This window comes from Variovorax sp. LjRoot290 (assembly GCF_964253985.1).
Classification (GTDB): domain Bacteria; phylum Pseudomonadota; class Gammaproteobacteria; order Burkholderiales; family Burkholderiaceae_C; genus Variovorax.
Genome location: NZ_CAXURW020000001.1, coordinates 2,516,540 through 2,570,705, shown reverse-complemented (window position 1 = coordinate 2,570,705; position 54,166 = coordinate 2,516,540). Strand labels below are relative to the sequence as shown.

Genomic DNA, 54,166 nt, shown 5'->3' with positions numbered 1-54,166 from the left:
AAGATTCGAACTTGTGACCAACGGATTAAAAGTCCGCTGCTCTACCAACTGAGCTAACGTCCCACTCTTTGTTTTTCTTGGTGCCGGCGTCGAGGCCGGCAAAGCCCACAATTATAGCGTGGCGTTGCGCGAGATCCGGTCCAGAACCCAGCCCGCTGCACATTGCCCGAAAGTGGCCGTCACGCTCACCACCGAACCGTAGCCGTGGCAGTTGAGGGAGCCATCTCCCTCCTCGATCGCACAGGAAGCGTCGGGCGGCGCCACGCTTTCGCGGCTGAAGACGCAACTCACACCGATCTTGTGGCCCTCGCGCGGCGCGCCGTGCTCCTTGCGCAGGCGCTGGCGCAGTTGCGCAAGCAGCGGATCGTGGGTGACCAGCGCGAGGTCGTCGATGTCGACCTTGTGGGCCAGGCGCTTGCCGCCGGCCGCACCCACGGTGATGAAGCCGGTGCCGGTCTCGCGGGCCCAGGCCGCCATGGCCAGCTTGGCACGCACCTGGTCGCAGGCATCGACGACGGCGGCCACGGGTCCGTTCGCCGCCTGCGCGCTCGCCAGCAGCTCCTGCCAGTTGCCGGGTTCGACGAACTCGTCGATCGCCAGCACCTCGCAGGCGGGATGAATGTGCGCGATGCGCTCGCGCATGGCTTCGACCTTGGCCTGGCCCACGGTGGTGTCGAGCGCATGGATCTGCCGGTTGATGTTCGATTCGGCGATGTGGTCGAGGTCGATCAGCGTGAGCCGTCCGACGCCGCTGCGCGCCAGTGCCTCGACCGCCCAGGAGCCGACGCCGCCGATGCCGGCGACCAGCACATGGGCATCGCGGATGCGGCCCGCACCCGGCACGCCATAGAGCCGCTCGAGCCCGCCGAAGCGGCGGGCCAGATCGGCGTCGTCCAGGGTGACGACGGGAGACATTGCGTTCAAGCCGCTACCCCGGTTTACCGGAGCCGCGAGAGGCGCTCACGCCCGGCCTGCGCGGCTTCGGACTGCGGATAGGCCTTGGTCAGGTCTTCGAGCGTACGGCGTGCCGCGCGCGTGTCCTTCAGCTCGATCTGGCAGTTCGCGATCGACAGCACCGCCTCGGGCGCCTTCGCGTGATCGGGCGCCAGCGAGAGCATCGACCTGAAATTGGCGATGGCCTCGTTGTAGTTGCGCGTGGCGTACTGCGCGTTGCCGAGCCAGAACAGCGCCGAGGCGTTGTAGCCGCTCTGCGGATAGCGCTTCACGAACTCGGCAAAGGCCGTCTGCGCTTGCGCGAACTGGCCGCCGCGGAAGATGCCCAGCGCCGCATCGAAGTCGGCCTTCTCTTTCGGGTCGGCCGTGAACTCGCGGCCGTCGACCGCGACCTTCGACGGCTCGTTCTTCTTGAGCCGGTCGTCGATCTCGGCCTGGCGCTGCTGCAGCTCCGTGATCGTGCGCGTGAGCTGCTCGTTCTGGCCCGTCATGCGCTGGAGATCGCCGCGCATCTGCTCGATCTGCGTCTGCAGGTCGAGCAGGCTGCGCCGCAGCTGCGCGTTCTCGTCGTTCTGGCGCTGCTCGGCCTGCTGGCGCATGGCCTCGACACGCTGGCGCAAGTCGAGGATCGCGCGGCGCGCCTCGTCGTCCTCGAACAGCGCGGCCTGTGCGCCCAGCGAGGCACACAACAAGGCGGCAACGAGTGCCGCGCTACGCAAGGAAACTCGTCGCATCATCAACGGTAGGTGATCTCGGCGCGGCGGTTCTGCGCCCAGGCGTCTTCAGTGCTGCCCGGCGCCGCCGGCTTTTCCTTGCCGAAGCTCACGGCCTCGATCTGGCTGTCCGGCACGCCCAGGAGGCCGAGCGAACGGCGCACGGCTTCGGAGCGCTTCTGGCCCAGCGCCAGGTTGTATTCGCGGCCGCCGCGCTCGTCGGTGTGGCCTTCGATCGAGATGCGACGCTGCGGGTTGGCCTTCAGGAAGCGGGCATGGCCATCGATCAGCGACTGGAACTCGGGCTTGATCGTGTAGCTGTCGAAGTCGAAATAAACGATCCGTGCCACGCCGACCGGGCCCTGTGCGGTCTGCGCGCGCGGGTCGATGCTGACCGGCGCGACGCCGCTGGCCGTTCCGCCGGCCCCCCCGGCGGTGCCTGAGCGGTCCACCACCGGCGTGTCGCTCACCTTGGTCCCGGACGAGCAACCGGCGATCAGCGCCACGATGGCCAGCGAATAAATCGTACGTTTCAACATTTCGAACTCCTCAAGTTAATCATTGCTTTTGAAACGGACCCCAGTCCGGTTCCCGGATGTCTCCCGCCTGTCCTGCCAGTCGAGCTTTTATTTTTCCGTCGAGTGTTGTTGTCATCAGCGCTTCGCGGCCTTGCAGCCGGGTGGCATAGACGATCAGCTTGCTGTTCGGGGCGAAACTGGGATTCTCGTCGGCCGTGGTGTCGGTGAGCGCCGTCACGTTGCCCGTCGCCAGTTCCATCACATGGAGTTTGAAGGCACCGCCCACCCGCGAGATGTAGGCCAACCACCGGCCATCGCCGCTGACCGACGGAGAAATGTTGTAGGTGCCGCTGAAGGTCACGCGTGTCGGGTTGCCGCCGTTGGCGCCCATCTTGTAGATCTGGGGTGCGCCGCCGCGATCGCTCACGAAGTAGATGGTGCCGCCGTCGGCGGAGTACACCGGCTCGGTGTCGATGCTGTTGCTCTGCGTGAGCCGGCGCGGTTCGCCGCCGTTCGACGAGATGGTGTAGAGCTGCGAACCGCCGTCGCGGCTCAGCGTGACGGCCAGCGTGCTGCCGTCGGGCGACCAGGCCGGCGCACTGTTGGAGCCCTTGAAGTTGGCCACCAGCCGCCGCTGGCCGTTGGCGACGCTGTGCACGTACACCACCGGCTTGCGCGATTCGAAGGACACGTAGGCGAGCTGCGCGCCGTTGGACGACCAGACCGGCGAGATGATCGGCTCGGGGCTGGCGAGCGCGGCCTGCGCGTTCTCGCCGTCGGCATCGGCGACCCACAGGTTGTAGCGGGTGCCGCCCTTGGTCACGTAGGCGATGCGGGTCGAGAAGATGCCTTTCTCGCCTGTAAGCTTTTCGTAGACATAGTCCGCGATGCGGTGCGAGGCCAGGCGCAGATCGCCTTGCGGCACGGTGTAGCTCTGGCCGCCGAGGTCTTGTCCGCGCACCACGTCCCAGAGGCGGAAGCGCACGTCGTAACGGCCGTCTGCGAGCCGCGTCACGCTGCCCACGACCAGCGAATCGGCCGTGCGTTGCCGCCACAGGCTCAGGTCGGGACGCGAGGTCTCGTCGAGCGACTGGCCCGAGGCGTCGACGCCGCGGAACTGGCCGCTGCGTTCGAGGTCGGCCTGGACGATGGCCGCGGGCTTCTGCGGCGATGCGTCTTCGCCCTTGAAAGGCGCAAGCGCGATCGGCAGCTGCGTCAATCCGACGCCCGACACCTCGACCCTGAACTGGGCGAGCACGGGAAGTACGGGGGAGGCAGCCAATGCCGCGATCAGTGTGCGGCGGACGGAGAACGATGAAGAAGGGGTTGGGGAGAATTCTTGCAACGGCTTTTTCATGCAGTTCGGAGAGGTTTCCGGGATTTAAGTTTCATGCCCGGACGAAACGAGGCCACATGGTACACAAGGCGATGCACGCAAGGTCACAAAACGTGTATGTGCAGGCGTGGTCCTACAGCGGGGGCCGATCGTACGCAACCGTAGAATGCGCCGCCATGCAGCCTTCCCCCGACGCCGAGTCCGCGCGCCCTCCTCTCACGCGCCGGCTTGCGCGACTCATGACCTGGTTCGGAGGCTCGCGCCGGTGGTGGGCGCTCGGGCTCGCCACGGCCCTCGTCGCCGCCTTGACCGAGCCCCTGATGCCCGCGCTGCTCAAGCCGCTGCTCGACCGCGGCTTCACGCGCGGACAACTTGCGCTCTGGATGGTACCGGCGGCCATCATCCTGCTCTTCGCGGTGCGCGGCCTCGCGCAGTTCGTCTCGCAGTACGCGCTGGCACGCATCGCCAACGAAGGCATGCAGCGGCTGCGACGCGTGATGTTCGAAAGGTTGCTTGCGGCCGAGCTCGCCCTCTTCTCGCGCCAGTCGGCGAGCGCGCTGTCGAACACCGTGGTCTACGAGGTCCAGACCGGCGCCATGCTGCTGGTGCAGGCGCTCCTGGGCCTGTCGCGCGACGGCTTCACGCTCATTGCGCTCCTGGCCTACCTGATCTACCTGAACTGGAAGCTGACCTTGATCGTCGGCGTGCTGGCGCCCGGCGTGGCCTGGATCATGAAGGTGTTCTCGAAGCGCCTCTATCGCCTCACGCAACTCGGCCAGCAGGCCACCGACGAGCTGGCCTACGTGGTGGAGGAGAACGTGCTCGCGCACCGCATGGTGCGCTTGCACAACGCGGAGGCCAGCCAGACCGAGCGCTTCGACCGCCTCAGCCACAGCCTGAATCGCCTGGCCGTGAAGTCCACCATCGCCTCGGCCGCAATGACGCCGCTGACCCAGATCGTGGCTGCCGTCGCGCTGTCGGTGGTCGTGATGATCGCCCTCTGGCAAAGCGGCGAGCAGGGCCTGACGGTGGGCGGCTTCGTTGCCTACATCACGGCGATGCTGATGTTGATCGCGCCGATCCGCCGCCTCGCCGACATCGCCGGCCCGATCACGCGCGGGCTCGCGGCGCTCGAGCGCGGCCTGGCCTTGATCGACAGCGTCGCATCCGAATCACAGGGCCGCTTCGAGACGCCGCGGGCCGAAGGCCGCATCGAGCTGCGCGCGGTGCGGGTCAACTACCGCGGAGAGGACGAGGCCCGGGCGCTCGACGGCGTGAGCCTTTCGATCGCGCCCGGCGAGGTGGTGGCCTTTGTCGGCCCCTCGGGATCGGGCAAGACCACGCTGGTCAACCTGCTGCCGCGCTTCGTGCTGCCGAGTGCCGGCCAGGTGCTGCTGGACGGCCACGACGTTGCCGAGTGGAAGCTGAAAAGCCTGCGCGCGCAGTTCGCGATGGTCAGCCAGGACGTGATCATGCTCAACGACACGCTGGCGGCCAACGTGGCGCTCGGCGCCGCGGTCGACCGCGAACGCGTGCTCGCCTGCGTGGCGGCCGCGAACCTGGCCGTGCACGTCCAGAGCCTGCCGCAGGGCATCGACACCGTGCTCGGCCACAACGCGACGCAGCTCTCGGGCGGACAGCGGCAGCGGCTCGCGATCGCACGCGCACTCTACAAGGACGCACCGGTGCTGCTGCTCGACGAGGCCACCTCGGCCCTCGACACCGAATCCGAGCGGCTGGTGCAGGAAGCGCTGCAGCGGCTGATGCAGAACCGCACCACCCTGATCGTCGCGCACCGGCTCTCGACCATCCAGCATGCCGACCGCATCATCGTGATGGAGCATGGCCGCATCGCCGAGCAAGGCAGCCATGCGCAGCTGATGGCGCTGGAAGGACTCTATGCGCGGCTGCAGACGCATGCAGTACGCAGCGCAACTGCCGGCCAAGACCCGACGCTCTAGCGCGGCCGGCTAGAGCAGCACGATGTCGTACTGCCCCTGCCCCATCGCCGGCTCCGCCTGCAGCGAGATCGGCTTGCCGATGAAATCGCTGAGGCCCGCCAGGTGCTGGCTCTCCTCATCGAGAAAAAGCTCGATCACCTGCGGCGACGACACGATGCGGAACTCGCGCGGCGTGAACTGGCGCGCTTCGCGCAGGATCTCGCGCAGCACGTCGTAGGCCACGCTGCGCGCGGTCTTCACGATGCCCTGCCCGTTGCAGGCCAGGCAGGGTTCGCAGAGCATGTGGGCCAACGATTCGCGCGTGCGCTTGCGCGTCATCTCGACCAGGCCCAACTGCGAGAAGCCGCCGGCCGTGGTCTTGACGCGGTCGCGCGCGAGTTGCTTGCGAAACTCGGCCAGCACCTGCTCACGATGGTCGTCGCGCGCCATGTCGATGAAGTCGACGATGATGATCCCGCCCAGGTTGCGCAGCCGCAGCTGCCGCGCGATGGCCTGCGCGGCCTCGAGGTTGGTCTTGAAGATGGTGTCGTCGAAGTTGCGCGCGCCGACGAAGCCGCCGGTGTTCACGTCGACGGTGGTGAGCGCCTCGGTCTGGTCCACCACGAGGTAGCCGCCGGACTTCAGGTCGACGCGGCGGCCCAATGCCTTGGCAATTTCCTCGTCGATCGAATAGAGGTCGAAGATCGGCCGCTCGCCCTTGTAGAGCTGCAGCTTGCCGGCCGCCTGCGGCATGAATTCGAGCCCGAACTTGAGGAGTAGGTCGAACTGCTCGCGCGAGTCGATGCGAATAGTCTGCGTGTCCTCGCTGGTCATGTCGCGCAGCACGCGCTGCAGCAGGCTCAGGTCCTGGTGCAGCAGCGACATGGGCGGCATGCGCGACGAGAGCTCGCGGATGCGCGACCAGGTCTTGCGCAGGTAGGCGATGTCTTCGGCCAGCTCGGCATCGCTCGAATCCTCGCCGTTGGTGCGCAGGATGAAGCCGCCGGTGTTCGCGGGCACCACGCCGCCGCTGTCGGCCGCAGCGGCGGCCTCGATCAGCACCTGCATGCGCGTGCGCAAGGCATCGCGCAGGTCCGGCGGAATCTTCTGCGAGACGCCGACATGGTTGTCCTGCGGCAGGAAGACGAGCAGCCGGCCGGCGATGCTGATCTGGGTCGACAGCCGCGCGCCCTTGGTGCCGATCGGGTCCTTGATCACCTGCACCAGCAGCGACTGCCCTTCGAACACCTGCCTCTCGATCGGCACCACGGCGCCGCCGTTGCGGCCGTCGCGCTCTGGCTGCGGCGCGCTCGGCCGCGAACCGGGCGTGAAAGGCGCCACGATGTCGGCCACATGCAGGAAGGCCGTGCGGTCGAGCCCGATGTCGATGAAGGCCGACTGCATGCCCGGCAGCACGCGCGAGACCTTGCCGAGGTAGATGTTGCCGACCAGCCCGCGTTCGAGCGTGCGCTCCACGTGCAGCTCCTGGACGGCGCCATGTTCGACCAGGGCGACACGGGTCTCCTGAGGGGACCAGTTGATCAGGATGTCTTGCATGTTTTTAGAGCCTAAAGCCGGCCCGGCGCAGCAGCTGTGCCGTCTCGAACATCGGGAGGCCCATGATGCCCGAATGCGAGCCGCTGATGTGTTCGACGAAAGCCGCGGCCCGCCCCTGGATCGCATAGGCGCCGGCCTTGCCCATCGGTTCGCCGGTGGCGACGTAGTCGGCGATCCGCGACTTGGCGACGGCGGCAAAGCGCACGCGCGACACGCTGAGCGCCGCATGCCGGCGCCTGCCGTGCTGCAGCGCGATCGCCGTCAGCACGCGGTGGGTGCGCCCGGACAGCAGCGCGAGCATGCGCTCGGCATCCCGCGCGCCCTCCGGCTTGGCCAGGATGGCGCGGCCCAGGGCCACGGTGGTGTCGGCGCAAAGCACGGGCGCCGGCGGCAGGTCCAGCCGCTTGTGCCGCGCCACGGCCGCATCGAGCTTGAGCGCGGTGACCCGCTGCACATAGGCCGTCGGCGATTCGCCCGGCAGCTCGTGCTCCAGCGCCTCGGTGTCTTCATCCGGCCCGGCCAGCAGCAGTTCGTGGTGTACGCCGAGCAGTCCCAGCAGTTGCGCGCGCCGCGGACTTTGCGACGCAAGATAGATGAAAGACGGGTTCATTCGCGGTGATAAGGATGTCCTGCATTGACCGACCAGGCACGGTAGAGCTGCTCGACCAGCAGCACGCGCGCCATCGCATGCGGCAAGGTCAGGTCCGACAGGCGGATGCGTTCGTGCGCGGCGGCCTTGAAGGCGGGATCCAGCCCGTCGGGGCCGCCGATCACCAGCGCGACGTCGTCACCCTCGCCTTGCCAGGCCTGCAACCGGGCAGCGAGCGCCTTGGTGGTGAGCGCGGTGCCGCGCTCGTCCAGCACCACGATGCGCATGCCCTTGGCGATCGCGGCCTCGATGCGCTCGCGCTCGGCCGCATAGAGCGTTTCGAGCGTCTTGGAGCCGCGCGGCTCGGTCTTGACCGCACGCAGTTCGAGCTTGAGTTCGGGCGGAAAACGCTTGGCGTAGTCGTCCCAGGCGGTCTGTGCCCAGTCGGGCATGCGCTGCCCGACTGCGACCACCAGCAGCTTCATGACCGGGACGAAGCGGTCTTGCGCGGCGCCTTCTTCGCCACCGGTGCGGCCTTCTTCGAGGCTGCGGCCTTTTTCGCGGGCGCCTTGTTCACAACCATGGTCTTGACCGGCGCCTTCCGGGCGGCCGTCTTCTTGGCCGCGGGCTTCTTCGGCTTGGCGGCCTGTTCGGCCGCGCGGATCGCGGTCTTGGCTGCGCTGGAACGGCGCAGCGAGGTGCTGTTCTTGGCCGCGGGCGCCTTTTCCTCGCTCGCCCTGGCGGGGGCTGCGGGCTTCGAAGCGCCCAGCTTGGTGCGCACCGGCTTGTCGCCCCAGATCTCTTCGAGGTGGTAGTACTGCCGGATCGCCGGCTGCATGATGTGCGCGACCGCGGCGCCGCAATCCACGATGATCCATTCGCCGTTGTCCTCGCCCTCCACGCGCGGCTTGCCGAAGCCGGCGTCCTTCACCGCATCGCGCACGCTGGCGGCGAGCGCCTTGGTCTGGCGGTTGGAGGTGCCCGAGGCGACGATCACGCGCTCGAAAAGCGGAGAGAGATGCTCGGTGTCGAATACCTGGATGTCCTGCGCCTTGACGTCCTCGAGGCCGTCGATGATGGCTCTCTGGAGTTTTTGGGTGTCTTTCTTGGCGGCGGCTTCAGTGTTCATCAGGCGGATCGATAGAGATGGTGTTGGTCAATATAGCGTGCAACCGCCGGCGGAACCAGACGAGAAAAGTCGACGCGCGTCGCAGCGCGGGTCCGGATGTCGGTCGCGCTGATGTCCATCGGCGCGAGTTCGAGGGTTTCGACGCGCGCACCGGACGGGAGGGGAGGCAGGATTCTAGGGCCAACAGGATCGGCAGAGCCCGTGGCGCCTGCGCGATACGCTACGGAAACGATAGCAATAGCCAGAATCTCCTGCCAACCGTGCCATCGCGGCAACGAAGCGGCCTGGTCGGCACCCATGATCAGCACCAGCTGGGCGGCGGGCTGCTCCTGCTGCAGTTCGCGCAGGGTGTCGAGGGTGTAGGTGGGCCCCGCGCGCAGCGTTTCGCGCGCATCGACCACCGTGCGCTCGAATCCGCCAAAGGCCAGCCGCGCCATCGCGAGCCGATGCTCGGCCGCACTCAGCGCCCGCTGCTTGTGCCAGGCGTCGCCGGTCGGGAAGATGCGCAGTTCGGCCAGGTTCAGCTGCGCCAGCGCGGCCTCGACCAATGCGACATGCGCGTTGTGCGGCGGATCGAAGGCGCCGCCGAAGACACCGACGCGGGGCGCGGTCAGAGCCATTCGCGTCGCACGATGAAGTCGCTGTAGAGCGCGGCCTCGGGCGTGCCGGGCTCCGGCTGCCGGCGATAGGCCCAGCTCGCCAGCGGCGGCATCGACAGCAGGATCGACTCGGTGCGGCCACCCGACTGCAGGCCGAAGTGCGTGCCCCGGTCCCAGACCAGGTTGAACTCGACGTAGCGGCCGCGGCGATAGAGCTGGAACGCGCGTTCGCGCTCGCCGTGAGCCATGTCGCGGCGCCGCTCGACGATCGGCAGGTAGGCCGGAAGAAAGGCATCGCCGACCGCGCGCAGCATCGCAAAACTCTGCTCGAAACCGAGCTCGGCGAAATCGTCGAAGAAGATGCCGCCGATGCCGCGCTGCTCGTTGCGGTGCTTCAAGAAGAAATACTCGTCGCACCAGGTCTTGAAGCGCGGGTACTTGTCCTCGCCGAAGGGCGCCAGCGCGTCGCGGCAAGTGCGGTGGAAATGCACCGCATCGTCTTCGAAACCGTAGTACGGCGTGAGGTCCATGCCGCCGCCGAACCAGCACACCGGCTCGCCGTCTGCCGGCAGCGCGGCCAGCATGCGCACGTTCATGTGCACGGTCGGCACATAGGGGTTGCGCGGATGGAACACCAGCGACACGCCCATCGCCTCGAAAGGCGCGCCGGCGAGCTCCGGCCGGTGCTGCGTAGCCGAGGGCGGCAGCTTGGGGCCGCGTACCTGCGAGAAGCCGCAGCCGGCGCGCTCGAACAGCAGGCCGTCTTCGAGGATGCAGGTCAGGCCGCTGCCCTGCAGCGGCTCGCCCGGTTCCTTCTTCCACTCGTCGCGAACGCAGGTACCGCCATCGGCCGCTTCGAGCGCGGCCACGATGCGTTGCTGCAGACCCAGCAGGTAGTCGCCGACCGCTTGTGGATCCTCGCGCATCAGCCTTGCGAACCGCGCGCGTGGACGGCGCGGTGCCCGATGTCCTTGCGGTATTGCGCGCCGTCGAAATGGATGCGCGCCGCGACCGCATAGGCGCGTTGCTGCGCCTGCTTGACGCTGTCGGCCAGCACGGTCACACAGAGCACGCGCCCGCCGCTGGACTTGAGTTCGCCGTTCTCGAGCGTGGTGCCGGCATGGAACACCACTGCATCGGGCGCTTCGGGCGGAATGCCCGTGATGCGGTCGCCCTTGCGCGGCGAAAGCGGATAGCCGTGGGCCGCCATCACCACGCCGAGCGCGACGCGGCGGTCCCAGTCGAGCTCGATCTGGTCAAGCGTGCCGTCGGTGGCGTGCCAGAACACCTCGAACAGGTCGGACTTGAGCCGCATCATGATCGGCTGGGTCTCGGGGTCGCCCATGCGGCAGTTGAATTCGAGCGTCTTCGGATGGCCCGCGGCATCGATCATGAGACCCGCGTAGAGGAAACCGGTGAAGGGGATGCCGTCTTTTTCCATGCCGCGGATGGTCGGCAGGATGATCTCGCGCATGGCGCGCGCATGCACCTCGGCCGTGACCACCGGCGCCGGCGAATAGGCGCCCATGCCGCCGGTGTTGGGGCCCTGGTCGTCGTCCTGCAGGCGCTTGTGGTCCTGGCTTGTGGCCAGCGCGGTCACGTTGCGGCCGTCGCACAGCACGATGAAGCTGGCCTCCTCGCCTTGCAGGAACTCCTCGATGACGACGCGCGCACCACCCTCGTTGTGCGAAATGCCGAGCTTGTTGTCGACCAGCATGAAGTCGATGGCCTCGTGCGCTTCCTCGAGCGTCATCGCCACCACCACGCCCTTGCCGGCGGCCAGGCCGTCGGCCTTGACCACGATCGGCGCGCCCTTGGCATCCACGTAGGCGTGGGCCTCAGCGGCATCGGTGAAGGCCTCGTACTCGGCCGTCGGGATCTTGTGGCGCTTCATGAAGGCCTTGGAAAAAGCCTTGGAGCTCTCCAGCTGCGCCGCCGCCTTGGTGGGCCCGAAGATGCGCAGGCCGTGCGCGCGGAATTCGTCGACCACGCCGGCCGCCAGCGGCGCTTCGGGGCCGACCACGGTCAATGCGATTTTTTTCTTCAGCGCCCAGGCCCGCAATGCGGCGGGCTCGGAAATATCGATGCACTCGTAGCGCGAATCCGCGCGCGTACCGCCGTTGCCCGGCGCCACATAGACCCGGCTGACCCGAGCGGCCTGCGCCAGCCGCCACGCCAGCGCGTGCTCGCGGCCCCCTCCCCCAATCACCAGTACCTTCATTCGCAGGCTTTCATTGGCGCTTTCCTCATTCGGAGAGCGCTGCGTTGTGGTAGACATCCTGCACGTCGTCCAGGTCCTCGAGCACGTCGAGCAGCTTCTGCATCTTCGCGGCGTCCTCGCCCGTGAGCTCGATGGTGTTCTCGGCCCGCATCGTGACTTCGGCCACCTCCGGCTTGAGGCCTGCCGTCTCGAGCGCGTTCTTGACCGTCTCGAAGTCGCCGACTGCGGTCAGCACCTCGATGGCGCCGTCGTCGTCGGTCACCACGTCCTCCGCGCCCGCTTCGAGCGCCACTTCCATCACCTTGTCCTCGCTGGTGCCGGGCGCAAAGACGAACTGGCCGCAGTGCTTGAACTGGAAGGCGACCGAGCCTTCGGTGCCCATGTTGCCGCCGTGCTTGGAGAAGGCATGGCGCACCTCGGCGACGGTGCGCACGCGGTTGTCGGTCATGGTGTCGACGATGATCGCGGCGCCGCCGATGCCGTAGCCCTCGTAGCGGATTTCCTCGTAGTTGACGCCTTCGAGGTTGCCGGTGGCCTTGTCGATGTTGCGCTTGACGGTGTCGGCCGGCAGGTTGACCGCCTTGGCCTTCTCGACCGCCAGCCTGAGCCGCGGATTGCCGCTCAGATCGCCGCCGCCGGCGCGTGCCGCGACCATGATTTCACGGATCGCACGGGTCCAGAGCTTGCCGCGCTTCTCGTCCTGCCGGCCCTTCCTGTGCTGAATGTTCGCCCATTTGCTGTGTCCGGCCATGGCTTTCTATCTCGCTATCTCGTGTTTTCAAAGCAGGTAGCGAGTTTACTGTCCGGCGCGCGCAACGCCCCGTGTCCTACAGCGAGACCATAGATGCTTTTTGGGATAATCCGCCGCTGATGCGCCACGTCCGATCGGGCATCTTCTTGGAATCCATCCCAGTCAAAGCGCATGAACATCCCTACAACAACAGCCGAACCCGCCGCGCTTTCGCCGCAGACTTGCGACGTGCTCGTGATCGGCGGCGGCCCGGCCGGCTCCACGGCCGCCGCCCTGCTGGCGCGGCAGGGCCGCAAGGTCGTGCTGCTCGAGAAGGCGCGCCATCCGCGCTTCCACATCGGCGAATCGCTCCTGCCGGCCAACGTGGCACTGTTCGACAAGCTGGGCCTGCGCGACGAGCTCGAGCGCATCGGCATGCCCAAGTGGGGCGTCGAATTCGTTTCGCCCGATCACGATCACGCGCAAATGGTCGAATTCGCCGAGGCCTGGGACAAGTCGATGCCCTATGCCTGGCAGGTGCGGCGCTCCGAGATGGACGAGATCCTGTTCCGCAACGCCACCACCCAGGGCGCGCAGGCCATCGAAGGCTGCCGGGTGCGCGACGTACGCTTCGACGACGACGGCGCCACCGTCCAGGCCACGCTGGACGACGGCGCCTCCTGCAACTGGCGCGCACGCTTCGTCATCGACGCCTCCGGCCGCGACACCTTCCTGTCGAACAAGTTCAAGGCCAAGCAGAAGAACCCAAAGCACAACAGCTCGGCCCTCTTCGGCCACTTCACGAATGCCGAGCGCCTGCCGGGCAAGCTCGAGGGCAACATCACGATCTTCTGGTTTGCGCACGGCTGGTTCTGGTACATCCCGCTGGCCGACGGCACGACCAGCGTCGGCGCCGTGTGCTGGCCGCACTACCTGAAGTCGCGCAGCAAGCCGCTCAAGGATTTCTTCGCCGACACCATTGCGAGCTGCCCGCAGCTGGCCGCGCGCCTCAAGAACGCCACGCTGGTCGGCGACGCGGTCTACGCCACCGGTAACTATTCGTACACCAGCACCCATTGCAGCGGCGAGCGCTACCTGATGCTGGGCGATGCCTTCACCTTCGTCGACCCGGTGTTCTCCTCGGGCGTCTACCTCGCGATGCACAGCGCCTTCGAAGGCGCGGAGGTGGTGGCCACCGCACTCGACCGACCCGCGCAGGCCGCCCCGGCGCGGCAGCGCTTCGAGCGCTACATGCGCAAGGGTCCGCGCGAGTTCTCGTGGTTCATCTTCCGCGTCACGAACCCGACCATTCGCGAGTTCTTCATGTACCCGCAAAACCCGTTCCGCGTAAAGGAAGCACTCATGTCGCTGCTGGCCGGCGACATCTACGGCAAGACGCCGATCTGGCGCTCGCTGCGAGTGCTCAAGGCAATCTACTACCTGGTGTCGGCCGGGCATCCGCGCCGCACCTGGGAAGCCTGGCGCAGGCGACGCAGCAACATCCGCGACCTCGGGCCGCTTGCCGGCGAAAACATCGTCGAGGCCCAGTGAGCGCGCGCGATTTCAACGGGGTGCCGCCCCTGCGCGTCCAGCGCTTGTCCTTGTCGCAAAGCCTGGCCCTGCTGTCTGCCGGCAACCCGCCCTTCGGCGCGCTGGGCTACGGCACACCGGACGACCTAGCCTGGATGCCCACGGTCAATGCGCGCGTTCTTTCGGGAGCGGGCGCCATGGCCGACGTGTGGCATGCCAGCGAACGCATCGAATCCGGCACCACCGGCGTGGTGCGCTGGCGCTGCGACGGCCACTGGATGCTGGGCGCCATCGATCTCGACGAGGCCACTGAAAAGGTGGGCCTGGCCGCCCTCGCCCAACGGGCCTATCGCGACCTGTTCGAGTCGCTCGAGCAGACGGGCTGCGCCCACCTGCTGCGCGTGTGGAACTACCTGCCGCAGATCAATGGCGACGGCGGCGGCCTCGAGCGCTACCGGCAGTTCAACCTGGGCCGCCAGCAGGCCTTCTTCGACGCCGGCCAAGCCGCTTTCGAAGGAGCGCCGGCTGCCTGCGCGCTCGGCATCCACCAGGGCGCGCTGTGCATCCGCTTCCTGGCGGGACGCATCGCGCCGCTGCCGGTCGAGAACCCGCGGCAGGTCTCGGCCTACCGCTATCCGCCGACCTACGGCCCGCGCTCGCCGACCTTCTCGCGCGCGGCGCTGGCCGAGATCGGTGGCGGCGACGTGGCGCTCTTCATCTCGGGCACGGCGAGCATCGTCGGCCATGAAACCGTGCACCTGGGCGACGTGGTGGCGCAGACCCAGGAAACGCTGCGCAATCTCGGCGCGGTGATCGCGGCGGCCAACGAGCGCGCGACCACGCGCTTCGATCTCGCGGCCCTCGATTGCGTGGTGTACGTGCGCCATGTCGCCGATGCGCCGATCGTGCGCCGGGTGCTCGAAGAAACGCTGGGCGCAGAGGCTCACACCGTGAGCCATGCGGTCTACCTGGAGGCGGACATCTGCCGCCAGGACTTGCTGGTGGAGATCGAGGCCCATGCGGTTGCCAACGGCTCATTGCGCGCCTGAAAGCGCGAGCACGCCATGATGAACCGGCTGCTGCGCTGGATCCTCTTCATTCCGCTCGCCTTGCTACTCTACGCCCTGCTCCTGCTGCTGGGCGGCATCTCGCTGGCCTGGAACCTGGTCGCGATGCTGCTCTACCCGGTGCTGCCGGCGCGCGTGGGCCGCTCGCTCGGCCGCAGCGTCATCGCCTTCGCCTACCGCTCGTTCTGGGCCACGGCCTCGGCCATCGGCATGATGCGCATCGACGCGAGCTGCCTCGACGCCTTGCGCGACGAGCGCGGCGTGATCTTCGTCGCCAACCATCCGACCATGCTCGACGCCCTGCTGCTGGTGGCGCGCCTGCCGCGCAGCGCCTGCATCATGAAGGCCGACCTGATGCGCAACATCTTCCTCGGGGCCGGCGCGCGGCTGGCGCGCTACATCCGCAACGACTCGGCGCGCACCATGGTGCGGCTCGCGGTCGAAGATCTCAAGAACGGCGGCCAGCTGGTGATCTTCCCCGAGGGCACGCGCACCGTGATACCGCCGCTCAATGCCTTTCGCCCCGGCGTCACGCTGATCGCCAAGCTCGCACAGGCGCCGATCCAAACCGTCTTCATCGACACCGATTCGCCCTACCTCGGCAAAGGCTGGCCGCTGTGGCGCGTGCCGCCGCTGCCGATCGTCTTCAGGCTCCGGCTCGGGCAACGCTTTGCGCCGCAGCAGGACAGTGACGCGCTGCTGCACGAGATCGAACAATACTTTCGCCACCCCATGGAACAGCGCGCCTCCGACGCGCAGCCCGCATGCCAGACGTCTCGCGCACCCACCTTGTCCTGATTCCCAGCTACAACACGGGCGAGCGCCTGTTCTCGACGGTCAGCGCGGCCCGCGCGCAATGGAGCCCGGTCTGGGTGGTGGTCGACGGCAGCACCGACGGTACCGGCGAACGCCTGCAGCGGATGGCCGCCTCCGACCCCGGCTTGCGCGTGTGGGTGCTGCCGCAGAACCAGGGCAAGGGCGCGGCCGTGCTGCATGGCTTGCGCGCGGCCCAGGAGGCCGGCTACACGCATGCGCTCACCATGGACTCCGACGGGCAGCACCCGGCCGACCTGATCCCGGCCTTCATGCAAGCCTCACAGGCCCGGCCCGAAACCATGGTGCTGGGCCGCCCGGTCTTCGATGCCTCGGCGCCGCTGCTGCGCGTGCGCGGCCGGCGCGTCTCGAACGGCTGGACCCAGCTCGAAACCCTGTTCGCCGGCATCGGCGATTCGCTCTACGGCTTTCGCGTCTATCCGGTGCCGGAGCTGATCGCAGTGATGGCGCGCCAGCCCTGGATGCGCCGCTTCGACTTCGACACCGAGGCCGTGGTGCGCCTCGCGTGGCGCGGCGTCAAGCCGGTCAACATCGATGCGCCGGTCAAGTACCTCACGGCCGAGGAAGGCGGCGTCTCGCACTTCAACTACGTGCGAGACAACCTGCTGCTGAGCTGGATGCACACGCGGCTGATGCTGGAGTTCGTGCTGCGCTTGCCCGTTCTCCTGCTGCGCCGGCTGCGGCGAGCGCCGCCGTTTCAGCGTTGATCAGATCATCCCGCCATTGATCGAGATGATCTGCCCCGTGATGTAGGCCGCCTCATCGCTGGCCAGAAACCCCGCCAGCGCAGCCACCTCTTCCGGCCTGCCCGCCCGCTTCACCGGCACCAGCTGATCGATCATCGCCTTGTCGAACACGCCGTCGGCCATCGGCGAAGCGATGATGCCGGGCGCGATGGCGTTGACGGTCACGCCGCGCGCTGCCACTTCGAGCGACAGCGCCTTGGTCGCGCTGTTGAGCGCGCCCTTGGCGGCCGCGTAGTTGACCTGGCCGCGGTTGCCCGTCAGCGAGGCCACCGACGAGATGTTGAGGATGCGGCCCCAGCGCGTGCGCAGCATCGGCAGCAGCAAGGGCTGCGTGACGCGGAAGAAGCCGTTGAGCGAGACGTCGATCACCTTGTGCCACTGCGCGGCGCTCATGCCCGGCAGCACCGCATCGTCGTGCACGCCGGCGTTGTTGACGATCACCTGCACCGGCCCGCCGGCCAGCATGCGTTCGCACGCGGCGCGCGAGGCCCCGTCGCTCTGCAGGTCGAACACATGGCATTCGGCCTGGCCGCCCGCGGCGATGATAGTGGCCGCGAGCTGCTCGACCGCCTCGGGCCGCGAGTTGGCATGCAGCAGCACGGTGGCGCCGTCGCGCGCCAAGCGCTCGGCGATGGCCGCACCGAGAGCGCCGCTGGCGCCGGTGATCAGTGCGCGTTTACCGGTAAGGCTCATGAGGATGCTCCCGTTGCAAGCGGCGTATTGAGCACAACCACCGCGCGGCCTTCTGCCAGCGGCCTGCCCTGCGCGTCCCTCACCGCGAATTCGTAGAGGATCTGGCTGGCGTCGCCCGAGGCGCGCTGCGCATGCACGTGCAGTTCGCCTTCGACCTCGTCGAGGCGCTGCGCGGCAAAGCGCACATTGCGCGCGCTGGCCAAAAAGCCGGCCGAGGGCTCGCTGCCCTCCTCCGCGATCAGGCCGCCGTGCAAGGCCATGGCCTGCGCCGCATATTCGATCGCATTCGGCGACAACAGCCCGCTGGCCGTGCGCAAGGGGTTGTCCTCGCGCCGATGCGTCGTGGTGGTGCAGTGGATGGCCTGCGCATCCCACGACACCAGGCGCTCCAGCAGGCACATGCTGCCGCTGTGCGGAATGCGCCTCGCGATGCCGGCCTGGTCGAGCTGCTGCGGTGCGGTGGTCACGCAGCCTCCCTGCGGTCGGCCACCAGCAGCACGTTGGCGAAGGGCGTGCCTTCGCTCATCGGCATGCTCTGCACCGAGAAGCCCAGGCGCTGCAGCAGCGCCGTCCAGTCCGCCAGCGGCCGGCCCCAGGTCGGCGAGACGCGATGGCCGCGGATGCGCGTGACGGTGCGGTCCACCCATTGGCTGATGGCGAAACCGCGCCGGCTGGCCATGTCGCCGACGCGCAGCAGCAATCGCCCGCCCGGCTGCAGCGCGGCATGCACGCGCCGCAGCACGCCCTCCTGCGCGGCGTGGTCGACGTAGTGCAGCACGTCGAGGATCACGACCAGGTCGCAGGCCGGCATGGCGGCCGTGCACATGTCGGCGCAGACGAAGCGCGGCGCCGGCTGCAGATGGCCGATGGAGTTTTCGGCGCGAGCCACGTCCTTGGGCATCAGCTCGATGCCGGTGTACTCCGCGGCGGCCGGTGTCGTAGGCCATGCAGGCGGCCAATGGCCCGCTCGCGACTGCATCGCGGCCATCGCCGACAGCAGGCTCGCGAACAGTCCCTGGCCGCAGCCGATGTCGACCACGCGCTGGTGGCTCTCGCCGATCAGGCCGCGTTCGACGAGGCCGCGGAACACCGGATCGCGCCCCAGCTTGCCGCGCGCGAAATGCCAGGCGAAGTTGCCGGCCTTCCTGTACGGCGCAGTGGCCGCTTCATGCAATCGGCGCCATGCGGCGTCGGTGGTGGTCGATACCTGTGAACTCATGCGGCCAATGCTTCCGGCAAGGTGACTGCGCGCAAGCCGTTCGCATGAATGCGCGCCAACAGGGGGGGCAATACCTCGAGCACGATAGGCCGTCCGGCCGCCGTGCGCGCCGCATGGCCGTCGTGGAGCAGCAGGATGTCGCCTGCCTGCAGATCGCGCGTGAGCCGCGCCAGCACGGTGGCCGCGTTGCGCTCGCGCGTGTCGAATCCGCGGCGCGTCCAGCTCACGAGCGAAAGGCCCATGCGATGCAGCACCGGCGCAAGAAAAGGATTGCGAAGGCCCGCGGGCGCGCGAAAGCAGGTCGGCCGCTCGCCGGTCACTTCCTGCAGCACCTGTTGCGCGCGCGAGATCTCGGCCGCGAAACCGCGCGGCCCGAGAAAGGAGAAGTTGTGCCGATGCCGCGCCGTGTGGTTCTGAATGCTGTGGCCGCGCGCCACGATCTCGCGCGCCAGCGCCGGGTGTTCGAGCACGCGCTCGGCGATGCAGAAGAAAGTGGCGCGCTGGCCATGAGCGTCGAGCTGGTCCAGCACCTGCGGCGTGACCTCCGGGTCAGGCCCGTCGTCGATGGTGATCGCGACTTCGCGGCGCGCGACGGCCGGCTGCGGCAGCCGCGTCACGTTCGGGCCCAGCAGGCTGCTGCGAGGCGTGAGCCCTGCGGCGGTGATCAGCACATGGTTGAGCACGATCGCGCCGATGGCCCACGGCGCCGCCCCCGGCACCAGCACACCGGCCGCGATGGCGAGCAGATGCAAGCCGACGCTGGCGCGAATGATCGGCGGCCAGGGCCAGGACTCGGGAGCAGAAAGAGTTTGGGGCATCGGGAAGGATTTTCCCATCACTGACGGGCCGCCGAAGCCCCGGCAGGCCCGCGCGCAAACGCGGCCGACAGCAGCAGCGCGAGCAGCGCGCCAGGCGCTACCACGCGGCCGATCGCCGACAGCGCGGGAATGTCCGAGATCGCGATCAGCGTGAAGGAAACCACGGTCGTGAGGTTGGCCAGCATCAGCGAAGCCAGCGTGTCTTCGTCGGCGCGGCCGGTCTCGCGCAGCTGGTCGAAGAAGAGCGCGTAGTTCGAGCCCACGGCCACCACCAGCAGCAGGCCCACGAGATGCAGGATGCCCAGCGGCACCTGCAGCACCGCCAGGCCGCCGAGCGTGAGCAGCACCGCGACCAGCAGCGGCTCGCACACGGCCAGCAGCCGGCGCCCGGAGCGCAGGTAGACGCCCAGCAGCACCACCACCGCCAGCGCACCGAGCATCACCTGCACGAAGGCCTCGTGCAGGTAGCGCCGATAGAGACCGCGCAGCTCGTCGCCGACGTTGACCACCTGCACCTCGGGCACATCCGCCAGCGCCGCCGCGAGGCGCCCTGCATCGAAGCGCTCGCCGGGGTGCAGCGAGATCAGCGCCGACCAGCCGCCGCCCGGCCGCTCGAACATCAGTGCATTGACCACGGCGCCCAGCGGCCCGTTCTCGAGATCGGCACGCCGGATCATGGGTTGCGAGCGCGCCTTCTCGACATCGGCGAGGAAAGGCGTGAGCCGGCTCGCCGGCAGCGGCAGGCCCTGGGTCGCTTCGGCCAGCCGCGTCTTCAGCGTCGCGGCATCGGGCAGGCTGGCGATGCGCGCGGCCTGCGCGGCCTCGCTGGGCAGCAGGCGCGTGACGCTCTCGAAGCCAGCCAGTTCGCCCTGGTCCACCAGCGCTTCGAGCTTCGCGGCTGCGGCCTCGGCGTTGCGCAAGGTGGCCTGCTCGTCGGCGCCGCGGACCACGACCAGCGTGCCGCCGTCGCTGGCGCCGATGTCGGCACGCAGTTCCTCGTCGAGCTGCTGCGCCGCCTTGGGCACCGGGCTCATGGCGCTGAGTTCAGCCCGCCACAGATGGCCGCCCTGCCACAGCACCAGCGCCAGTGCGGCCGCGCCCAGGCCCGCGAACAGGTAGCGCAGGCGCGGCAACGCACGGACGATGACGCCTGCGACCTGGGCCATCTGGCGCCGCATGCCCATGCCGGTCGCACCGTCGGGCGCCAGCACCGGCAGCACGTGGCGCGCGACGAGCGCTGCGGCGATCAGGCCGGCCAGCGAGAACACGCCGAGCTGTGCGAGCCCGGGGAAGCCCGAGAACACCAGCGCCGCGAAGCCGCAGACCGAGGTCAGCAGGCCCAGCCGCACGGTGGGCCAATGGATGTCGCGCCAGCGTTGCCAGCCGGTGCCCGGCACTGCCGCGCCGCGCGCCTGGATCAGGTAGTAGATCGCGTAGTCGACGGTCTCGCCGATCAGCGTGCTGCCGAAGCCCATCGTGAGCCCGTGCACTTCGCCGAACCACAGGCTGACCGCCGCCGTGCCGCCCACCACGCCGGTCGCGACCGGCAGTACCGCGATCACCAGCGCGCGCGGCGAGGCAAAGGCCAGCAACAGCAACACGCCCATGACGATGCCGCCGACGGTGGCGAGCTTGATCGCCTCGCCCTTGATCTGGTCGCGGCTCTGCACCGAGAACACCGGCGCGCCGCTCATCTGCAGCCGCGGGCCGGCGCTGCCCATTTCGCGCGTGGCGGCCTCGAAGGCGCTGCGCACGCGCTCGACCGCGAGCGCCTGCGCGTCCAGGTCGCTGCCGGCCGCATGCGTGGTCGCCAGGATCAGTGCGCGCGGCGCGCGGCGCGAGGCCCAGACGCCGTGTTCGCTGCGCGGCGAGCTCGCGGGGATCAGGCCTTCGGCGATGCGCTGCGTCTCGCCCGTGGGGTCGCGCTCCAGCAACGGCTTGGTGATGTTGCCGGCCGGCGTGCCGAGCAGCGACAAGGTGTCGACGATCGCATCTCGCAAGCCGGCGGCGGTGAAGCGCTCGGGCCTCACGTCGGGCGCCAGCCGGTAGCGGTTGTCGAAGAGCCAGGTGCCGGACTCCTTCCAGTCGCTGGTGTCGCCGTTCTGCACCTGGTCGAAGAGCTCGCTCTCGCGCATCGCCGCGGCCACGGCGCGCGACACCTCGGCGCGTTGCGCGGCATCCTTGCCGCCCTCGATGCCGATGAAGAGCGTGCGCGATGCGATCCCGCTTTGCACCTGCTCGATCAAGACGCGCTGCCGCTCGTCGGGGCTTTCGGGCAGGAAGGCCGAGAGGTCGGCGCTGAAATGCGTGCGCGCGATCAGCGCGACGCCCGCCGCGAGCGCCAGCAGCCAGATGCCGAGCACCAGCGCGATGCGCCGCCGGCCGGGTGCGGCAGCGTGGCGCGTCACGGCGCGGTGCGCGTGGGTGTGATGCTCATCACCGAGCGGTCGCCGCCGATGAACTCCATCTCGATGCCGAGCACTTCGCCCGCGCGCCCGCTCAGGCGCAGCGTGCGCACCTGGGCCGCGAGCTTCTCATCGATGGGCACGAGGTCCAGCGTCCACTTGTCGGGGGTGCCGGAGACCGAGGTGCGGAAGTAGCGCGCGAGGCTTTGGGTATTGCCGTTCAAGGTGCCGCGCATGGCTTCGACCATGCCGAGCAGCTCGGGCATGCTGTCGAGCGTCATGGTGCGCGTGCGTCCGCCGCGCGACAAGGTCAGCGTGTTGCCGTCGACCGCCATGGTCTCGGGGCGTGGCGTGAGCGTGCGCCGCGTCAGCCGGTCGGGTGCCTGGAAGCTCAGCGTGCCGCTGGCGTCCAGCGGGCCTTCGAGGCCGCGCACGAAGCGCTGCTCGGTGAAGCGCGCCTCGCCGCTCTTCTGCTTGGCGAGGAGGCCCATCAGTTCAGGAAGGTCGAGGGCCCAGGCGGATGATGCGGAAAAAGCCAGCACCGCCAGCAGTCCCCTGCCCCAGCGCTCAAGCCGAATCTTCGAGCCAGAAGTCATGAAAATTGAACCAGTTGTAGGGATAGGCACGGCACAAGGCCTCGAGCCGTGCCACATAAGTTTCGAGCGCGGCGTGGATGCGGCGTTCCCGCTCCGCCGGGTCGGATATGCGCTCGCTGAAGTCGGCCAGCGGCTCGAAGCGGACATCGTAGCGCGCCCCTCCGACATAGAGCCCGGCCATGAAGAACACCTTGCGACGCAGCAGCGCGGCCAGCCGGAACGGGCCATCGTTGATGAGCGCCGGCTGCCCGAGAAAAGGCAGCTCGATGCTGTTGCCGCGTTGCTGGCCCGCCTCGTCCGGACCCGCCAGCGTGCGATCGGCCAGGAGGCCCGCGAGGCCGCCGCCGTCGAGCCAGTCGCGCAGCGCGAGCATCGAATGCGGCCGGCCCAGGGCGATGATGTGGGGCCGCAGGCCGGGCAGGCTGATCGCGTCGAGCACCGTGGTGATCTGCTGTGCGTTGTCTTGGTACATCAACATCGCGAGCCGCAGGTCTTCGGGGTTTTGGCTCTGCTGCTTGCAGGCGCCCATCGCCTCGAAGCTGCCGATGTGCGCCCCCAGCAGGAAGGCGCCCCGCCCCGCGTGCGCTTCGGCTTCGACCGGCAGATTGCCATAGACCCGGATGTCGAACAGGTCCAGGCGGCCGCGCAGCAAATAGATGCGATCGAGCACCGTTGAAGCAAAGGCATGGAGCAGCCGATAGCCATCGACCCAACCGGCATTCGGGCCGATCGCCCGGAACAAGTAGCGCTTGATGTGGCGCCGCTGCGCCGGCGAAAACAGCAGGAAGTAGAGGCTGATCGGATGCAGGATGAGACGCGCCAACGGCCGCCCGCATTTGATGGCGATCCAGCAGATCACGCGCAACGCCAGCATGTTGCTGCGCTCGGGCATGCGTGACCAGTCGGCCTGGCGCGGCTTCGCGTCGCCGGCCTCGGGCGGAATGCTGCTCATGCCGTGCTGCCCGGCGTCCAGCGCCCGCTCGCCACCGTCACCCCGGAAGAGTGCGCCTCGAAGCGCAGCCCGCGCGAGGCGCCGGTTTCGGGAATGAGGTCGATCACGAGCGTGCTGCCCGGGCGCACCGGCGCGAGGAACTTGGCCGCCGCCAGCGTCGGCTGTGCACCGAGCCGGGCCGCCAGCGCGGGCACGCCCTGCACGGCTTCGAGCACTTCCGACAGCAGCAGCGCACCGGGCAGCAAGGGCTGGCCCGGGAAATGACCCGCGAAAGCCGGATGGTCCGCCGGCACCTCGTGCGTAAGCTGCACCGGCGTGCCGTCGGAGGCGAGCTGCGCCAGCGCGAACTCGCGCAGTGCCCTGGCGGTGAGCTTGCCCGTCCCCTCGCGCGGAAAGGCCGTGACGTGCACCACGCGGCGCGGCACGAACACCGCTTCCAGCCGTTCGCGCAGCGCCGCGATGATCGCGTGCGCATCGAGCGCCGGCGCCACCACGAAAGCCACCGGCCGCACCACACCGTCGGTCACGTCGTCGGGCAGCCAGAAGGCACCGTCCACGACCCCCGGGATGCTGTTGAGATGGTGATTGAGGTAGCCCAGCGAGCTGCGCCGGCCAGCTACGTGGATCAGGTCGTTGGCGCGGCCCAGCAGGCGGAAGCGGCGATCGTCGACCAGCTCCAGCACGTCGGCCAGCGGCGTCGGCTCGGGGATGAAATCGCCTTCGAAGATGAAGCGCTCGCCGCCCTCGGCGTCGTGCTCGGCATGCACGCGGATCTGGCCGAAGGTCTCCCAGACCTCGCTCTGGGTGGGCCGCCGCGTCGCGACCTGGCCCGATTCGGTGCTGCCGTAGATCTCGATCAGCATGCCGCCCGTGGCCTCTTCGGCCTGGGCCGCGAGCTGCGGCGAGAGCGGCGCGGTGGCCGAGAGAATCAGGTCCACCGGCGGCAGCGCCACGCCCGAGAGCAGCAGGGTCTTGAGATGGAAAGGCGTGGTCACCAGCGCGCGCGGCTGCGGCACCGAGGCCAGCGCCGCCGCGACATCGGCCGGGAAGAAGGGCCGTCCGCTATCGAAAGCGGCACCGCCCAGCATGGCCAGCAGCACCGAGGATTCGAGGCCGTAGCTGTGCTGCACCGGCACCGTCGCCACCAGCGTGAGGCCGGCCAGCGAGGGGCGCCCGAGCAGGCCGGACAAGCGATCGACCGCCGCGGCCACGTCGCCCACCAGCGTCTGCCACGACTTGGCATGCGGCTGTGGCGTGCCGGTCGAGCCGGAGGTCAGCAGGCTGACGGCATGCAGGTCGCTCGCGATCTCGGGCACAGGCCGATCGCCCGCGTCGGCGACGGGCGCGCGGTTCTCGATCAGGATGCGCGGCATGCCCGGCGTCTCGGCCTGTTGCGCGTCCACGATGGCGAAGGTGTGGCCGCCGGCCTCGACGAGGCGCGCCAGCGTGTCGGGCCGTGCATCGGGCGGCAGCAGGCTGGTCTCGCCGCGCACCAGTGCGGCCGCCAGGCTGACCGCGAAGGCATAGCGGTCGACGCAGAGGTTGATCACCGGGCCGCCGGCCTCCAGCTCGGGTGCAAAGCGCGCGACGTCGGCCAGGAACTGGCGCGCGCTCACCGGCACGCCGTGACGCCAAGCGAGCGGCGCTTCAGGATCGCGATCGGAAAGAAGCGGAATCGGATTCATCGCCGGGTGTGGGTATCGACCGGCGCACCGTAGAACGCGCGCACCGTGTCGATCAGGCGGGTGCGCTCGAATTCGGGATGCAGCCGATAGCGCAGAAGGTACTCGCCCAGGAACAGCCCCGCCACCATCAGAGGGGTGAGCAGATTGGCCAGCACCGACCAGGCGGCGAAGGGCAGGAAGGCATAGACCGCGATCGAGGCCACGGTCATGAGCGCGAAATAGGCGGTCCAGACACAGGTCACGCGCGCGGTGTAGGCACGCATGGCCGGCGACAGCGGATGGATGCGCTCGGCGAACTGGCCGATCAGCGACAGGCGGTCGCCGCGCAGCGTGCTGCCGAACCATCCGCACAGCAAGGCGTTGATGCCCGCGTGCTGCAACACATAGAGCCGATTGGGGTCCCCCGCCTCGCCGCGCAGCACCAGCGCGAAGCCGATCACACCGGCCGCGCCGGCCACTGCCAGGCCCCAGGCGCCGAAGCGGCTACCGGCCAGGCCCAGCGCTGCCAGCCACAGCGGTGCGAGCAGCACCCCCACCGCCCAGGGCGCGGCGGCGTGGTACAGCATCATCCAATGGGAAACGCCGGCATAGGCCACCCCCGCGAGCAGCAGGAGCGCCATGCGCCATCGAGACATGGATCAGGAAGCGCCGCGATTCTGCGCGACGTGGGCCGCAAGACTGCGCAGCGACTGGAAGATTTGCTGATTGCGCTCGTCATCGGAGCGCAGCTGGAAGCCGTACTTGCGCGAGACCTCGAGCGCGACTTCGAGGATGTCGATCGAATCGAGCCCCAGGCCTTCCCCGTACAGCGGCGCCGTGGGCACGATCTCGGAGGGTGCGATCTCGAGATTGAGCGACTCCACAAGAAGAACAGCCAGCTCGTTCTCGAGGGCTGACTGTTCGGGCGCATCGCCGACGGCGGAAATAGGGGGCTGGGTCGATGACAAATCAAACTCCGAGAACTTTTGAATGAACTATCGCACGGGGTGCGAATTATAGGAGGCCGCTTCGATAGACTCCGCTGCGTACCACTGACCGGGAGCACCCATGGCCGACCCCCTTCTGATCGCCCGCCACGACACCATCGAATGCGCCCTGCTGCCGGGCCTGACCAACCGCCACGGCCTGATCACCGGCGCCACCGGCACCGGCAAAACCGTCACCTTGCAGACCATTGCCGAACAGCTTTCGAACATCGGCGTGCCGGTGTTCATGGCCGACGTCAAGGGCGACCTGACCGGCGCCAGCCAGCAAGGCAGCATCGGCGAGAAGATGGCCGCCACCCTCAAGGAACGCGGCATCGAGCTGCCCCAGCCCCTCGCCTGCCCCGTCACGCTGTGGGACGTGTTCGGCGAACAGGGCCACCCGGTGCGCGCCACCGTCTCCGACATGGGCCCGCTGCTCTTGGGCCGCATGCTCAACCTCAACGAAACCCAGGCCGGCGTGCTGAACCTGGTGTTCAAGATCGCGGACGACAACGGCCTGCTGCTGCTCGACCTGAAGGACCTGCGCGCCATGCTGCAGCACGTGGGCGAGAACGCGAGCCAGTTCACCACCGAATACGGCAACATCAGCGCCGCCAGCGTGGGCGCGATCCAGCGCGGCCTACTGCAGATCGAGAGCCAGGGCGGCGACAAGTTCTTCGGCGAGCCGATGCTCAACATCGCGGACTTCATGCAGACCGCGGACGGCAGGGGCGTGGTCAACATCCTCGCCGCCGACAAGCTGATGAACTCGCCGCGGCTCTACGCCACCTTCCTCTTGTGGCTGCTGTCGGAGCTGTTCGAGCAACTGCCCGAGATCGGCGACCCGGAGCAGCCCAAGCTGGTGTTCTTCTTCGACGAGGCCCATTTGCTCTTCAACGAGGCGCCCAAGGCCCTGGTCGAACGCATCGAGCTCGTGGTGCGACTGGTGCGCTCCAAGGGCGTGGGCGTGTTCTTCGTGACGCAGAACCCGCTGGACATTCCGGATACGGTGCTGGCGCAGTTGGGCAATCGCGTGCAGCACGCGCTGCGGGCCTTTACGCCGCGGGATCAGAAGGCCGTGAAGGCGACAGCCACGACGATGCGGCAGAAGCCGGGGTTGGATATCGAGACGGCGATCACGGAGCTGGCGGTTGGGGAGGCGCTGGTGAGTTTTCTCGACGGCAAGGGGCGGCCGACGATCACCGAGCGTGTGTATGTGCTGCCGCCGGGGAGCCAGATCGGGCCGATCACTGCTGCGCAGCGGCAGGCGTTGATTGCGAACTCGCTGGTGGCCGGGGTTTATGAGAAGGCCGTAGACCGCGAGTCGGCGTACGAAAAGCTCAAGGGACGGGCCGAGACGGCGCCTGACGCGCCGGCTATCAAAGGCAAGCCTGGCGCTGCAGCGGCGGAGGAATCGGGTGGGCTGATGGGTGGGCTGAACGAGATCCTGTTCGGCTCCACGGGCCCGCGCGGCGGCAAGCGCGATGGGCTTGCGCAGACGATGGCCAAGTCGGCGGTGCGGACCATGGGCACCACCGTCGGCAAGGAGATCCTGCGCGGGGTACTGGGTGGGATTTTCGGCGCGAAGACGCGTCGCTGATGACGGCAGCGGTGAGTTGACACTCTCCCGTCCAGGGCGGGGATTCCCTCATCAGCAACGGCCATATCCGGCCGCACACTGGATGAATGTCCACGTCGCTGACGACGTCTCATCAGAACGAGCGTTGGGAGCTGGGCGATCAGGTCTGGTCGCGCAATCCGACGACGGGTGCTTTTGGTCTCGCCGACTACCGCGGGCTGGGTGCAGCCCCGGCAGCGTACAACCCGCTCGACCTGGCGACGCTGGTCGGGGCGCGCGTCAGCTTCGATGAGGCGGATCGGGGGGCCAAGCCGGTCGCACTCTACCCCGGGGCGTTCAAGTTTTCTCCCATCACCGGTAGAGCGCTGCCTGAACCGCCTATCGCCCATCTGGATACGTGGCTGCCGCCTTTCGGCGGCGATGGTTCCGCTGCCGACCAGCCGCAAGGGCTGGGACAGACAGCCGTTCGCCTGGCGCTGCGGCCAACGCTGAGCGTCGAGTCTCTGCCGGACCGCCATCTGGGGATGCCGCCTGCGGGAAACTACCAGTTCCTTGTGAGCACGTGCCATGCATGCGAGTCCGGATTGTTCGCCCTCGACGCTTCGCGGGGACTCATCTATCACTGGCTGCCGCACTCGGAGTGCTGGCTGGAGGTCTACCCCAGAGGAGCGGAGATACTCGTCGAGAGCTCTCTCGACGACCACGCCTGGGGCATGGTGGTGAAGGACCCGCAAGGATCCACCAAGCTGTTCATGCCTACCGAGGACGGGCTGGCCATCGTGACCGTCAATCCTGTGGCCCGGACCTACGAATCGCAGCTCGTGGGCAGACGCTGCGCAGGCGCGCCGGTCATGTGGAAAGGCAGGGTCTATGTGCCCATGCTGGAAGAAGACAGAAAACTCGGCGTTTACGCGTTGAATCCAAAGGGCAGTGCTCTTCGCCGTGTCCATGGGCCGAAAGTCGCTGCCGCGACCGCGACAGCGGCATGGTTTCGCCCGCTGGCTGATCGCCGGCAGATCATCTGGATGACCGCGATGGGCCAACTGATCGTCAAGCGCGGCAGCGGCACCGCGCTCGAAACGTCCTTTCTGCCATGGGCGTCTGGCATCACGCCCCGCTTCGATCTGGGCAGCCCCTACCTTTCCGACAGCGGCCATCTATGGCAGCAGTGCTTGCTGCAGGACGAGCAGGGAGGGCAAATCGTCTTTGTTCAACTGGGACTCAGCGAACCGGAAATCAGACCGGCAAGTTCACCGCGGCTCTGCACCGGGGCCGCGTGTTTTCAGCTTGAGACACGCCTGCGGGGCGATCCCTGGTTGGATCCCGAAGACGACAGTCCTGTTGCCAGCGCCGACGAAGTGATCTTCCCGTTGCTGGCATCGACTTCAGCATCGACCCTGCTGTGTGCGCGCGTGTCGAATACCCGCTCGGTGGATGACCTTTTCGCATCGAACGAGACGTACACCACCACCTTCGAATTGCGCGGCGAGCATGACGTGCAGTTCTGGGTCGACAGAATGCCCAGGCCGTGGGCGACGCGACCGTTCGTCTATTCGGGCCACCTGTATCTCTATCACCCCGACAAGCGCCGCTCGCCGGGCTGGCGGATCGACTCATGAGCCGTCTCGTCCAACCGGGCTTGGCCAAATCGGACCTGGACCTCTCGGCGCCTTGCCAGCGCTGCGCTGCGCTGTTGCATGGGCGGGTCAAGTTTTGTCCGTACTGCGGCGAGGATGCGTCCGTCACGTTTGGCGCCGATGCGGCAGAGGCCGCCCTCGAGCCTGAGCTTGAAACCCCTGTCAATGAGACCCAAGAGGATGTGAGCTCCGAGCTTGCGCGCATCGTCCCCGCCCGGCTTGGATGGCAAGAGGAGCTGCCCGCGCAGATTGCCGTGGCGCCGCCTTCCGGCGCTGCCCTCAAGCGCTCGGCAACGGGCACGGCAGCGGCGCTGGTTCTGGCTGTGCTCGCCCTGGCTCTGGGTTATCTCTATTTCGACAAGCAGAACGAGACGGACAGGTTGCAAGAGTTCACGGCGAAACTGGCGCAAGCGCAGAGCGCCTTGAGCCGCGGCGACCTCACAGCCGCGGAGCGCGCGCTGGTCCCCCTGGCCGCCGCGCATCCGGATCATCCGGACGTGCGGGCGTTGAAGGACGAGCTCGATCAGCGCGTGCGGGAGCAAACGGCCAAGCGTGAACAGCTGCGTGATGCCACCCTTAGGGCGGCCAAGGCGCTCGGGCTTAGCGATCCGGCCCCTGCTCCGGCCCCTGGCCCAGCGCCGCCGGCAGCTGAAGTGCCGCCAATCGCCGTCCCCGCGCCGGTGAGCGGCGTGACGGCCCCCCAGAAGACCGAGTGCGATGCCGCGCTTGCGGCACTGGCTCTGTGCGAGAGATGAGATGAGATGCGCGGGCAGCGCGGAGTACCGCTAATCGCCCGACAGGACTACCATGACGACTCTTCACTGGAGCCAGCAATGCCAATCAGATCAATCCTGACGGGCCTGATAGCAATGGCCCTCCTGTCCTCGGCCGCCGCGCAGCCCAGGGCGCAGTACAAGATAGTCACCGCATCGAAAACCGGCACCTACATCCAGATCGGCCGCGACCTTGCCAAGTGGGTCGCCGAGCCCGCCGGCATCGAGCTCGAGGTCATGGAGTCCAAGGGTTCGGCGGAGAACGTTCAGCGCATGCGCTTCGAGCCGGGGGTCAAGCTGGCCCTGGTGCAGTCCGACGTCTACCAGGCCTTCCTGGACGAGGCGAAGGCCGGAAACGCCGACGCGGGCAACATCATCCGTCCGCTGCGGCTCATCATGCCGCTCTACGATGAGGAGATCTATTTCGTCGCCCGTGCCGATTCGCCGCTGAGCTCCATCCACGAGATCAAGAACAAGAAGATTGCAGTCGGAGCGCTCGGCAGCGGTACGGCGCTCACCTCGAGAACGCTATACCAGCTGATGTTCGGCGAGCAGATACCGGCTGCCAACGCGCAGTATCTGAGCAACGAGGAGGCGCTCGCCAAGCTCACCGTCGACAAATCGATCGACGTCGCCATCATCGTTGCCGGACAGCCGGCCAAGCTGTTCTCGGACATGAAGCCCGAGGCGCGCAACTACATCAAGATCCTGAAGCTGGACGACGCGGCGCCGGAAACAGCGCGTGCGAAGAAGACCTACTTTCCCGCGACCATACGCGCCGCGAGCTACTCCACATGGCTCACGGCCGACATTCCCACCCTCACCGTGAAGGCCTACCTGGTCACCTATGACTACGGCTTGCAGTCGACGGTCGGAAACCTCGGCCGTTTTGCCGAGTCGCTTTGCAAGAACTTCGACAAGCTCCAGGCCAATGGGCATCCCAAGTGGAAGCAAGTGCGCCTGGAGCTTCCTGCCCTCAGCCAGGGATGGCGCTACTACGCGCCGATGGAAAAGCGCATGCGCGCCTGCATCGCCGGTCAGGCAGCGGCCGGTGCGCCGGCCTGGGCCGTGCAGCAACCCCAAGGGCGTGTCTGCACGGAGCAGGAGTGGGTGCTCGGCCTATGCAAGAGGTGAGTTCACCATCGCAGCAGCCGATGCCCAACAGCCGCCCCCGCCACCACAGGCAACACCATCCCCGCCACATACCAGATCGCCAGGAACGGCGCCGCCAGTTCCTGGCAGTGCAAGGCATAGATCGCCGCCCCCACCCCCGCTGACATGGCGCCGGCCGCAGCACCGGCCAGTGCCGGTTGCGTCGGTGCCAGGCTCTTCAGTGCGACCAGCGAGGCCACGAACACCGGCACCGAGATCGCGGCGATATTGAAGGCGCAAGTGCGCCAGGTCTGGCCCCAGAGCAAGGCCGTGCGCTCGTCCGCAGGCGCGAGAAACCAGGCCGCGAACCCCATCACCCACAGCGCCAGCACCGGCAGCGCCAGGCCCAGCCATGCGGCGCGGACCCGCGCACCGGGGCGCGCAAGGCGCTGCACCACCACGAAGCCCGCAATGGCGATGCACAGCGGAAAAGCCAGCTTGACCCAGAACATCGGCCAGAACATGGTCTGCACCAGGTCGCGCCGCACGCCGTACTCGATGACCATCCACGCGATCGACAGCGGCACGCCGGCCAAGAGCGCAATCGTGAGGCGCCGTGCGGCCGCATGCCGCGGCACCGGTGGTGCTTCGCGCGCCAGCAGGGCAACGAGCTCGTCTGTTTTCATGATGAGGACTTTCCGATCTTCAGCGCCAGCGCCTTGAGCCCGCGGTGGATGCCGACCTTGACCGCCGATTCCGACATGCCGGTCTTGCGCGCCGCCTCGGCCACCGACAGGCCTTCGAGCTTGACGTGCACGATCGGCAGGCGATGCCGGTCGGGCAAGGTGTCGAGCAGGCCCGCCAGGTCGCGGCGCGCGTCGCTGGCCTCGGTGGCCGATTCGGCGAAGACGGCCAGCTCGTCGTCCAGCGGATCGTTGAGCGCCTCGCGGCTGGCCTTGGCGCGCAGCAGGTCGATCATCTTGTAGCGCGCGATCGCATGCACCCAGGCCGTCAGCGGCTGGTCGCTCTGGTAGGTGTGGCGCTGGTTGTGCATGGCGAGCAGGCATTCCTGGACAAGGTCTTCCACTTCGTCGGGCCAGCCGAACAGCCGCCTGCCCAGGAACGCGCGCAGGTGTGCGCTGAGCTTCTGCAGAAACGCGTGATAGGCCTGGGCGTCGCCGTCCAGGCCCCGCACGAACAGGTCGTGCAGCACCGTCTCCGCTTCGCTCTTTGCCATCGGGCTCCCACTTGTCATTCGTGCTTTCGCTCAAGCCGGTTACAGGCGCAGCCAAAAAAAGAAATCCGGCGGATTGTGCCGTGCGCTGTAACCCCGGGCGCGCAGGCCACGAAGTAGAACCGACTGCGCCGAGCGGCGCGGTTGAAAATCTTCACTCAACCACTGGAGCTCATTCCATGATCACTCGCCCTCTCGCTATCACCGCCCTCGCCCTGGGCGCCCTCGCCGCCGGCTCCGCCATGGCGCAAGACAAACCGATGGCCGACAAGACGGCCGCGATGGAGAAGTGCTACGGCGTCTCGATGGCCGGCAAGAACGACTGCGCCGCCGGCCCCGGCACCACCTGTGCAGGCACCTCCAAGGTCGACTACCAGGGCAACGCCTGGAAGAACGCGCCGGCCGGCACCTGCGTGACCATCAAGACGCCGAAGGGCACGGGCTCGCTGACGCCGATCAAGTCCTGATCGATTGCCCTGCCGCCATCATGTCCAGCTCGCTCACCGCAGGCCTCGGCCTCAAGCCCGAGCACTATGACGCCGCGCTGTCGTCGCAGGTCGAAGGGCTGTGGTTCGAGGTGCACCCCGAGAACTACATGGTGGCGGGCGGGCCGCGGCTGCAATGGCTGGAAGCGATCCGCGAGCGCCATCCGGTGTCGCTGCACGGGGTCTCGCTCTCGCTCGCGGGCGATGCCGAGCCCGATGCCGCGCACCTCCAGCGGCTGACGGCGCTGGCGCAGCGCATCCAGCCTGCATTGATCTCCGAACACCTCGCATGGTCGGCCTGGAAGGGCCGGCACTTTCCCGACCTGCTGCCCTTTCCGCGCAGCACCGAAGCGCTGCATCGCATTGCCGCCAACATCGCGCGCACGCAGGACGCGCTGAACACCGCCATCGCGATCGAGAACCCGTCTCACTATCTGCGCTTCGAAGGGCACGCGTGGGACGAGATCGACTTCCTTGCCGAACTCGCGCGGCGCACCGGCTGCACGCTGCTGCTCGACATCAACAACGCGCACGTGTCGGCGTGCAACCTGGGCTTCTCGGCCGCGGACTGGCTGGACCGTTTTCCGCACGAGCTGGTCAGCGAGATCCATCTCGCGGGCCATGCGCTCGATCCGACGCTGGGCGAGGCGCTCTTGATCGACTCGCACGATGCACCGATCGCGCCGGAGGTCTGGGGCCTCTATCGCCGTTTCATCGAGCGCGCGGGCGCCCGCCCCACGCTGATCGAACGCGACGGCAATGTGCCGGCCTTCGATGAACTGATGGGCGAGCGGTCGCAAGCCGACGCCGAACTGCGCCGCATCGCGCAGGAGACCGTGGCATGAGCACCTCACTCGCACAGTTCCAGGACGCCTTCGCCAAGGCCTTGTTCGCGCCGCAGGACGTCGCGGATCCGGTGGTGCAACAGCTCGCGGCGCAACCTGCCTTCGCGGTCTATCGCAACACCGTGATGAAGGGCTGCATCGACGCGCTCGAAGCCAACTTGCCCGTGGTGGCGCGGCTGGTGGGCAGCGAATGGTTTCGTGCCGCCGCGGCGCTGCATGTGGCGGCCGAGGCGCCGCGCGACGGCCGGTTGCTGAACTACGGAAGCGGCTTCGCCGCCTTCCTGCAGGGCTTCGAGCCGGCCGCCGAACTGACCTATCTGCCCGGCGCGGCACGGCTCGACGCCTTGTCGTGCGAAGCCCATGCCGCGCAGGATGCGCCCGTGCTCGATGCCGCATGGCTTGCCCGCTGCACACCGGAACTGCTCGCGACCCTGGTGCTCAAGCCCCATCCGGCGGCGCGCTGGGCCTGGTTCGACGAGCAGCCGGTCTACAGCATCTGGGCGCGCAACCGCACTCCCGCCGACGATGAAGAAGAGCTCGTCTGGCAAGGCGAAGGCGCGTTGCTCACGCGTCCCGCCGACACCGTGGTCTGGCGCGCGATTCCCCAAGCAGGCTGCGCCTTTCTCGATGCCTGCGCCGCCGGTCTGCCGCTGGCCGAGGCGGCCGAACGCGCCCTGGCCATCGATCCCGATGCCGACCTTGCCGCCCTGCTCGAAAGCCTGCTGCGCGCGGGCGCCTTCATCGAAAGAGCACCATGAACTCGAACGCTACAGCCTCCAACGCCCTGGCCTCGAGCGACGGGCACGGCCTTCGCGCACACTGGAACCTGCTGGCCTCGTGGCTCACGCGCATCGTGCCGCACGACCTGCTGGCACTGGCCGCGCGCATGAGCATCGCCGCGATCTTCTTTCTGTCGGGCCGCACCAAGGTCACGGGCTTCCTCACGCTGACCGACAGCGCCTACGAACTGTTCCGCACCGAGTACAAGCTGCCGCTGGTGCCGCCCGAGATCGCGGCGCACCTCGCGGCCTATGCGGAGCATCTGTTTCCGGTGCTGCTGGTGCTGGGCCTGTTCACGCGGCTGTCGGCCCTGGCGTTGCTGGGCATGACGCTGGTGATCCAGGTCTTGGTCTATCCGGACGCCTGGCCCACGCATCTTTCGTGGGCCGCGCTGCTGCTCTACCTGGTCGGTCGCGGAGGCGGCACCTTGTCAATCGACCGCCTGCTGCGCATCAGCTAAGCCCCACGCTCCCTCACTTCGAGTGGTCGCTGCCCCCAAGGGGGTGCAGCCCGGCTTGGGGCGGCCCGGCGCCGGGCCAGCGGCTTGCCAGTCGCAGAAGCCCTCGCTACATTGTGTTTTTTGAGGGCCTGCAATGTCCGTTGACACCGTTCCGACTCCTTCCACGCCGTCTCTTTCCGCGAATCCCGAGCCCTCTTCCGTACCGTCCCAGCGGCCCCACATCCGCCTGACCTCGCACGCGGGCGGCTTCGGCGCCCTGCCGATCCAGTGGGGCGCCGCCACCGCCGCCGAGCGCGGCCCGGTGGTCGGCACCACGACCAAGCGCGCGCACCGCAACGTGATCGGCACGCACAGCGGCTCCTACAGCGTCTACCGCGCGCTGGCCGTCGCGGCCGGTGCGCTCAAGCGAGAGCACAAGGCCGACCTGACCAATACAGCGCCGACCGACGTGATCGGCCCCTATCCGCAGTGGAGCGAGCCCGGCCGCATTGTCTCGCTCGATCCCTGGGGCGCGGTGGTGGCCGAGGCCTTTGCCACCGAGCTGGCGGCCGGCTACGACATCCGCCCCACCATCGCCATCACCAAGGCGCACGTGATCCTGCCCGAGGTGATCGAGGCGCTGCAGACCGGCCGCCTGAAGGCCGACGGCAAGTTCCTCACACCCGGCGGCGCGGCGATGGTCACCAAGGCGGCGATCGAGCCGGTCTGGTACCTGCCCGAGGTGGCCAGACGCTTCGGCTGCTCCGAGACCGACCTGCGCCGCGTGCTCTTCGAAGAAACCGGCGGCATGTACCCCGAGCTGGTGACGCGCTCCGACCTCGAGGTGTTCCTGCCGCCCATCGGCGGCCAGACCATCTACATCTTCGGCAATGCGCGCGACCTGGCCAACCCGGATGTCGAACTCACGGCGCGCATCCACGACGAGTGCAACGGCTCCGACGTGTTCGGCTCCGACATCTGCACCTGCCGGCCCTACCTCACGCATGCGATCGAGGAGTGCATACGCGGCGCACAGCGCGGCGGCGTCGGGCTGATCGCCTACTCGCGCAAGGAAGGCCGAGCTCTCGGCGAAGTGACCAAGTTCCTGGTCTACAACGCACGCAAGCGCCAGGTGGGCGGCGACACCGCCGACCAGTATTTCGCGCGCACCGAGTGCGTGGCCGGCGTACAGGACATGCGCTTCCAGGAGCTGATGCCCGACGTGTTCCACTGGCTCGGCATCCGCAAGATCCATCGGCTGGTATCGATGAGCAACATGAAGTTCGACGCCATCACCGGCTCTGGCATCGAGATCGGCACGCGCGTGAACATCCCCGACGAACTGATCCCGGCCGACGCCCGCGTCGAGATGGACGCCAAGATGGCGGCCGGCTACTTCACGCCTGGCGTGGTGCCGGACGCCGAGGAACTCAAGAAGGCCAAGGGCCGGAAGCTGGATCAATGAGCAAGGACAACTATGGGCTCGATCCCGATCGCCCCACCTCGAACGCGGCCGTGCGCCATGCCGATGCCGACGGCCACGTGGACCCGGCGCTCGAATTCGTGACCGACACCACTCATCCGGCGGGCGCTGCGGCCTTTCTGCGCACGACCCGCGCGGTGCGCATACGCGCGGCCGCATTGCTGACCCGCGCGCGCCGCGGCGAATCGCAGTGGTTCACCATCGGCGACGAGGCCGCGCTCGAAGACACGGCCCGCACGGTGGCGGAGGTGACGCGCGAACGCTATCCCTGGGACACCATTCCTTACCACAGCCGCTGGCGCCATTTCGAAGCGGGCGACGTGAACCGGCTGAAAGAACTCGATCGGCTGCTGGGCCACCTGGACGCGCCCCAGCGGGCCCGCGCCCACATCGACCTGGTGCTGGTGAGCGTGCTGCTCGATGCCGGCGCCGGCCCCGATTGGCACTACATCGAAGCCGCCACCGGCCAGCGCTTCACGCGCTCCGAAGGCCTGGGCGTCGCCAGCTTCCATGCCTTTACGAGCGGCCTGTTCTCCTCGAATCCCGACCACCCGCTGCAAGCCGATGCCGCCGGCCTGCGCGCGCTGGTGACCGACCGGCTGGGCGATGCCTTCCAGGTCAGCGAGGTCAATCCGCTCGTGGGCCTCGCGGGCCGCGCGATGCTGCTGCGGCGGCTCGGCGAGGCGATGAGCGAGCAGCCCGAGACCTTCGGCGACGAGGGGCGGCCAGGTGGCCTGTTCGATGCGCTGGTCGGCCCCTATGGACCCGGCGCCGCGCCGACGGCCGAGATCACGGCGCACGAGATCCTCTCGCTGCTGCTCGAATCGTTGTCGCGGATCTGGCCGGCCACCAACGCGATCGACAGCCTCGCAGCCGACGGCAGCGATGCGGCCGGCGGCATCGGCTCGGGCGACCCGGCGCTCGCGCTGGGCGACTGCTGGCGCCACAGCGCGGTGCGCGGGCCGGGGCTCACCAACGGCTGGATGCCCTTCCACAAGCTCTCGCAGTGGCTGACCTACTCGCTGCTCGAGCCCTTCGAGTGGGCCGGCGTCAAGGTGCGCCATCTCGATGCGCTGACCGCCCTGCCCGAGTACCGCAACGGCGGCCTGCTGCTCGACAGCGGCGTGATCGTGCCCAAGGACCCGGCCCTGCTCGAGCGCAGTTGGAAGGTGGGCGACGAGTTCATCGTCGAATGGCGCGCGCTGACCATCGCGCTGCTCGACGAGCTCGTGCCCCGGGTGCGCAAGGTGCTCGACCGCAGCGAGGAAGAGCTGCCGCTGGCCCGCGTGCTGGAAGGCGGCACCTGGGCCGCCGGCCGGGCGCTGGCACAGCGCTTGCGTGGCGGTGCGCCACCCTTGCGCATCGAGAGCGACGGCACTGTCTTCTAGACTTCTCCTTTTTCTCACAACAACTCTCATGAGCAACGTCCACCTCGTCGACCACCCCCTCGTCCAGCACAAACTCACGCTGATGCGCCGCAAGGAGGCCAGCACCAACAGCTTCCGGCGCCTGCTCAACGAGATCAGCATGCTGATGGCCTACGAGGTCACGCGCGACATGCCGATGCAGGACATCGAGATCGAGACCCCGCTCGAGACGATGAACGCCAAGGTGATCGACGGCAAGAAGGTGGTGCTGGTCTCCATCCTGCGCGCCGGCACCGGCATCCTCGACGGCATGCTGAGCGTGGTGCCGGGTGCGCGCGTGGGCCACATCGGCCTGTACCGCGACCCCAAGACGCTGACCGCGGTCGAGTACTACTTCAAGATGCCCGGCGGCATGGAAGAGCGCGACGCGATCGTGGTCGATCCGATGCTGGCCACCGGCAACTCGGCGGTCGCCGCGGTGGAGCGGCTCAAGGAACTGAACCCGAAGTCGATCAAGTTCGTCTGCCTGCTCACCTGCCCGGAAGGCATCAAGACCTTCCAGGCCGCGCACCCGGACGTGCCGATCTACACCGCGGCCATCGACCGCGAGCTCAACAGCCATGGCTACATCCTGCCGGGCCTCGGTGACGCGGGCGACCGCATCTTCGGCACCAAATAAATTTCCATATCAACGAGGAGAAGTCCGTGTCCCTACGCCGTCATCTGATCGTCCGTTCGGTCGCCATTGCCGCGGCGCTCGCGGCCGGGGCGCCCAGCCTCGCGCTCGCGCAGGCCAAGCTCAAGGTGGCGGCGGTCTACACCGTGCCCTTCGAGCAGCAATGGGTGGGCCGCATCCACAAGGCGCTCAAGGCGGCAGAGGCGCGCGGCGAGATCGAATACAAGGCCACCGAGAACGTCGCCAACGCCGACTACGAGCGCGTGATGCGCGAGTACGCACAGGCCGGCAACCAGCTGATCCTCGGCGAGGTCTTCGGCGTCGAAGCGGCCGCGCGCAAGGTCGCGAAGGACTTTCCGAAGACGGCCTTCCTGATGGGTTCCTCGCTCAAGCCGCAGGCGCCCAACTTCTCGGTCTTCGACAACTACATCCAGGAGCCCGCCTACCTCTCCGGCATGGTGGCCGGCGGCATGACCAAGACGAACAAGATCGGCATGGTCGGCGGCTTCCCGATTCCCGAAGTCAATCGCCTGATGAACGCCTTCATGGCCGGCGCCAAGGAAACCAACCCGAAGGTGGAGTTCAGCGTGAGCTTCATCAACAGCTGGTTCGATCCGCCCAAGGCCAAGGAAGCCGCCTTCGCGATGATCGACAAGGGCGCCGACCTCATGTACGCCGAGCGCTTCGGCGTCAGCGACGCGGCCAAGGAAAAGGGCAAGCTCGCGATCGGCAACGTGATCAACACGCAGGACAAGTACCCCGACACCGTGGTCGCATCTGCGCTCTGGAACTTCGAGCCCTCGGCCGACCGCGCGATCAAGCTGGTGAAGGAAGGCAAGTTCGCGGCCGAGGACTACGGCCCCTATTCGATGATGAAGCACAAGGGCTCCGAGCTGGCGCCGCTCGGTACTTTCGAGAAGAAGGTGCCGGCCGACATCGTCGCCAAGGTCAAGGCCAGGGAGGCCGACATCCTTTCCGGCAAGTTCACGGTGAAAGTGGACGACGGCCAACCGAAGTCCACGGCCAAGTGAAGCTCTCCCCCAGGCTTCGCGCACTGCTTGTCGCTGCGCCAACCCCCTCAGCGGGGACAACACCAGCGGCCCGGCAAAGCCGGTTCCGCGGTGTTTCCCGAACGAAGGCCGCCGCTGCGCGGGGCCTTTGTCCCAACTGAAAATAATTGTTGGCGACCGTCCTCTCGCTTCGCGGCATCACCAAGCGATTCGGCACGCTGGTGGCGAACGACGCGGTCTCGCTCGAACTGCAGGCCGGCGAGGTGCTGGCGCTCCTGGGCGAGAACGGCGCCGGCAAGTCGACGCTGATGTCGATCCTGTTCGGCCACTACACGGCCGACGCGGGCGAGATCGAGGTCTTCGGCCGGCCCCTCGCGCCCGGCAATCCGAAAGCGGCGCTGGCCGCGGGCGTGGGCATGGTGCACCAGCACTTCACGCTGGCGGACAACCTCAGCGTGCTCGACAACGTGATGATGGGCACCGAGCCGCTGTGGCAGGGCTTCTCGCGGCGCAGCGCGGCACGCGCCAGGCTGCTGGAAGTTTCGCAGCGCTTCGGCCTGCCGGTGCAGCCGGACGCAACGGTCGGCAACCTCTCGGTCGGCGAACGGCAGCGGGTGGAGATCCTCAAGGCGCTGTACCGCGGTGCGCGCATCCTGATCCTCGACGAACCCACCGCCGTGCTCACGCCGCAAGAGAGCGAGGCGCTGTTCCACACCCTGGCGCAGATGGTGGCGCAGGGCCTGTCGATCATCTTCATCAGCCACAAGCTGGCCGAGGTGCTGCGCGTGTCGCATCGTATCGCGGTGCTGCGCGGCGGCAAGCTGGTGGCTGAAGCGCGCACCCCCGAGACCACGCAGGCGCAGCTCGCGCTGTGGATGGTCGGCCATGCGATCGAAGGCGTGGTGCGCAGCCCCGCGCGGCGGGTCGGCGACGCGGTCTGCGTGCTGGACCATGTGCAAACGGCCGGCAGCGGTCAGGACCGGCTGGCGGATGTGACGCTCACGCTCAGGGCCGGCGAGATCACGGCGATCGCGGGCGTTTCCGGCAATGGCCAGGTCGCGCTGGCGGAGCTGCTCTGCGGCACGCGCCGCGCGATCGGCGGCACGGTACAGCTGATGGGGCGGGCCTTGCCGGCCTCGCCTGCGCGGCTGGTCCAGCGCGGCGTGGCGCGCATTCCCGAAGACCGGCACGCGGTCGGCGTGGTGGGCGACCTGCCGGTGTGGGAGAACGCGGTGTCGGAGCGACTGCGCAGCACGGCCTTCTCGCGCTGGCTGTGGGTGCGGCGCGCAGCCGCACGCGCCCATGCGCGGCGCATCGAGAAAGCCTATGACGTGCGCGGCGCCGGACTCGAATTGCCTGCGCGCACGCTCTCGGGCGGCAATATGCAGAAGCTGATCCTCGGGCGGGCGCTGCTGGCGCCCGATGCGACCAAAGGCCACGGCAAGGCGGCGCGGCTGATCGTCGCGCACCAGCCGACCTGGGGACTGGACATCGGCGCCGTCGCCTATGTGCAGCAGCAGCTGATCGCGGCGCGCGATGCGGGCGCCGCGGTGCTCTTGATCTCCGACGATCTGGACGAGGTGCTGGCGCTGGGCGATCGGGTTGCCGTCATGCACGGAGGCCAGCTCGGCGAGCCGCGACCGGCCTCGGCCTGGACGCGCGAAGCCATCGGGCTCGCGATGGCGGGCTCATGAGCGCAGCGCCGGGCCGCCCCAAGCAAGCTCGCGCCCCCTCGGGGGGCAGCGAGGACACGCAGTGCCGAGCGTGGGGGCCACATACATGAGGCTGGAGCGCCGCCATGAGACCTCGCGCGCGGCACTGGTGCTGGCACCCTTCGGCGCCGTCGTCTTCACCCTGCTGGTCAGCGCGCTGCTGGTGCTCTGGGCCGGTGCACCGGTGGGCCGCACTTATGCGCTGCTGCTGCAGGGTGGCTTCGGCTCCGTGTTCGCCTGGAGCGAGACGCTGGCGCGCGCGATTCCGCTGATCCTGACCGGGCTGGCCGCCACCGTGGCTTTCAAGGCCCGGCTCTTCAACATCGGCGCCGAGGGCCAGCTCTACGGCGGCGCGCTGGCGGCCGTGGTCGTGGGCGGGCTGCATGGCGGCACGGGCTTCGCGCTGCCGGTCTGGCTGCTGTTCACGCTGATGATGCTAGCCGCCGCAGTCGCCGGCGCTCTGCTGCTGCTCGGTCCGGCGCTGATGAAGAACAAGCTCGGCGTCGACGAGGTGGTGACCACGCTGCTCTTCAATTTCATCGTGCTGCTCGGCGTCTCGGCGATGCTCGACGGGCCGATGAAGGACCCGACCTCGATGGGCTGGCCGCAGAGCGTGTCGCTGCAGCCCGAGCTCGAACTGGGCCGGCTGATCGCGCAGACCCGCGTGCACACCGGCCTGCTGTGGGCCGGCGCGCTGTCGGTGCTGGTCTGGGTGTTGTTCAAGTACACGGTGATCGGCTTCGACATCCGCGCGGTCGGCGCGAATGCGCGCGCCGCGGCCTTTGCGGGCGTGCCGGCCACGCGCACCGTCGTGCTGGTGGCGTTGCTCTCGGGTGCGCTGGCCGGGTTGGCGGGCGCGATCGAGGTGGCGGGCCGCACCAGCTACGTCACGCTCGACATGTCGCCCGGCTACGGCTACAGCGGCATCGTGATCGCGATGCTGGCCGGCCTGCATCCGCTGGGCGTGCTGGCGGCGGGCGTGTTCGTCGCCGGCGTGCTGGTCGGTGCCGACACGATGAGCCGGGCGATCGGCGTGCCGACCTATGTCGCGGACGTGATCGTGGCTGCCTCGCTGATCGCGGTGCTGGTGGCGACCTTGCTCACACAGTATCGAGTGCGATGGAAGTAGTCGACATCCTCGGCAATGCCTCTTTCTGGGTCGCGGTGCTGCGCATCGCCACGCCGCTGATCTTCGGCACCCTGGGCGTGCTGCTGTGCGAGCGCACGGGCGTGCTGAACCTCGGCATCGAAGGCATCATGGTCGCGGGCGCCTTTGCCGGCTGGCTCTCGGTCTATGCGGGGGCGCCGCTGTGGGTGGGCGTCGCGGTGGCGGCGTTGACGGGCGCGGTCTTCGGCCTGCTGCACGCCTTCCTGACCGTGGGCCTCGCGCTCTCGCAGCATGTCTCGGGCCTGGGCATCACGCTGCTGGCGACGGCGCTCAGCTACTACGGCTACCGCGTGAGCTTTCCGAAGGTCAACACGCCGCCGACCGTCACGCCCTTCGCGCCGATGGAATGGTTGCACATCCCGGTGCTCGATGCGCAGACGCCGCTCACGCTGTTCGCGCTGCTGCTGGTGCCGGTGCTCGCGTACATCCTCTACCGCACGCCGCTGGGCCTGGCGCTGCGCATGGTCGGCGAGAACCCGCAGGCGGCCGAGGGCCAGGGCGTCTCGGTCGCAGCCACGCGCAGCGGCGCCATCGTCGCCGGTTCGGCGCTGATGGGCGTGGCGGGCTCCTTCCTCACGCTGTCGGCCTTCAACGCCTTCTTCTTCAACATGGTCAACGGCCGCGGATGGATCTGCGTCGCGCTGGTGGTGTTTGCCTCCTGGCGGCCCGGCAAGGCCCTGCTGGGCGCCCTGCTGTTCGCTTTTTTCGACGCGCTGCAGCTGCGGCTGCAACAATCCGGCGATGCCGTGCTGCCCTACCAGCTCTACCTGATGCTGCCCTATGTGCTGTCGATCGTGGCGCTGGTGCTGGTGGCGCGCAAGGCCAGCTATCCGCAAGCCCTCATGAAGCCCTATCGCAAAGGCGAACGTTAGCCATGCTCGATCTGCTCGTCCACAACGCCACGCTACCCGACGGTCGCAGCGGCATGTCGATCGCGGTGCAGGCCGGCCGCATCATCGAAGTCACCGCAGGGCTCGATGCGCCGGCTGCTGAAAAACTCGACGCCCAGGGCCTGCTGGTCGCGCCCCATTTCGTCGACCCGCACTTCCACATGGACGCCACGCTGAGCTACGGCCTGCCGCGCGTCAACCAGAGCGGCACGCTGCTCGAAGGCATTGCGCTGTGGGGCGAGCTCAAGCCGCTGCTCACGGCCGAGGCACTGATCGAGCGCGCACTCGCCTACTGCGATTGGGCAGTCGCCAAGGGCCTGCTCGCGATCCGCAGCCATGTCGACACCAGCGACCCGAGCCTGCTCGCGGTGGATGCGCTGCTCGAAGTCAAGCGGCGCGTGGCGCCTTACCTGGACCTGCAGCTGGTCGCTTTCCCGCAGGACGGTGTGCTGCGTTCGTCCGGTGGCGTCGACAACCTGAAGCGCGCGCTCGACTTGGGGCTAGACGTGGTCGGCGGCATTCCGCACTTCGAACGCACCATGGCCGACGGCGCCGCGAGCGTGAAACTGCTGTGCGAGCTGGCCGCCGAGCGCGGCCTGCCGGTGGACATGCACTGCGACGAATCGGACGACCCGCTTTCGCGCCACATCGAGACGCTGGCCTTCGAGGCGCAGCGCCTGGGCTTGCAGGGCCGGGTCACGGGCTCGCACTGCACCTCGATGCATTCGATGGACAACTACTACGTGAGCAAGCTGCTGCCGCTCATCGCCGAGGCCGGCGTCAGCGTGATCGCGAATCCGCTGATCAACATCACGCTGCAGGGCCGCCACGACAGCTACCCCAAGCGGCGCGGCATGACGCGCGTGCCCGAGCTGATGGCCCAGGGCGTGAACGTCGCCTTCGGCCAAGACTGCGTGATGGACCCCTGGTACGGCATGGGTTCGGGCGACATGCTCGAGGTCGCGCACATGGGCCTGCACGTGGCGCAGATGACCAGCCAGCGCGGCATCCGGCAGTGCTTCGATGCAGTCACGGTCAATGCCGCCAAGGTCTTCGGGCTCGACGGCTACGGCCTCGAAGCAGGTTGCGATGCCAGCTTCGTGCTGCTGCAGGCGCGCGATCCGGTCGAGGCGATCCGGCTGCGCGCGACGCGGCTCAAGGTGTATCGCAAGGGCCGGCTGCTGGCCGAGACGCCGGCTGCGACGGCTGCCCTGCACCTGGCGGCCCGGCCGGCGGCCACCGCCTGGATGCATCCGAAGAACTGATCTCAGGCCGGCGCAGCGACCGCGCGCCACATGTGGACCTTCGACAGGAAGGTGCCGCCCTGCGCGATGGCGAACGGTTCGACGCCGAAGGCGGCAAAGCCGCAGCGCTCGTAGAGGGCCTGCGCGGCATCGTTGCCCTGGGTCACCGTCAACTGGACCAGCCTGACGCCCTCGCGCGCCGAGGCCTCCGCGAGCAGGCCCAGCACCAGCTCACGGCCGAAGCCGCCTTGCCGGGCGGCCGGCGCGACATACATGCCGAACAGGTTCGCCTTGTGCCGCGACTTCTCGCGCGACTCGAACAGGATGCCCGCTGCGCCCGCAAGAAGGCCCTTGTGGTCGAACGCACCCAGCACGATCTGCGGTGCCGTCGCTGAGGCATCGAGCCGCGACGTCCACCACGACAGCGGCAAGGCCTCGCGCTCGGCCACCGTGGAGGTGAAGGCATCGGGATGGCGCTCGTAGGCTTCGAGCATCAACGCCCGGTAGGCCTCGGCGTCGTCGGGGGTCAGGCGGCGAAGGCTCACGGTCTCACAGCTTGACGGACTCGGCCTCGTAGATCTGGATCGAGGGCGCCGCCGCAGCAAGCCCGCCGGCCGCCTTGGCGAAGGCGCGCGAGGCCGGGACCGCAAAGTGGGCCAGGAGTGCCGCGCGATCTACCCATTGCTCGACGAAGACCAGGCGCAGCGCGTTTTCCGCGTCGCAGTGCACGGCATGCGAGATGCAGCCCGGCTCGGCGCGCGAACGGCGCACGTGTTCGAGGCTCAGCGCGAGGACTTCGTCCACGGTGTCGCTCTTGGCGAGGATGTCGCCGGTCACAAGAATCATGAGACTCTCCTTGGGTCACGCGCCTTCGGGCAGGCTGTAGTCGAAATCGTAGAAATGCTTGCCGTCGGCGATGCGGATCGCCAGCCTGCCTGCAAGGCCGGCGAGCTGGCCGGTGGCCGAATCCGGCACGACGGTGATCGACAGCTGCTGCTCGCCGCGCGTCATGGTGCCCGTGTGCTGCAGGACGAAGCTGCCCTCGCGGCCGTGCAGCGTCGCCGTCACGCGCTCGATGGCCACGTAGCCGGCCGATCCCTGCATCGTCGCGACGGCGCTCAGCATCTCGCCCTGGCCGGTGCCCGCGAGGTCGCCGCTGAACTGCTTGTCGAGCGACATCCTGCCGAGCGTCGCGCCTTCGGTCTGCTCGCTCTGCCAGAGCGGCTGCATCTTCACTTCGAAGGTGCCGCTTGCCTTTTTGTTCATGGGTGCTCCTTCTCTTCCTCAAACCGCGGGCGCGATCGCCTCGGCGTATTCGTAGAGTGCGCCGAGGATCTCTTCGCCGCGCTCATCGGCCGTCTCGGCCAGCACATCGATCTCGGCAAAAAGCTGGTCGACGTTGCGCACCCCGCCCTCGCCTTCGAGCAGGCGCGCGACGCGATGCGCCTCCCAGCGTTCGGTTTCGTCTTCGTCGAGGGTATCGGGAAAGTTGCGGGCCCGGTAGCGGAACAGCAGCTCTTCGAGCCGTGGATCGTCGAAGCCGGTGCGCGAATGTGCGAGCTCCGCCGGCGACAGGCTGCGCAGCTGGGTCAGCCGCCGGCGATCGCCGTTGCCGACGAAGCCGCCGTAGAGGTCTTCGTCGACGTCCGGCGCTGCTTCGCGCGGCCGCTCGTAGACCTGGGGCCAGATCGCGCTCATGTCGGGCAAGGCGGCCGCCAGCGCGGCGTTGCGCAGCGCCGCTTCGAGGTCGATGCTCCAGCGCGTGGCCATGGCTGGCGCCAAGGTCTTCAGGTTGCCGACCACCATCGGCGACTTGTTCAGGTGCACGCTCTTCACCGGCAGGCGCAGCACGCCTTCGGGCAGATCGGCGCTTCGCGTGAAAAGGCGTTGGCGCAGCGTCGCCACGTCGAGGTCGCGCAGCTCGCTCGGGTCGTGCGCCAGGTCCCAGGCGATCAACTCGTTCTTGTTGGTCGGATGGCTCGCGAGCGGCCACATCACGGCCAGGCAGCCGCGCTCGGCCGGGAACATGCCGGAGACATGCAGGAAAGGCCGTGCCGACTCGCGCGTGGCCGGCAGGCCCAGTTCGCTCGCGACCCGGTCTTTCCTGTGCAGCGCGAAGGCGAAGTCGAAGAGCTTGGGCTGCTTGTCGCGGATCAGCCGCGCCAGCGCGATCGTGGCGCGCACGTCCGACAGCGCATCGTGGGCCGATTCGTGGAGCAAGCCGTTGGCGCGCGCAAGGTCTTCGAGCTTGAAGCTCTGCGTGCCGTCGTCCTTTTTCGGCCATTCGATGCCGTCGGGACGCAAGGCATAGGTGAGCCGCACGACGTCGAGCAGGTCCCAACGGCCGCAGTCGTTCTGCCACTCGCGCGCATAGGGATCGATGAGGTTGCGCCAGAACAGGAAGCGCGTCACCTCGTCGTCGAAGCGGATGGTGTTGTAGCCGACGCCGATGGTGCCGGGCTGCGAGAACGCGCGTTCGATCTGCGCGGCGAACTCATGCTCCGGAACGCCGCGCTCGAGGCAGATCTGCGGCGTGATGCCGGTGATCAGGCAGGCCCCCGGGCTCGGCAGGTAGTCCGGCGCGGGCTTGCAGTAGATCATCATGGGCTCGCCGATCTCGTTGAGCGCGGCGTCGGTGCGGATGGCGGCGAACTGCGAGGGCCGGTCGCGACGCGGCACGGTGCCGAAGGTTTCGTAGTCGTGCCAGAGGAAGGTTTGGGACATCGTCAGAGCAAAGGTGAGAAAAGGCGTGCCGTCGCGTCGCCGAGCTGGGGAAGGAAGCTGCGCTTCCGGTTGGCGCGCACGGCCGCGGCGCTGTGAAGGTCGGTTTCGAACTGCGCGGCGAGCGGCTTGGCCAGCGCCGGACCATAGATCACGGCGCACACCTCGAAGTTGAGCCGGAAGCTGCGGTTGTCGAAATTGGCGGTGCCGATCATCGCGCAGTTGTCGTCCACCACCAGCGTCTTGGAATGCAGCATGCGCGCCTTGTATTCCCAGATCTTGACGCCGGCCGCGATGAGCTCGTCGTAGTAGGAGCGCGCCGCGGCGCTCACGATCAGCGAGTCGCTGCGCCGCGGCACCAGGAGGCGCACGTCGACGCCGCGCAGCGCCGCGCTGGTAAGCGCCATCAAGGCTGGTTCGCCGGGCACGAAATACGGCGTGGTGAGCCATGCGCGCTGCGCCGCCGAGTGGATGGCCGCGACATGCATGCGGTGGATGGCTTCGAGGCCGCTGTCGGGACCGCTGGTGACGATCTGCACCGGAATGTCACCCGCGCCCTCCTCGGCCGGCAGGCGCGGCAGCAGCCTGTCGATGGCTTCGTCCATCCGGCGCGGATCCTCGCCGGTGGCGTAGGCCCAGTCTTCGAGAAAGGTGGTCTGCAGCCAGCGCACCGCGCTGCCTTCGATGCGCAGGTGGACGTCGTGATACGCGTCGGGCCGCACCCGCCGGTCTTCCTCGTCGGTGATGTTGACGCCGCCGGTGAAGCCCACGCGCCCGTCGCACACCACGATCTTGCGGTGGGTGCGGTAGTTGGTCACGGGCCGCAGCCGCCGGCCGATGCGGGTGTCGTGAAACAGCGCCACCTGGATGCCGGCGGCCTGCATCGGCGCCATGAACTTGCGGCCGATGCGCTTGGAGCCGAGCGCATCGAGCAGCAGGCGCACGGTGACGCCCTCTCGCGCGCGTTCGATCAGCAGGTCGCGCAGCGCGGTGCCGATCGTGTCGGGCTCGAAGATGTAGTACTCGAGGTGCACGTGGTCGCGTGCGCTGCCGATCGCTTCGAAGATGGCGTCGAAGGTGCTGGCGCCGCCGGACAACAGGCGGGCCGCCGTCGCGCTCGACACCGGCAGGCCGCAGGCGGCGGTGCCCAGCGCGGCCATCTGCCGCAGGGCGGGCGGCGCACGTTCCGCGGCCTCGCGCAGCGTGGCGACGTCGGCCGGCGCCTGGGCGATCGCGCGGCTGCGCAGCCGCTTCAGGCGCTGCTTCTTCAAGCGCTGCGGCCCGAGGAAGTAGTAGATGACGAAGCCGGCGAAGGGCAGCAGCGCCAGCGAGAGGATCCAGCTCATCGTCGACACCGGCGCGCGCTTCTGCATCACGATCCAGACGGACAACACCGCGATGTAGCCGCTCCATGCCAGGGAGAGGCCGGTCTTCCATTCGTGGCTGAGCTCGGGGACGATCAAGGGCGAAAGAGGTCGGTGAATGAAAAAAGGCCGGTAGCGCAATGCTACCGGCCTTGGGAGTGGACTCCGGATGAGCGGACCAGCCCGTTGATCAGCCCGTTGCAGCCTCTTCCGCTTCGGGCTTGGCGCGCCCTTCCTTCTTGGGCAGCGGCTGGATGTCGAGCTGGACCTCTTCCTTGTCGTCGAGGTCCACCGTCAGGCGGCCACCTTCCTGCAGGCGGCCGAACAGCAGCTCGTCGGCCAGGGCGCGGCGGATCGTGTCCTGGATCAGGCGCTGCATCGGCCGTGCGCCCATCAGCGGATCGAAGCCCTTCTTCGCCAGGTGCTTGCGCAGCACGTCGGTGAAGGTGACGTCGACCTTCTTCTCGGCCAGCTGGGTCTCGAGCTGCAGCAGGAACTTGTCGACCACGCGCAGGATGATCTGCTCGTCGAGGGCCTTGAAGCTCACGGTCGCATCCAGGCGGTTGCGGAACTCCGGCGTGAACAAGCGCTTGATGTCGGCCATCTCGTCGCCCGCCTGGCGCGGGTTGGTGAAGCCGATGGTCGCCTTGTTCATGGTCTCGGCGCCTGCATTGGTCGTCATGACGATGATGACGTTGCGGAAGTCGGCCTTGCGCCCGTTGTTGTCCGTCAGCGTGCCGTGGTCCATGACCTGCAGCAGCACGTTGAAGATGTCCGGATGCGCCTTCTCGATCTCGTCGAGCAGGAGCACGGCGTGCGGCTTCTTCGTGATCGCTTCGGTCAAGAGGCCGCCCTGGTCGAAACCGACGTAGCCCGGAGGCGCACCGATCAGCCGGCTCACCGCGTGGCGTTCCATGTACTCGGACATGTCGAAGCGGATCAGCTCGATGCCCATGATGTAGGCCAGCTGCTTCGCCGCTTCGGTCTTGCCGACGCCGGTTGGGCCGCTGAACAGGAAGGAGCCGATCGGCTTGTCTTCGCGGCCCAGGCCCGAACGCGCCATCTTGACCGCCGAAGCCAGCACCTCGAGGGCCTTGTCCTGGCCGAACACCACGCTCTTCAGGTCGCGCTCGATGGTCTGCAGCTTGCCGCGGTCGTCGTTCGAGACGTTGGCCGGGGGAATGCGCGCGATCTTGGCGACGATTTCCTCGACCTCGGCCTTGCTGATGGTCTTCTTGCGCTTGTTCGCGGGCAGGATGCGCTGGGCAGCGCCGGCCTCATCGATGACGTCGATCGCCTTGTCGGGCAGATGACGGTCGTTGATGTACTTGGCACTCAGCTCGGCCGCGGCCTGCAGTGCAGCCACGCCGTATTTCACGCCGTGGTGCTCCTCGAAGCGCGACTTCAGCCCTTTCAGGATGTCGATGGTTTCCTGCACCGTCGGCTCGACCACATCGACCTTCTGGAAACGACGCGACAGGGCCGCATCCTTCTCGAAGATGCCGCGGTACTCGGTGAAGGTGGTCGCGCCGATGCACTTGAGCTGGCCGCTGGACAGCGCCGGCTTGAGCAGGTTCGAGGCATCGAGCGTGCCGCCCGAGGCCGCGCCGGCGCCGATCAGCGTGTGGATCTCGTCGATGAAGAGGATCGCGTTCGGCTTGTCCTTGAGCGACTTGAGCACGCCCTTCAGGCGTTGTTCGAAATCGCCGCGGTACTTGGTGCCGGCCAGGAGCGCGCCCATGTCGAGCGAGTAGACATGGGACTCCGCCAGGATCTCGGGCACGTCGTTCTGCGTGATGCGCCAGGCCAGGCCCTCGGCGATCGCCGTCTTGCCGACGCCGGCCTCACCCACCAGCAGCGGGTTGTTCTTGCGCCGGCGGCACAGGATCTGGATCACGCGCTCGACCTCGTACTCGCGGCCGATCAGCGGATCGATCTTGCCTTCCTTGGCAAGCTGGTTGAGGTTTTGCGTGAACTGCTCGAGCGGGGACGACTTCTCGTTCTTCTCGCCGCCGCCCTCCTCGCCTTCGCCGGAGGACGATTCGCTGCTGCCCTTGGCAGCTTCCGGCGGATCGCTCTTCTTGATGCCGTGGGCGATGAAGTTCACCACATCGAGGCGCGTCACGCCCTGCTGATGCAGGTAGTAGACCGCATGCGAATCCTTTTCGCCGAAGATCGCGACCAGCACGTTCGCGCCGGTGACTTCCTTCTTGCCGTTGCCGGTGGATTGCACATGCATGATGGCGCGCTGGATCACGCGCTGGAAACCGAGCGTGGGCTGGGTGTCCACATCGTCGGTACCCGCCACCTGGGGCGTGTTGTCCTTGATGAAATTGGTGAGCGACGCCCTGAGGTCGTCGACGTTGGCCGAGCAGGCGCGCAGAACCTCTGCGGCACTCGGGTTGTCCAGCAAAGCGAGCAGCAGGTGCTCCACCGTGATGAACTCATGGCGCTGCTGCCTGGCTTCGACAAAAGCCATGTGCAAGCTGACTTCCAGTTCCTGGGCAATCATGTGATTTCCTTTTGCCTTGCTGTAAATAAATTCTCAGATGGGTTGGAGCGCGATTTATTCAACCGGTTCACTGACGCACTGCAACGGATGCCCGGCCTGGTGGGCCGCTTCCATCACCTGATTGACCTTGGTGGCCGCCATGTCGCGGGAATACACCCCGCAGACGCCGCGCCCGTCGAGATGGATCTTGAGCATGATCTGGGTGGCGGTTTCCCGGTCCTTGTTGAAGAACTCCTGGATCACGACGATCACGAACTCCATCGGCGTGTAGTCGTCGTTGAGCATCACCACCTGATACATCTGCGGCGGCGCAGTTTTTTGCGGCCGCCGCTCGATCACGACCGCATCGCCGTCGTCCCGCCCCGGCTTCACGGCCGGCGGCGTAGGGGGAGTCGAGGGGATTTTGGTAGCCATGAAAATCATTTTATAGAGCCGCCGCCGGTTGTACTTGCGCAAGGGACACAACTGGTGGCGGCTTTGTGACATTCAAGACGGATGCCTGTGGAACTGCCGCCTCGGCGCATGCAAGCTGCGTGCCGCCGGCCCCAACGAAAAAGCCCCGGCGCCTTGCGGTGCCGGGGCTTTACACACCAGGGCGTCAGCCGGCGCTTCGGACGCCGGGATTTACATGTTGTCGATCATCACCTGACCGAAACCCGAGCAGCTGACCTGCGTGGCGCCGTCCATCAGGCGGGCGAAGTCATAGGTCACCTTCTTGCTGGCGATCGATTTTTCCATCGAGCGGATGATCAGGTCGGCCGCCTCGGTCCAGCCCATGTGCCGCAGCATCATCTCGGCCGAGAGGATTTCGGAACCGGGGTTCACGTAGTCCTTGCCGGCGTACTTCGGCGCCGTGCCGTGGGTGGCTTCGAACATCGCGACGGTGTCGCTCAGGTTGGCGCCCGGGGCGATGCCGATGCCTCCGACCTGCGCCGCCAGCGCGTCGGACACGTAGTCGCCGTTCAGGTTCAGCGTGGCGATCACGCTGTATTCGGCCGGGCGCAGCAGGATCTGCTGCAGGAAGGCGTCGGCGATCGAGTCCTTGACGGTGATTTCCTTGCCGGTCTTGGGATTCTTGAACTTCATCCAGGGGCCGCCGTCGATCAGCTCGGCGCCAAATTCCCTGGCGGCCAGGCCATAGGCCCAGTCACGGAAGCCGCCTTCGGTGAACTTCATGATGTTGCCCTTGTGCACGATCGTCACGCTGGGCTTGTCGTTGTCGATCGCGTACTGGATCGCCTTGCGCACCAGACGCTCGGTGCCCTCGCGCGACACCGGCTTGATGCCGATGCCCGAGGTGTTCGGGAAACGGATCTTCTTGACGCCGAACTCGTCCTGCAGGATCTTGATGAGCTTCTTGGCCTTCTCGCTTTCGGCTTCGAATTCGATGCCGGCGTAGATGTCTTCCGAGTTCTCGCGGAAGATCACCATGTTGGTCTTGTGCGGCTCCTTGACCGGGCTGGGCACGCCCTCGAAGTACTGGATGGGGCGCAGGCAGACGTACAGGTCGAGCTCTTGGCGCAGCGCGACGTTGAGCGAGCGGATGCCGCCGCCGACTGGCGTGGTCAGCGGGCCCTTGATCGAGACCACGTAGTCGCGCACCGCATGCAGCGTTTCTTCGGGCAGCCAGACGTCGGGACCGTAGACCTTGGTCGACTTCTCGCCGGCGTAGACCTCCATCCACTGGATCTTTTTCTTGCCGCCGTAGGTCTTGGCCACTGCCGCGTCGACCACCTTGATCATCACGGGCGTGATGTCGAGGCCGGTACCGTCGCCCTCGATAAAGGGAATGATCGGCTGATCAGGCACATTGAGCGAGTTGTCGGCATTGACCGTGATCTTCTGGCCTTCGGCCGGGACTTTGATGTGCTGATAGCTGGACATGAGGCAAGGGCTCCGGGATGAATTGAAGGCTGGAAGACACTAGGTTTCCAGCCGGCTGAATAGCCGTAGAATTTTAGACGCAACCGGAGGAGTCCGAAGGTTCTGTCAACCGAGTCCATATGGGTCTCGTTGTTGGCTGACCTTCTGCTGGCCGGGAGGCATTTTCAATCCATCTCCACAGAGGAACCCGTAATGAGCAAAGTTCTCGCAGTCATGATCGCCGGCCTGTTCGCCGTTGGCGCATATGCCCAGACGAAGCCCGCCGAAGTCGACCCCACAGGCAAGGGCAAGGCGGCCGAACGCGCCGAAGCCAAGAAGGACGCGAAGCCTGCCGGCCAAGTCAAAGCTCCGGGCGGCGACCAGAGCAAGGTGTCAGAGGGTAGCGGTGGCGTGACCGCCACTGGCGCCGACAAGGCCGCCCAGGCACGCCGTGACTCGCGCGACACGCGCCGCCAAGCCAAGGGTGGCGGCAAGAAGCCGGTTCCCGTGCAAGGCACCACGCCCCAGTAAGCTGGTTGGCACCACTAAAAAAGAAAGCGTTCTTCGGAACGCTTTCTTTTCGTCTGCACTCAAGAAGATGTAAGCTTCAAGGCAAATAGTCATGCCCGCATCAGCGGGCATTTTTTGTTTGTATTGCATTGCCGCCCGCTTTATTGAAAGTCGACCCATGTTCCAGCGTTTTGTGGCCCTGCTTGCGCTGTCAGCTTCATTGATGACCTTTGCACACGGTCAGGAAGCTCAAACCAATCTCCAGCGCGTGAAGCTGTCCGCGGGCATGTACCAGATCGATGCGCAAGTCGCGCAAACCCCCGAACAGCGGCAGATCGGTCTCATGTTCCGCAAGGAAATGCCGCAAACCGAGGGCATGATCTTCGTGTTCGAGCAGCCCGCGACCCAGTGTTTCTGGATGAAGAACACCCTGCTGCCGCTGACCGCAGCCTTCGTGGCCGACGACGGCCGCATCGTCAACCTGGCCGACATGAAGCCCCTGACCGAGGAGTCGCATTGTTCCGAGGAGCCGGTTCGCTTCGTGCTCGAGATGAACCAAGGCTGGTTCGCCAAGAAGAACATCAAGAAGGGGGCGAAGCTCGGCGGCGAACTGTTTGCGGCCAGGCGCTGAGCATCGCCCGCCCATTAAAAAGCCGACCCGCGGGTCGGCTTTTTTTTGGCAAGCCTCGACTCAGCCGAAGTTCTTGGCCGCGAAGTCCCAGTTCACCAGCTTGGCCAGGAAGGTCTCCACATACTTGGGCCGCAGGTTGCGGTAGTCGATGTAGTAGGCGTGCTCCCAGACGTCCACCGTCAACAGTGCCGTGTCGCCCGTGGTCAGCGGCGTGCCCGCGGCACCCATGTTCACGATGTCCACCGAGCCGTCGGCCTTCTTCACCAGCCAGGTCCAGCCCGAGCCGAAGTTGCCCACCGCCGACTTCACGAAGGCCTCCTTGAAGGCCGCGTAGCTGCCCCACTTGGCATCGATC

At 67.6% G+C, this 54,166-nt stretch carries 56 protein-coding genes and 1 tRNA gene (2 of these 57 cut by a window edge); 23 read left to right on the top strand and 34 right to left on the bottom strand.

Annotation, left to right across the window (positions count from 1 at the left end; all coding sequences use genetic code 11):
• The 5 genes from ACSQ9A_RS12920 to tolB form a co-directional block, all read right to left on the bottom strand.
• Positions 1-63: transfer RNA gene (locus ACSQ9A_RS12920), tRNA-Lys, on the bottom strand; it reaches 13 nt to the left of the window's first position.
• Between the two features lie 48 nt (positions 64-111).
• On the bottom strand, positions 112-915 hold the full coding sequence (locus tag ACSQ9A_RS12915; RefSeq protein ID WP_436303921.1) for a tRNA threonylcarbamoyladenosine dehydratase: 804 nt from the start codon (positions 913-915) through the stop codon (positions 112-114).
• A gap of 23 nt (positions 916-938) precedes the next feature.
• A complete protein-coding gene (gene ybgF / locus ACSQ9A_RS12910) occupies positions 939-1,688 on the bottom strand; it encodes a tol-pal system protein YbgF (RefSeq protein ID WP_436303920.1) in 750 nt (249 codons plus the stop codon).
• 2 nt (positions 1,689-1,690) lie between these two features.
• Positions 1,691-2,206, bottom strand: a complete 516-nt coding sequence (pal, locus tag ACSQ9A_RS12905; protein ID WP_093107643.1) for a peptidoglycan-associated lipoprotein Pal — start codon at positions 2,204-2,206, stop codon at positions 1,691-1,693.
• 19 nt (positions 2,207-2,225) lie between these two features.
• The gene (tolB, locus tag ACSQ9A_RS12900) at positions 2,226-3,542 is read right to left on the bottom strand and encodes a Tol-Pal system beta propeller repeat protein TolB (protein ID WP_170855609.1); all 1,317 of its coding nucleotides are present in this window, start codon (positions 3,540-3,542) and stop codon (positions 2,226-2,228) included.
• A gap of 155 nt (positions 3,543-3,697) precedes the next feature.
• Here tolB and msbA point away from each other — a divergent pair, with 155 nt between their 5' ends.
• Positions 3,698-5,482 (top strand): lipid A export permease/ATP-binding protein MsbA, encoded by a 1,785-nt coding sequence (msbA, locus tag ACSQ9A_RS12895; RefSeq protein WP_093107645.1) that lies wholly within the window; start codon positions 3,698-3,700, stop codon positions 5,480-5,482.
• Between the two features lie 9 nt (positions 5,483-5,491).
• Here msbA and rng read toward each other — a convergent pair whose 3' ends face one another.
• From rng to ACSQ9A_RS12855, 8 genes are read right to left on the bottom strand one after another with little or no spacing between them, the layout of a single operon-like run.
• Positions 5,492-7,018 carry a ribonuclease G gene (gene rng, locus ACSQ9A_RS12890; RefSeq protein WP_436303919.1) on the bottom strand — a complete coding sequence of 509 codons (1,527 nt, stop codon included), beginning with the start codon at positions 7,016-7,018 and terminating at the stop codon, positions 5,492-5,494.
• 4 nt (positions 7,019-7,022) lie between these two features.
• A complete protein-coding gene (locus tag ACSQ9A_RS12885; protein WP_093107649.1) occupies positions 7,023-7,628 on the bottom strand; it encodes a Maf family protein in 606 nt (201 codons plus the stop codon).
• Positions 7,625-8,092, bottom strand: a complete 468-nt coding sequence (gene rlmH / locus ACSQ9A_RS12880) for a 23S rRNA (pseudouridine(1915)-N(3))-methyltransferase RlmH (RefSeq protein ID WP_093107651.1) — start codon at positions 8,090-8,092, stop codon at positions 7,625-7,627. The genes ACSQ9A_RS12885 and rlmH overlap by 4 nt, the downstream gene beginning before the upstream one ends.
• A complete protein-coding gene (gene rsfS, locus ACSQ9A_RS12875) occupies positions 8,089-8,736 on the bottom strand; it encodes a ribosome silencing factor (RefSeq protein WP_436303918.1) in 648 nt (215 codons plus the stop codon). The genes rlmH and rsfS overlap by 4 nt, the downstream gene beginning before the upstream one ends.
• Positions 8,736-9,356, bottom strand: coding sequence for a nicotinate (nicotinamide) nucleotide adenylyltransferase (gene nadD / locus ACSQ9A_RS12870; protein ID WP_436303917.1), 621 nt, complete (start codon positions 9,354-9,356; stop codon positions 8,736-8,738). Before nadD ends, rsfS begins: the two co-directional genes overlap by 1 nt.
• Complete coding sequence (hemF, locus tag ACSQ9A_RS12865; protein WP_436303916.1) at positions 9,347-10,261, bottom strand: oxygen-dependent coproporphyrinogen oxidase; 915 nt, start codon at positions 10,259-10,261, stop codon at positions 9,347-9,349. Before hemF ends, nadD begins: the two co-directional genes overlap by 10 nt.
• Positions 10,261-11,556, bottom strand: a complete 1,296-nt coding sequence (gene purD / locus ACSQ9A_RS12860; protein WP_436290488.1) for a phosphoribosylamine--glycine ligase — start codon at positions 11,554-11,556, stop codon at positions 10,261-10,263. Before purD ends, hemF begins: the two co-directional genes overlap by 1 nt.
• A 25-nt stretch (positions 11,557-11,581) precedes the next feature.
• Positions 11,582-12,307, bottom strand: coding sequence for a YebC/PmpR family DNA-binding transcriptional regulator (locus tag ACSQ9A_RS12855; RefSeq protein WP_436303915.1), 726 nt, complete (start codon positions 12,305-12,307; stop codon positions 11,582-11,584).
• Positions 12,308-12,478: 171 nt separating this feature from the next.
• Here ACSQ9A_RS12855 and ACSQ9A_RS12850 point away from each other — a divergent pair, with 171 nt between their 5' ends.
• The 4 genes from ACSQ9A_RS12850 to ACSQ9A_RS12835 are packed head-to-tail and all read left to right on the top strand — an operon-like array spanning position 12,479 to position 16,424.
• Positions 12,479-13,837, top strand: coding sequence for an NAD(P)/FAD-dependent oxidoreductase (locus ACSQ9A_RS12850; RefSeq protein WP_093107663.1), 1,359 nt, complete (start codon positions 12,479-12,481; stop codon positions 13,835-13,837).
• A complete protein-coding gene (locus tag ACSQ9A_RS12845) occupies positions 13,834-14,865 on the top strand; it encodes a hypothetical protein (RefSeq protein WP_436290490.1) in 1,032 nt (343 codons plus the stop codon). Before ACSQ9A_RS12850 ends, ACSQ9A_RS12845 begins: the two co-directional genes overlap by 4 nt.
• A 15-nt stretch (positions 14,866-14,880) precedes the next feature.
• Positions 14,881-15,681, top strand: coding sequence for a lysophospholipid acyltransferase family protein (locus tag ACSQ9A_RS12840; protein ID WP_436303914.1), 801 nt, complete (start codon positions 14,881-14,883; stop codon positions 15,679-15,681).
• Positions 15,648-16,424 carry a glycosyltransferase family 2 protein gene (locus ACSQ9A_RS12835; RefSeq protein ID WP_436303913.1) on the top strand — a complete coding sequence of 259 codons (777 nt, stop codon included), beginning with the start codon at positions 15,648-15,650 and terminating at the stop codon, positions 16,422-16,424. Before ACSQ9A_RS12840 ends, ACSQ9A_RS12835 begins: the two co-directional genes overlap by 34 nt.
• Here ACSQ9A_RS12835 and fabG read toward each other — a convergent pair whose 3' ends face one another.
• Genes fabG through ACSQ9A_RS12785 form a run of 10 tightly spaced genes read right to left on the bottom strand, consistent with a single transcriptional unit; the run spans position 16,425 to position 25,778 of the window.
• The gene (fabG, locus tag ACSQ9A_RS12830) at positions 16,425-17,156 is read right to left on the bottom strand and encodes a 3-oxoacyl-ACP reductase FabG (protein WP_436303912.1); all 732 of its coding nucleotides are present in this window, start codon (positions 17,154-17,156) and stop codon (positions 16,425-16,427) included.
• Entirely contained in the window at positions 17,153-17,623 is a 471-nt protein-coding gene (locus ACSQ9A_RS12825) for a hydroxymyristoyl-ACP dehydratase (RefSeq protein ID WP_436303911.1), read from the bottom strand. Before ACSQ9A_RS12825 ends, fabG begins: the two co-directional genes overlap by 4 nt.
• Positions 17,620-18,375: a methyltransferase domain-containing protein gene (locus ACSQ9A_RS12820; protein WP_436303910.1), complete on the bottom strand. Its 756-nt coding sequence runs from the start codon at positions 18,373-18,375 to the stop codon at positions 17,620-17,622. The genes ACSQ9A_RS12825 and ACSQ9A_RS12820 overlap by 4 nt, the downstream gene beginning before the upstream one ends.
• A complete protein-coding gene (locus ACSQ9A_RS12815) occupies positions 18,372-19,211 on the bottom strand; it encodes a polysaccharide deacetylase family protein (protein WP_436303909.1) in 840 nt (279 codons plus the stop codon). The genes ACSQ9A_RS12820 and ACSQ9A_RS12815 overlap by 4 nt, the downstream gene beginning before the upstream one ends.
• Positions 19,211-21,601, bottom strand: coding sequence for an MMPL family transporter (locus tag ACSQ9A_RS12810; protein WP_436303908.1), 2,391 nt, complete (start codon positions 21,599-21,601; stop codon positions 19,211-19,213). Before ACSQ9A_RS12810 ends, ACSQ9A_RS12815 begins: the two co-directional genes overlap by 1 nt.
• Entirely contained in the window at positions 21,598-22,194 is a 597-nt protein-coding gene (locus ACSQ9A_RS12805; RefSeq protein WP_093107679.1) for a LolA-related protein, read from the bottom strand. Before ACSQ9A_RS12805 ends, ACSQ9A_RS12810 begins: the two co-directional genes overlap by 4 nt.
• Positions 22,166-23,146 (bottom strand): acyl-CoA synthetase, encoded by a 981-nt coding sequence (locus ACSQ9A_RS12800; RefSeq protein WP_436290496.1) that lies wholly within the window; start codon positions 23,144-23,146, stop codon positions 22,166-22,168. The genes ACSQ9A_RS12805 and ACSQ9A_RS12800 overlap by 29 nt, the downstream gene beginning before the upstream one ends.
• Positions 23,143-24,831 (bottom strand): AMP-binding protein, encoded by a 1,689-nt coding sequence (locus ACSQ9A_RS12795; RefSeq protein ID WP_436303907.1) that lies wholly within the window; start codon positions 24,829-24,831, stop codon positions 23,143-23,145. The genes ACSQ9A_RS12800 and ACSQ9A_RS12795 overlap by 4 nt, the downstream gene beginning before the upstream one ends.
• Complete coding sequence (locus ACSQ9A_RS12790) at positions 24,828-25,466, bottom strand: hypothetical protein (RefSeq protein ID WP_436303906.1); 639 nt, start codon at positions 25,464-25,466, stop codon at positions 24,828-24,830. Before ACSQ9A_RS12790 ends, ACSQ9A_RS12795 begins: the two co-directional genes overlap by 4 nt.
• Before the next feature lie 3 nt (positions 25,467-25,469).
• Positions 25,470-25,778 (bottom strand): phosphopantetheine-binding protein, encoded by a 309-nt coding sequence (locus ACSQ9A_RS12785; RefSeq protein ID WP_093107687.1) that lies wholly within the window; start codon positions 25,776-25,778, stop codon positions 25,470-25,472.
• 100 nt (positions 25,779-25,878) lie between these two features.
• Here ACSQ9A_RS12785 and ACSQ9A_RS12780 point away from each other — a divergent pair, with 100 nt between their 5' ends.
• The 4 genes from ACSQ9A_RS12780 (at position 25,879) to ACSQ9A_RS12765 (ending at position 30,919) form a co-directional block, all read left to right on the top strand.
• Entirely contained in the window at positions 25,879-27,396 is a 1,518-nt protein-coding gene (locus ACSQ9A_RS12780; RefSeq protein WP_436303905.1) for a helicase HerA-like domain-containing protein, read from the top strand.
• A gap of 86 nt (positions 27,397-27,482) precedes the next feature.
• Positions 27,483-28,994: a hypothetical protein gene (locus ACSQ9A_RS12775; protein ID WP_436303904.1), complete on the top strand. Its 1,512-nt coding sequence runs from the start codon at positions 27,483-27,485 to the stop codon at positions 28,992-28,994.
• A complete protein-coding gene (locus ACSQ9A_RS12770) occupies positions 28,991-29,767 on the top strand; it encodes a hypothetical protein (protein ID WP_436303903.1) in 777 nt (258 codons plus the stop codon). Before ACSQ9A_RS12775 ends, ACSQ9A_RS12770 begins: the two co-directional genes overlap by 4 nt.
• Positions 29,768-29,845: 78 nt before the next feature.
• On the top strand, positions 29,846-30,919 hold the full coding sequence (locus ACSQ9A_RS12765) for a TAXI family TRAP transporter solute-binding subunit (protein WP_093107701.1): 1,074 nt from the start codon (positions 29,846-29,848) through the stop codon (positions 30,917-30,919).
• Between the two features lie 2 nt (positions 30,920-30,921).
• Here the strand turns inward: ACSQ9A_RS12765 and ACSQ9A_RS12760 are convergent, their stop codons facing one another.
• Entirely contained in the window at positions 30,922-31,563 is a 642-nt protein-coding gene (locus tag ACSQ9A_RS12760; RefSeq protein WP_436303902.1) for an NrsF family protein, read from the bottom strand.
• Positions 31,560-32,114, bottom strand: coding sequence for a sigma-70 family RNA polymerase sigma factor (locus ACSQ9A_RS12755; protein ID WP_436290504.1), 555 nt, complete (start codon positions 32,112-32,114; stop codon positions 31,560-31,562). The genes ACSQ9A_RS12760 and ACSQ9A_RS12755 overlap by 4 nt, the downstream gene beginning before the upstream one ends.
• Before the next feature lie 176 nt (positions 32,115-32,290).
• Here ACSQ9A_RS12755 and ACSQ9A_RS12750 point away from each other — a divergent pair, with 176 nt between their 5' ends.
• The 12 genes from ACSQ9A_RS12750 (at position 32,291) to ACSQ9A_RS12695 (ending at position 44,231) form a co-directional block, all read left to right on the top strand.
• Positions 32,291-32,578, top strand: a complete 288-nt coding sequence (locus ACSQ9A_RS12750; RefSeq protein ID WP_436303901.1) for a BufA1 family periplasmic bufferin-type metallophore — start codon at positions 32,291-32,293, stop codon at positions 32,576-32,578.
• 20 nt (positions 32,579-32,598) lie between these two features.
• On the top strand, positions 32,599-33,441 hold the full coding sequence (gene bufB / locus ACSQ9A_RS12745) for an MNIO family bufferin maturase (RefSeq protein WP_436303900.1): 843 nt from the start codon (positions 32,599-32,601) through the stop codon (positions 33,439-33,441).
• Positions 33,438-34,199, top strand: a complete 762-nt coding sequence (locus ACSQ9A_RS12740) for an HvfC/BufC family peptide modification chaperone (RefSeq protein WP_436303899.1) — start codon at positions 33,438-33,440, stop codon at positions 34,197-34,199. Before bufB ends, ACSQ9A_RS12740 begins: the two co-directional genes overlap by 4 nt.
• Positions 34,196-34,681 (top strand): DoxX family protein, encoded by a 486-nt coding sequence (locus ACSQ9A_RS12735; RefSeq protein WP_436303898.1) that lies wholly within the window; start codon positions 34,196-34,198, stop codon positions 34,679-34,681. The genes ACSQ9A_RS12740 and ACSQ9A_RS12735 overlap by 4 nt, the downstream gene beginning before the upstream one ends.
• Before the next feature lie 133 nt (positions 34,682-34,814).
• The gene (locus tag ACSQ9A_RS12730) at positions 34,815-36,125 is read left to right on the top strand and encodes a GTP cyclohydrolase II (protein WP_244503887.1); all 1,311 of its coding nucleotides are present in this window, start codon (positions 34,815-34,817) and stop codon (positions 36,123-36,125) included.
• Entirely contained in the window at positions 36,122-37,531 is a 1,410-nt protein-coding gene (locus ACSQ9A_RS12725; protein WP_436303897.1) for a URC4/urg3 family protein, read from the top strand. The genes ACSQ9A_RS12730 and ACSQ9A_RS12725 overlap by 4 nt, the downstream gene beginning before the upstream one ends.
• Positions 37,532-37,559: 28 nt before the next feature.
• A complete protein-coding gene (gene upp / locus ACSQ9A_RS12720; protein ID WP_093107717.1) occupies positions 37,560-38,189 on the top strand; it encodes a uracil phosphoribosyltransferase in 630 nt (209 codons plus the stop codon).
• Between the two features lie 26 nt (positions 38,190-38,215).
• Positions 38,216-39,217 (top strand): BMP family protein, encoded by a 1,002-nt coding sequence (locus ACSQ9A_RS12715; RefSeq protein WP_093107719.1) that lies wholly within the window; start codon positions 38,216-38,218, stop codon positions 39,215-39,217.
• A 146-nt stretch (positions 39,218-39,363) separates the two neighbouring features.
• Positions 39,364-40,890 (top strand): ABC transporter ATP-binding protein, encoded by a 1,527-nt coding sequence (locus tag ACSQ9A_RS12710; protein ID WP_436303896.1) that lies wholly within the window; start codon positions 39,364-39,366, stop codon positions 40,888-40,890.
• 85 nt (positions 40,891-40,975) lie between these two features.
• Positions 40,976-42,037 carry an ABC transporter permease gene (locus tag ACSQ9A_RS12705; protein ID WP_436306291.1) on the top strand — a complete coding sequence of 354 codons (1,062 nt, stop codon included), beginning with the start codon at positions 40,976-40,978 and terminating at the stop codon, positions 42,035-42,037.
• Positions 42,028-42,948 carry an ABC transporter permease gene (locus tag ACSQ9A_RS12700; RefSeq protein ID WP_436303895.1) on the top strand — a complete coding sequence of 307 codons (921 nt, stop codon included), beginning with the start codon at positions 42,028-42,030 and terminating at the stop codon, positions 42,946-42,948. Before ACSQ9A_RS12705 ends, ACSQ9A_RS12700 begins: the two co-directional genes overlap by 10 nt.
• A 2-nt stretch (positions 42,949-42,950) precedes the next feature.
• The gene (locus ACSQ9A_RS12695; protein ID WP_436303894.1) at positions 42,951-44,231 is read left to right on the top strand and encodes an amidohydrolase family protein; all 1,281 of its coding nucleotides are present in this window, start codon (positions 42,951-42,953) and stop codon (positions 44,229-44,231) included.
• A gap of 2 nt (positions 44,232-44,233) precedes the next feature.
• On the opposite strand, the gene ACSQ9A_RS12690 is transcribed toward ACSQ9A_RS12695, so the two are convergent.
• The 8 genes from ACSQ9A_RS12690 to icd all read right to left on the bottom strand — a co-directional run bounded on the left by ACSQ9A_RS12690 (position 44,234) and on the right by icd (position 52,691).
• Positions 44,234-44,755: an N-acetyltransferase family protein gene (locus tag ACSQ9A_RS12690; RefSeq protein ID WP_436303893.1), complete on the bottom strand. Its 522-nt coding sequence runs from the start codon at positions 44,753-44,755 to the stop codon at positions 44,234-44,236.
• 4 nt (positions 44,756-44,759) lie between these two features.
• Positions 44,760-45,056: a putative quinol monooxygenase gene (locus tag ACSQ9A_RS12685; protein ID WP_436303892.1), complete on the bottom strand. Its 297-nt coding sequence runs from the start codon at positions 45,054-45,056 to the stop codon at positions 44,760-44,762.
• Positions 45,057-45,071: 15 nt separating this feature from the next.
• Positions 45,072-45,476, bottom strand: a complete 405-nt coding sequence (locus ACSQ9A_RS12680; protein WP_436303891.1) for a DUF3224 domain-containing protein — start codon at positions 45,474-45,476, stop codon at positions 45,072-45,074.
• 18 nt (positions 45,477-45,494) lie between these two features.
• Positions 45,495-46,934: an exodeoxyribonuclease I gene (sbcB, locus tag ACSQ9A_RS12675; RefSeq protein WP_436303890.1), complete on the bottom strand. Its 1,440-nt coding sequence runs from the start codon at positions 46,932-46,934 to the stop codon at positions 45,495-45,497.
• A 2-nt stretch (positions 46,935-46,936) separates the two neighbouring features.
• On the bottom strand, positions 46,937-48,394 hold the full coding sequence (gene cls, locus ACSQ9A_RS12670; protein ID WP_436290516.1) for a cardiolipin synthase: 1,458 nt from the start codon (positions 48,392-48,394) through the stop codon (positions 46,937-46,939).
• Between the two features lie 91 nt (positions 48,395-48,485).
• A complete protein-coding gene (gene clpA, locus ACSQ9A_RS12665) occupies positions 48,486-50,807 on the bottom strand; it encodes an ATP-dependent Clp protease ATP-binding subunit ClpA (protein ID WP_093107739.1) in 2,322 nt (773 codons plus the stop codon).
• 54 nt (positions 50,808-50,861) lie between these two features.
• Entirely contained in the window at positions 50,862-51,221 is a 360-nt protein-coding gene (clpS, locus tag ACSQ9A_RS12660) for an ATP-dependent Clp protease adapter ClpS (protein WP_436306290.1), read from the bottom strand.
• 210 nt (positions 51,222-51,431) lie between these two features.
• Entirely contained in the window at positions 51,432-52,691 is a 1,260-nt protein-coding gene (gene icd / locus ACSQ9A_RS12655; RefSeq protein ID WP_436303889.1) for an NADP-dependent isocitrate dehydrogenase, read from the bottom strand.
• Between the two features lie 192 nt (positions 52,692-52,883).
• Between icd and ACSQ9A_RS12650 the strand changes: the two genes are divergently transcribed.
• Both ACSQ9A_RS12650 and ACSQ9A_RS12645 read left to right on the top strand, forming a co-directional pair.
• On the top strand, positions 52,884-53,201 hold the full coding sequence (locus tag ACSQ9A_RS12650) for a cell envelope biogenesis protein TolA (RefSeq protein WP_436303888.1): 318 nt from the start codon (positions 52,884-52,886) through the stop codon (positions 53,199-53,201).
• Positions 53,202-53,358: 157 nt separating this feature from the next.
• The gene (locus ACSQ9A_RS12645; protein WP_093107745.1) at positions 53,359-53,811 is read left to right on the top strand and encodes a DUF192 domain-containing protein; all 453 of its coding nucleotides are present in this window, start codon (positions 53,359-53,361) and stop codon (positions 53,809-53,811) included.
• A gap of 60 nt (positions 53,812-53,871) precedes the next feature.
• Here the strand turns inward: ACSQ9A_RS12645 and ACSQ9A_RS12640 are convergent, their stop codons facing one another.
• Positions 53,872-54,166 carry the 3' portion of a superoxide dismutase gene (locus ACSQ9A_RS12640; RefSeq protein WP_093107747.1) on the bottom strand. It continues 287 nt past the right edge of the window, so only the last 295 of its 582 coding nucleotides appear in the window; the start codon falls outside the window, past its right edge; it ends in the stop codon at positions 53,872-53,874.

Excerpts from the sequence above, each read along its gene's own strand:
- ACSQ9A_RS12835 (WP_436303913.1), top strand. The coding sequence starts at position 15,648 with ATGCCAGACGTCTCGCGCACCCACCTTGTCCTGATTCCCAGCTACAAC.
- nadD (WP_436303917.1), bottom strand. The coding sequence starts at position 9,356 with ATGGCTCTGACCGCGCCCCGCGTCGGTGTCTTCGGCGGCGCCTTCGAT.
- ACSQ9A_RS12915 (WP_436303921.1), bottom strand. The coding sequence starts at position 915 with ATGTCTCCCGTCGTCACCCTGGACGACGCCGATCTGGCCCGCCGCTTC.
- ACSQ9A_RS12780 (WP_436303905.1), top strand. The coding sequence starts at position 25,879 with ATGGCCGACCCCCTTCTGATCGCCCGCCACGACACCATCGAATGCGCC.
- upp (WP_093107717.1), top strand. The coding sequence starts at position 37,560 with ATGAGCAACGTCCACCTCGTCGACCACCCCCTCGTCCAGCACAAACTC.
- ACSQ9A_RS12680 (WP_436303891.1), bottom strand. The coding sequence starts at position 45,476 with ATGAACAAAAAGGCAAGCGGCACCTTCGAAGTGAAGATGCAGCCGCTC.
- hemF (WP_436303916.1), bottom strand. The coding sequence starts at position 10,261 with ATGCGCGAGGATCCACAAGCGGTCGGCGACTACCTGCTGGGTCTGCAG.
- ACSQ9A_RS12840 (WP_436303914.1), top strand. The coding sequence starts at position 14,881 with ATGATGAACCGGCTGCTGCGCTGGATCCTCTTCATTCCGCTCGCCTTG.
- ybgF (WP_436303920.1), bottom strand. The coding sequence starts at position 1,688 with ATGCGACGAGTTTCCTTGCGTAGCGCGGCACTCGTTGCCGCCTTGTTG.
- ACSQ9A_RS12700 (WP_436303895.1), top strand. The coding sequence starts at position 42,028 with ATGGAAGTAGTCGACATCCTCGGCAATGCCTCTTTCTGGGTCGCGGTG.
- sbcB (WP_436303890.1), bottom strand. The coding sequence starts at position 46,934 with ATGTCCCAAACCTTCCTCTGGCACGACTACGAAACCTTCGGCACCGTG.
- ACSQ9A_RS12805 (WP_093107679.1), bottom strand. The coding sequence starts at position 22,194 with ATGACTTCTGGCTCGAAGATTCGGCTTGAGCGCTGGGGCAGGGGACTG.
- ACSQ9A_RS12685 (WP_436303892.1), bottom strand. The coding sequence starts at position 45,056 with ATGATTCTTGTGACCGGCGACATCCTCGCCAAGAGCGACACCGTGGAC.
- purD (WP_436290488.1), bottom strand. The coding sequence starts at position 11,556 with ATGAAGGTACTGGTGATTGGGGGAGGGGGCCGCGAGCACGCGCTGGCG.
- ACSQ9A_RS12855 (WP_436303915.1), bottom strand. The coding sequence starts at position 12,307 with ATGGCCGGACACAGCAAATGGGCGAACATTCAGCACAGGAAGGGCCGG.
- ACSQ9A_RS12705 (WP_436306291.1), top strand. The coding sequence starts at position 40,976 with ATGAGGCTGGAGCGCCGCCATGAGACCTCGCGCGCGGCACTGGTGCTG.
- rsfS (WP_436303918.1), bottom strand. The coding sequence starts at position 8,736 with ATGAACACTGAAGCCGCCGCCAAGAAAGACACCCAAAAACTCCAGAGA.
- ACSQ9A_RS12740 (WP_436303899.1), top strand. The coding sequence starts at position 33,438 with ATGAGCACCTCACTCGCACAGTTCCAGGACGCCTTCGCCAAGGCCTTG.
- bufB (WP_436303900.1), top strand. The coding sequence starts at position 32,599 with ATGTCCAGCTCGCTCACCGCAGGCCTCGGCCTCAAGCCCGAGCACTAT.
- icd (WP_436303889.1), bottom strand. The coding sequence starts at position 52,691 with ATGTCCAGCTATCAGCACATCAAAGTCCCGGCCGAAGGCCAGAAGATC.
- clpS (WP_436306290.1), bottom strand. The coding sequence starts at position 51,221 with ATGGCTACCAAAATCCCCTCGACTCCCCCTACGCCGCCGGCCGTGAAG.
- tolB (WP_170855609.1), bottom strand. The coding sequence starts at position 3,542 with ATGAAAAAGCCGTTGCAAGAATTCTCCCCAACCCCTTCTTCATCGTTC.
- ACSQ9A_RS12695 (WP_436303894.1), top strand. The coding sequence starts at position 42,951 with ATGCTCGATCTGCTCGTCCACAACGCCACGCTACCCGACGGTCGCAGC.
- ACSQ9A_RS12760 (WP_436303902.1), bottom strand. The coding sequence starts at position 31,563 with ATGAAAACAGACGAGCTCGTTGCCCTGCTGGCGCGCGAAGCACCACCG.
- ACSQ9A_RS12650 (WP_436303888.1), top strand. The coding sequence starts at position 52,884 with ATGAGCAAAGTTCTCGCAGTCATGATCGCCGGCCTGTTCGCCGTTGGC.
- msbA (WP_093107645.1), top strand. The coding sequence starts at position 3,698 with ATGCAGCCTTCCCCCGACGCCGAGTCCGCGCGCCCTCCTCTCACGCGC.
- ACSQ9A_RS12645 (WP_093107745.1), top strand. The coding sequence starts at position 53,359 with ATGTTCCAGCGTTTTGTGGCCCTGCTTGCGCTGTCAGCTTCATTGATG.
- ACSQ9A_RS12730 (WP_244503887.1), top strand. The coding sequence starts at position 34,815 with ATGTCCGTTGACACCGTTCCGACTCCTTCCACGCCGTCTCTTTCCGCG.
- pal (WP_093107643.1), bottom strand. The coding sequence starts at position 2,206 with ATGTTGAAACGTACGATTTATTCGCTGGCCATCGTGGCGCTGATCGCC.
- rlmH (WP_093107651.1), bottom strand. The coding sequence starts at position 8,092 with ATGAAGCTGCTGGTGGTCGCAGTCGGGCAGCGCATGCCCGACTGGGCA.
- ACSQ9A_RS12850 (WP_093107663.1), top strand. The coding sequence starts at position 12,479 with ATGAACATCCCTACAACAACAGCCGAACCCGCCGCGCTTTCGCCGCAG.
- rng (WP_436303919.1), bottom strand. The coding sequence starts at position 7,018 with ATGCAAGACATCCTGATCAACTGGTCCCCTCAGGAGACCCGTGTCGCC.
- ACSQ9A_RS12815 (WP_436303909.1), bottom strand. The coding sequence starts at position 19,211 with ATGGGAAAATCCTTCCCGATGCCCCAAACTCTTTCTGCTCCCGAGTCC.
- ACSQ9A_RS12755 (WP_436290504.1), bottom strand. The coding sequence starts at position 32,114 with ATGGCAAAGAGCGAAGCGGAGACGGTGCTGCACGACCTGTTCGTGCGG.
- fabG (WP_436303912.1), bottom strand. The coding sequence starts at position 17,156 with ATGAGCCTTACCGGTAAACGCGCACTGATCACCGGCGCCAGCGGCGCT.
- ACSQ9A_RS12770 (WP_436303903.1), top strand. The coding sequence starts at position 28,991 with ATGAGCCGTCTCGTCCAACCGGGCTTGGCCAAATCGGACCTGGACCTC.
- ACSQ9A_RS12790 (WP_436303906.1), bottom strand. The coding sequence starts at position 25,466 with ATGTCTCGATGGCGCATGGCGCTCCTGCTGCTCGCGGGGGTGGCCTAT.
- ACSQ9A_RS12885 (WP_093107649.1), bottom strand. The coding sequence starts at position 7,628 with ATGAACCCGTCTTTCATCTATCTTGCGTCGCAAAGTCCGCGGCGCGCG.
- ACSQ9A_RS12795 (WP_436303907.1), bottom strand. The coding sequence starts at position 24,831 with ATGAATCCGATTCCGCTTCTTTCCGATCGCGATCCTGAAGCGCCGCTC.
- ACSQ9A_RS12725 (WP_436303897.1), top strand. The coding sequence starts at position 36,122 with ATGAGCAAGGACAACTATGGGCTCGATCCCGATCGCCCCACCTCGAAC.
- clpA (WP_093107739.1), bottom strand. The coding sequence starts at position 50,807 with ATGATTGCCCAGGAACTGGAAGTCAGCTTGCACATGGCTTTTGTCGAA.
- ACSQ9A_RS12775 (WP_436303904.1), top strand. The coding sequence starts at position 27,483 with ATGTCCACGTCGCTGACGACGTCTCATCAGAACGAGCGTTGGGAGCTG.
- ACSQ9A_RS12765 (WP_093107701.1), top strand. The coding sequence starts at position 29,846 with ATGCCAATCAGATCAATCCTGACGGGCCTGATAGCAATGGCCCTCCTG.
- ACSQ9A_RS12800 (WP_436290496.1), bottom strand. The coding sequence starts at position 23,146 with ATGAGCAGCATTCCGCCCGAGGCCGGCGACGCGAAGCCGCGCCAGGCC.
- ACSQ9A_RS12820 (WP_436303910.1), bottom strand. The coding sequence starts at position 18,375 with ATGAGTTCACAGGTATCGACCACCACCGACGCCGCATGGCGCCGATTG.
- ACSQ9A_RS12750 (WP_436303901.1), top strand. The coding sequence starts at position 32,291 with ATGATCACTCGCCCTCTCGCTATCACCGCCCTCGCCCTGGGCGCCCTC.
- ACSQ9A_RS12735 (WP_436303898.1), top strand. The coding sequence starts at position 34,196 with ATGAACTCGAACGCTACAGCCTCCAACGCCCTGGCCTCGAGCGACGGG.